Here is a 57,671-nt window from a genome sequence, read left to right as displayed (position 1 = left end):
AGTATACTTATGAATGGATTATTTTGATCCGAGGATTTTCCTATAATCAGAGGTTCCCAACAGGCTGACGTACCCACATTCCACACGTCCTCGTTCCGATAACCAAACTTCACCATATTTTCCATAATAAGGGTCTCATTCATAAACAACGGAGATCCACAACCATTCGCCAAACACCTTATCGAACGTTTCCATGTATCCATTGGTGTCTCCTCATTGACCCGGAAGATGAGTTTGGGATCAGGGATTCTTAATTCCTCAAAAAGTTCCAAGAACATACGGGTCAATTCATTATCGGTATTTTTCCCATTCTTGTCAACACCTCCCAATATAATATACTGACCGCTATCACCTATCAGATTCAAGCTCTTCATGGGAGAATCCTTGCCCAACAACAAGCACATTTCTTTTAGCAAACCTTTCGCCTGCTCATAGTTTAGCCTATTGGCTTCCACATCCTTTTTATAATAAGGATACAATACTAAATCCATACGACCCAAGCCCACATGCCGATGCCCCACTTGCCATAGCAATCCATTGTAAAACAAGATTTTTTGTATGGCCTCCACCAAAGATTGACAATCTCGATAAAGCAAGTCCGGAAGTCTTTTCGCCATTGCCTCATAGCGCACATCCTCGTATCGTTGCTCCGATATGGCCCTCGCCTTATCTTCAATCGCCTTGGTCACTATATGCAAAGTGCCTATGAAATCCGAATTATCCCCGCTTCTTTCAGGAAGACTACGCATTATCTCACGTAAATCAGAATTGATTATCAAGGCATAGTCCGGCGTTATACTGGTTAACGGTTCAACTCCCGCCCTAACCAAACGAGTCTTGGTTGGATCATACGTATAGATAAACCCATGGGCCAAACAAATATCTGATCTACCTATTATCTTAGCCATCAGATTTGCGGAAGAGAGGCTACCCGGCAATTTGTCATAATAACAATGATACTTAAACAAAGTATCCCATATCGACATACGATCAAAAGCCTTTTGATAAGTTCTAATTTTTAATCGCAAAGCTCCGGATGTCGCTTTCTTTATTATTTCTTTAATCTTTCTTTTCATGAAAACCTTGCTTTAATTTTTGGAAGTATGAGATTGCTCACCAAACCATATATTGAGTTTCTAAGCACATATTGAGATATCATATAGGCGATCGAACATGCCAATACCGCAACAATCACAAAAGTCCATCCCTCAAGCAAACGGCCAATCGCATAACATAACGGTACGAAAAGGCAGGCCCCTATCAATGACTTGGCGGCATCCGCATAATGATTCACCCGAATAACCGTATCACGCCTCACGAAATATTCATTCACCAAAAATATCTGCACCTCCGCATAGACAGACGAGATTGCCGCACCGACAGCCCCATATCGGGGGATAAGTATCAAATTCAATATAAAATTGGATACCGCACCACTGGTTACACTCATTAAGAATTGCTTATCCTTTCCCATGCCCGTAAGGATCTGGATACCATTCAAGTTATTTAGCCCTATGGCTATCAACAAGACGGCTCCAACTTGCATGGGCAATATGGCTCCCTCAAATTGAGAGCCAAAAAACAAGGGAACAAAGGTAGGCGCTACCAGGATTATTCCCATAGTCATCGGAAATACCAAAAAAGAAACAATATTCAAGGATTTTTGCATGAGAGCATTAACGCTCTCCATGTCATTGGATTGCATAAAACTTGCGACCCTTGGCAAAGCAACCGCTGATAGGGCTGTGGCCAATGGCAAAACGGCTTTTACCAGATGTATTGCCGAATTATAATATCCCACTTCTGAATAATCGGCCAAGAAACCCAGCATTAACGTATCCAACATCACATAGATGCTGATAGCGACAGAAGAACCCAATAACACCAAGACAGCTTTCAAATGCGTCTTACATCCCTTGAATGTAATATAAGGTCTTATTCCTAATTTCAAAACCTTTAAATAGTTCCAAAATTCATTCGCAATCGTAGAGAAAAGGCTTAGCAAAACGTAATTAACCAGATCATGTTTGGTACGAACAAAGACGAACAGCAATAGGATACTGACCGTGCGAATAACCAATGAGCGAAATGTTATATAGCCAAACTTTTCTTGCCCCTTAAAAAACCACTCTATCTTAAAAGGCGTCATATAAAGAGATATTCCCGCCAACAGAAACAATAGCGCATTCTCTTTCAATTGATCTATCCACAACACGGAACCTATGAAAAGCAGACTAATGACAAATGTCGATACCAGTTCAATGCTAATCATTTGTGAAAGGAATCGTTCCATTTCTTTCAAGTTGCCCTGCCGCTTCGCAATTTCACGAATCCCATATGTCGGTATGCCAAGAACAGCGAACAGGGCAAAATAGGAAGCATAGGTATTGACAAAATTGACGATACCCACACCGTCCGGATCCAACACCCGCGCAATATACGGAGCTGTAATGATAGGAAACAATACGGCAGAAATCTGCAACAACAGATTATACACAAAGTTCCTCTTTATTGTCTTTGCCATTGTAAATAGTAAGCACTCAACCATGTACACCTTCTTAAAAATCAAGAAGATGAACTTTTGAATATTTTTAAATTTAACGATTTGTCATGTATTATATAGCCATTGACATAGGAACGAGGTCATCATAATTCTTATTCCCGTCCATCAAAAGCTTGATTGTAGTTGCGATATAGTCACTCTGATTGAGACCTACATTCTTGCAGGTCTCAATCAGAGTGAAAAATGCCAGTGCTGTTTCAACACCCTCTTCGCTACTAAAAAACAAAGAGTTTTTCGATGTACCGTAAAAGGCCGAATGGCTCTTTCTACAAAGATATTGTCTATGGTGTAACATCCGTCCTTCCTGTAATTCTGAAGTTCTTCCCAACCATAGATCATATAACTCAGCGACTTCCGCATCATCTCACTATAATGTTTTCGTTTATTCTTCAACAGCTTCACCGCCTTTTCATAAATAGAAGTCAATATGCGTGTTACATCATCCTGGCACCGTTGATTTTTTATCTTATGAGGCTTTAAGCGTTTCAGGATACATTCAGCCTCTATCTTATACAACTCGCCTATTTTCTGAACAAACCATTCGGCATCCGCATCCTTGCCTCAAAGGTCATGGCAAACTTATTGCGTACATGCGCCCAACAGAGTATAAACTCACATTTAGGATTTACCTCTGCCAAGTGCTTGTAAACCACATATCCGTCAGACTGTATACTTCCAAGAAAGCTTCCCTAGAAAGTTTCAATAGGACGGCTACCACGGCTGTCATCCTCGTCTTTGTCATAAGAGACAATAAGTGATATTCTCCTGTTTGTTCACCAAAGCCCAGACATACTTGTAAGCACTCAATTTAGGGCATACCCCTTTGAATGGGGTACTTTACTGTGCCCTAAACCGGGTTGTATTAAAAATTAATTTTGATTTTAACATTAGCCATGATCCCTTTTTTGAATACTCAATAAAAGTATCTTAAGTGCATCCCCCAAGTATCTTAAGTGCATGGCGCAAGTCATCTAACATACTTTTTTGCTCAGCTTTCAAAAATTGAGCGCTTACGAGATTATATATACGAAGTACTACTTACTTAGCCCAAGGAGATATCTCCTCCAGACATAGAAGATATACTCCTTAGGCAAGGTTAGTATATATCTGTCTAATCCAAGAGTATTTATATATGTTATAATAATCGAATATATTCAGGATCGACCTCTACAGCGGCGACCAACAGACCGGGGATCTCCACGATCAAACGTTTCACACGGGCCCCTCGTATAGAGAGTAAACGTCCCTCGTAGCCATCCAATGGGCCACCCTCGATGCGGATCATGCGACCGTACATCGCAGGGGTTAATTCTTCAACCAAGAAATAACGCGGGGAATCATCGGAATGGACAGCACGGATAAAACGGTTCATCTCCGCATGGCCTACCGTCATCGGCTTACGGTAGCCACCACGCAAATAACGATATTGGAGAGTACTAATCTCTTCTACGATTGGATCCATACACGCACAGGTCGTATGGGCAAAAAGTAAATCGTGCAGAAGAGGAACCTCCTCACGAATCCGCTTACCCTTCCTCTCGACCAACTGCCAACGCATAGGAGTGAAAACCTCTATGCCCTTTTCCTCCAGCAACCTATAGGCCGGGCGTTTAGCATTGGGACGGGTCAGGTCTCGCAATACGAACCAATTGTCTGTCAAAGGATGTTCCACAGGATGATGGATAATTCTTCTAGTCCTGAAAGGATATATATTCTATTAATATCCAATCAGTTACAAAATATAGTCTTATAAGTTGGAAGGCGTACTTGGCGAGTAGCATTCGTTTCACGTTGCAAATATAGGGAAAAATAACTAAACACAAGCAAACATTGGCTCTTGTTTGTGTTTGGTTATTTTTCACTACATTTGTGTTCGCTAAAAAAGGAGTAATTTAAAATGATCGATCAACCTACCATAGACCGGATATTGGATGCGGCGAACATCGTGGATGTTGTCTCTGAATTCGTGACTCTTCGGAAACGAGGGATCAACTATGTAGGATTATGCCCGTTTCATTCGGACAAATCACCGTCTTTTTACGTATCCCCCTCAAAGAATATCTGTAAGTGTTTCGCTTGCGGAGAAGGTGGAACCGCCGTTCACTTCATCATGAAGCATGAGCAACTCAGCTATTTCGACGCTTTACGCTTTCTGGCGAAAAAATACAATATAGAGATACAGGAACGGGAACTTACCGAGAAAGAGAAACAAATCCGTAGCGACCGGGAAAGTATGCTTATCGTCAATAGTTGGGCGGGGCAATACTTCTCTACTTTATTACATGAGCATGTTGAAGGGAAAAGCGTAGGTATGCGCTACTTCGCCGAGCGAGGATTGAGGGAAGATATCATCCGTAAATTCCAGCTCGGGTATAGCTTGGACCAGCGGGATGCTTTATACAAAACCGCTATAAAAGCAGGTTATAAAAAGGAACTCCTCGAGAAAACCGGTTTAGTTATCACTTATGATAACGGAAACGTGAATGATCGTTTTCGAGGACGTGTTATCTTTCCCGTCCATACGTTAAGCGGAAAGGTCGTGGCATTCGGCGGACGTGTATTGAAAAAGGACGAGAAGACCGCAAAGTATGTAAACTCCCCCGAAAGCGAGATTTATCATAAAAGCAACGAGCTTTACGGCATCTATTTCGCCAAGCAAGCAATCATGAAACAGGATCGCTGTTTCTTGGTGGAAGGATATATGGACGTGATCGGTATGCACCAAGTGGGCGTAGAAAACGTGGTTGCCTCCTCGGGTACGGCGCTCACGCAAGGGCAAATCCGGCTCATACATCGTTTCACGAATAATATCACGGTATTATACGATGGAGACGCCGCCGGAATCAAAGCGGCCCTCCGGGGTATCGATATGTTATTGGAAGAAGGGATGAACGTCAAGGTCGTGCTTCTTCCGGCGGGAGAAGATCCGGACTCGTTTGCCCGTAGCCATAGCGCGAGCGAGTTCGCAGAGTTTATCAGCCAGAACGAGACGGATTTCATCCGTTTCAAGACAAAGTTACTATTGGCGGAAGCGGGGGGTGATCCGATCAAACGTTCCGCCCTGATCTCGGATATTATCCGTACGGTAGCGATTATACCTGATAATATCGCTCGCTCCGTGTATATCCGGGAATGTAGTACGACCATGGAGATAGACGAGCAAGTCTTACTCAACGAGGTCAATAAGATCCGTCTCAACAAGGAAGAGAACCAAGCGGCTAAATCCGTAAGGAATACACCGCCCGTTCAACCTCCAGCCAATACGATCCCTGAGTATCCGGATTTCCCCGGCTACCAACCGTATACACCGGAAGAGGCGAATACCCTTCCTCCGGAAAATATTCCGCCTCCACTGCCCGAGGACTATATTCCGGAAGAGGAAGCGGGTCCGCCCCCTACTCCTCCCTACGAGGTTCCGACGGCTCCCAACATACAGGTCCAACCGAAACGTTCTCCTTTTGAGGCTTATGAGTTGGCTCTTCTGCGCTATATCGTACGATATGGCGAACGTGTCCTCTATGACTACGTAGATGAGGAGACCAACGAGCATGTCATCATGAGGGTCGCCGATTATATCCGTTTCGATCTGGAACGTGATGACCTTACGTTTTATACGCCAGCCTTCAAACAAATGCTGGACGAAGCTGCTGAACATTGTCAAAACGAGGGCTTTATGGCCAGTCGTTATTTCCTTGCCCATCCGGACCCGAACATCAGCCGGCTTGCCGCCAACCTTATCAGCGATAAGTACCAGCTTAGTAAATATCATACGAAGTTCAGGGAACTGGAGCAAGAAGAAGATAAATTGGATTACTTGGTACCCCGGGAAATCTATTCCATGAAAGATGCCTATATCCTCTATAAGATAAAGGATATCCAAGCGAAAATCAAAGAGGCTCAAAACAAGGGTGACATGGAACAGATCTTTGATTTAATGAAACAGAACGCCCACCTCAACGAGATCAAGAACGTGCTCTGCAAAGAGCTAGGTGAGCGTATCGTATTAAAAATGTAATAAAAAAACATCTATGAATTTCCTTGAGACAGAAAACGTGGTAAAACAGTACGCCGGGCATCTGGCGCTGAACAAGGTAAGTATCCAAGTTCCTCAAGGAACAATCTTTGGATTACTGGGGCCTAACGGGGCGGGCAAGACAACCTTGATCCGGATCATCAACCGGATTACGGCACCGGATAGCGGAATCGTTCGCTTCAACGGCCATGAATCCAGCCCGGAAGACATCTACCAGATCGGTTACTTGCCGGAAGAGAGAGGGTTGTATAAAAAGATGAAAGTCGGGGAGCAGGCGATCTATCTGGCACAATTGAAAGGTCTCTCCTACCCAGAGGCACGCAGTCGTTTGACCCGTTGGTTCGAGAAATTTGACATCATGCCTTGGTGGAATCGCAAACTGGAAGAGCTGTCGAAAGGTATGCAACAGAAAGTACAGTTCATCATTACCGTGATACACGAACCCGAGCTATTGATCTTTGACGAGCCATTTAGCGGATTCGATCCGGTCAACGCCGATCGCCTTAAACAAGAGATATTGGAATTGAAGGCGGCCGGACATACCATTATATTCTCAACTCACAACATGTCCTCCGTTGAGGAGATTTGTGACGAGATTGCTTTAATCGATCGCTCTGAGGTCGTCCTGTCCGGCAATGTCAAGGAGGTACGGGAACGGTTTAAGAGTAATACCTATATATTAAATGTACGCAAGGAGACTGGAGGTATTGAGGAGTTAAGGATACGCAAGGAAGAAAATATCAGTAACTCCGATTGGCTTACCCGGCTGGCGTCCCAATATGAGATTCTTTCCTTCACGGAGGAGATCCCTTCTATGAATGACATTTTTATCAACACCGTTTCCGGTACAAACACATCAAAGGTATGAGCAAAATTGGATTAATCATCAAACGGGAATATCTCCGGAGAGTAAGTAAAAAGTCATTTATCCTGCTCACGTTCCTCACACCGTTTCTATTCGCTGCACTTGCGTTCGTCCCCCTATGGCTCTCTTCCATCAAGGGAGATGAGGTTCATACAGTCGCCATACTCGACGCCACCGGCAAATACGCCCCGTTGTTCGAGGATACGGAAAGCTATCGTTTTATCAACGGCGACAAAGATATGGATAAGTACAGGCAAATGTCGGAAAAGGAGATATTCGCATTTCTCAACATCTCCGACGACTTGCAGAAAAATCCGAAAAACGCAACCCTCTATTCCAAGAAACAAATCCCGGCGGATTTGAGCCGACTCGTCAATATGACATTAAAGAAGCAGATAGAGAGTGACAAACTGGCAACATTCAATATCCCCAATCTACAAGAGATCATAAAAGAAAGTAAAGTAGATTTCAACATACAAACGATCAAATGGGGGGATGACGGAAGCGAAAAGCAATCCTCGTCCGTAGTGGCATCCATAACCGGAGTAATTTTCACCATGCTTATCTATATGTTCATCCTAATCTATGGAGGAATGGTCATGCAAGGGGTTATGGAAGAAAAGACGAACCGGATCATCGAGATTATGATCTCGTCCGTCAAACCTTTCGACTTAATGATGGGTAAAATTATAGGAATCGGTTTTGTCGGGCTTACGCAAGTATTCCTTTGGGCGGTTATGACCTTTATTCTCATCACCGGGGGAACTTTCTTTTTGGGAGGAGGTATGGAAAGCGAGATCTTGCAATCAAGCATGGCACTTAACACAACCCCTAACATGACGGTTATCGCAGCCCAGCAGCCGGCAAATGAATGGATAGAGATGCTTCATACGATTAACTTCACCGAGATAGGCATCTTGTTTATTGCTTATTTCATAGGCGGCTACTTATTATATTCTTCTTTATTCGCCGCTATCGGATCAGCTGTAGACGGCCAAGAAGACACGCAACAATTCATGCTACCAGTCACGCTTCTTTTGGTTTTCGCCCTCTATGCGGGGATCTATAGCATGGAAAACCCTGACGGACCATTAGCTTTCTGGTGCTCCATGATCCCCTTCACTTCTCCGATCGTCATGATGGTCCGGGTGCCATTCGAGGTGCCTTTGTGGGAAATACTACTTTCCATTGGATTTTTGTATATATCATCCATCGGTTTTACTTGGTTTTCCGCCAAAATATACCGTGTAGGCATTCTCATGTATGGTAAGAAACCTAGTATAAAGGAGATGTCCAAATGGCTTCGTTACAAATAAAAACATGATATCTACAACAAAAAAGCCTCGCTACTCTTATCGAATAACGAGGCTTTTTTATGTTGTTCTACCTGGATTCGAACCAGGACAAACAGGACCAGAATCTGTTGTGCTACCATTACACCATAGAACAATCTCTACAAAATTGTCAAGTAAACTTTAAACGTTGTTCTACCTGGATTCGAACCAGGACAAACAGGACCAGAATCTGTTGTGCTACCATTACACCATAGAACAATATTTAACAAATCACCAACTCTCTTGTTAGCGGATGCAAAGGTATATACTTTTTCAAAATTTGCAAACAAACTTTCGAAAAAAATGTCCAGAAAAAACACGTACGTCTTTCGGATAAAACACGTACATGTTTTCTCAAAAAGACGTACGTGTTTTTTTAAAAGCTTATAACGATCGAGGAGATAGTCTCAAACAAGGTATTACACATATATTAATGAAAGAAAAAGACGTATGTAACGAATTAAGAAGTATATTTGCGACTTGGAAAATTATATCAATAGAAATAAATGGATCAAACAAAAGAATTAGTAAAAACGATTGTTGAAGGCCTTCAAGAAAAAAGGGGCAAAAATATTGTAACAGTAGATTTAAGCCAGACTTCTGGTGCCATTTGTCAATATATGGTTATTTGTGAGGGAAACACTCCTACCCAAGTTTCAGCGTTATCTGATTCCGTATGGGATTTCGCACGCAAGAACGCGAACGAGAAACCATTATCCATTGACGGTACACAGGGCGCTCAATGGATCGGCATGGATTATGGCACGGTTCTTGTACATATATTCCTGCCGGAACAACGTGCATTTTATAACTTAGAGAACCTTTGGGCAGACTCGAAGGTTATACAAGTACCTAACATTGATTAAGCCGGCCTAAATATTTGATGATAATCTCTTATGGAAAATAAAAACGATATATTTAATAAAACACCGAAGGGCGGGAAACCTAAGATGTTCCGCTTTAATTTGTATTGGATGTACGGGTTGATCTTCATCATGCTTGTTGCCCTATACATGACAAATGATTCTTCGGGAACGAAAGAGCTAGGCTGGACAGAGTTCCAGAAACTAGCGCAGGAAAACGTATTCGATAAAATGACAGTCTACAACAAGAAGAATTTGGTGGAGGCTACAGTGAAAAATGGAAAGACTGAACAGGTCTTTGGGAATATGGACGTTTCTAAAATCGGGGTTTCTCCGAAAGTATACGTAAAGATCCCGTCGGCCGACAAGTTTTCCGATTTCTATGACAAAGCGGTAGCCGATAGTCATATCGATACACAAGTCCGGTTCGAGGAAGGCGATGACGCTATCTGGAATTTCTTGGTTTCATTCGGCCCGATTATCTTATTGATCGGTGTATGGATGTTCTTGATGAGACGTATGTCCGGTGGTACCGGCGCAGGTCCGGGTGGCGTGTTCAGCGTTGGTAAGGCAAAAGCTCAGCTTTTTGATAAAGATAATGACCGTAAGGTGACATTCAAGGATGTCGCCGGATTGGCGGAAGCGAAACAAGAGGTAGAGGAAATCGTCTCTTTCTTGAAGAATCCGGAAAAATATACTGAATTAGGAGGTAAGATACCCAAGGGTGCATTGTTGGTAGGCCCTCCGGGAACCGGTAAGACATTATTGGCGAAGGCTGTTGCCGGAGAAGCTAATGTGCCGTTTTTCTCCTTGTCTGGTTCTGATTTCGTGGAGATGTTTGTCGGTGTAGGCGCCTCCCGTGTGCGTGACTTATTCCGCCAAGCGAAGGAAAAATCTCCTTGTATCGTCTTTATCGATGAGATCGATGCGGTAGGCCGTGCCCGTGGGAAGAACGCGAATATGAATAGCAACGATGAGCGTGAGAACACGTTGAACCAGTTGTTGACCGAAATGGATGGTTTCGGCTCTAACAGTGGTGTTATTATCTTAGCCGCTACAAACCGTGCGGACATTTTGGATAAAGCGTTGTTGCGTGCCGGACGTTTTGACCGACAAATCCATGTTGAATTACCGGATTTGAATGAACGTAAAGAGATATTCGGGGTGCATTTGCGTCCGATCAAGATAGATGAAAGCGTAGACGCTGAGTTCCTAGCAAGGCAGACTCCGGGCTTCTCGGGTGCTGATATCGCTAATGTTTGTAATGAGGCCGCTTTGATCGCCGCCCGTAACGGAAAGAAATTCGTACAGAAAGAAGACTTCATGAATGCGGTAGACCGCATTGTCGGCGGTCTGGAAAAACGTTCGAAGATCACGACGGAGGAAGAACGGAAATGTATCGCGAACCATGAGGCCGGTCACGCTACGTTAAGTTGGTTGTTGGAACATGCCAATCCGCTGGTTAAGGTGACAATCGTTCCCCGTGGTAAGGCATTAGGTGCGGCATGGTATTTGCCGGAAGAGAGACAGATCACCACCCGCGAGCAATTGCAGGATGAGATGTGCGCTACTTTAGGAGGACGTGCCGCAGAGGAATTAGTTTTGGGAAAAATATCCACAGGCGCATCCAACGATTTGGAACGTGTCACGAAACAAGCATATGCGATGGTCGTTTACTTCGGTATGAGCGATAAACTTCCAAACTTGAACTATTACGACTCCACCGGACAGGATTGGGGATTCACCAAGCCTTATAGTGAGGAGACCGCGAAATTGATCGATACGGAAGTACAGAAGATCATCAATGAGCAATACGACAGGGCAAAACGGATATTATCCGAGAATAAGGAAGGACATAGTAAACTTGCGCAGGTATTATTGGATCGTGAGGTAATCTACTCGGAAGATGTAGAGCATATCTTCGGGAAACGCGCCTGGATCTCCCGTTCCCAAGAGATTCTGGAGTTGCAGGAAAAGGCTAACGGAAAGAACAAGGAGAATGCGGATAAGGAGGCGGAAGCGGACGCAACAACGGAAAACGTAACCGATACTCCTACCGAAGAAAACAAGACAGGGAAAATAGCTTGACCAAAGTCAAGACATTCATAACAAGTAAGGCTGGGGTGTATCTTTGATCAAAAGTTACTATCCAGCCTTCCTTATTGCTGTATTATCAATTTATTAGTTATATTTGCAGCCAAAATTACAAACAAGCAAAAACACTATTGTTTTGAAAAATCTGATTACACGTGCATTGACTGGCATCATTTTCGTCGCGGTATTAGTCGGTGCGATCTATTTCCACTCCTATTATTTTCTTACGGTATTTGGACTCATTACCGGACTTTCTCTATGGGAGTTCTACGGATTGGTCAAACATTATGAGAATGCCGCCATCAAACGATTTGTCAGTTCCTTGGGGGGAGCCTACCTCTTCGCCGCCACATTCGGTTACGCCAATGGCTTGGTTGGAGGCAATATATTTCTCCCCTATCTTTTATTCTTAATGTATACCATGATCACCGAGCTTTACGATAAAGCCAGTAATCCAATCAATAACTGGGCATTGACCTTATTCGGTCAAATCTATTGCGCAGGCTCTTTCTCTCTGCTAAACTTTATTACATCGGTACCTAATACGCCGGGCGAGATCGTACATATCCCCTATTTTGCCTTGGCTATTTTCGTTTTCGTATGGGTAAATGATACGGGAGCTTATCTAGTGGGATCTATGCTTGGAAAAAGAAGATTGTTCGAACGTATCTCTCCCAAGAAGTCCTGGGAAGGTTTTTACGGAGGGTTGGCATTCGTATTAATAACCTCCCAAATATTCGCTTGGTTCATGCCGGCCACAAACTGGTACACATGGCTTGGATTAGCCGGCACGATCGTAGTATTCGGAACTTGGGGCGACTTGATCGAATCTTTGATGAAACGTACGTTAGGCGTGAAAGATTCCGGGCATGTATTACCCGGACATGGAGGCATGCTGGATCGCTTCGATAGCGTAATGATGGCTATACCGGCCGCTTATATCTATATCGAGTTATTTATTCGAAATTAAATGTCAGGATCACCATACGGGATGTAGCTTTCGATAAGGCATCCGTATATTTGATATTTGCTTGATCTACCAAGTCCGGACGATCTTTCTCCAATAGGTTAACCAATCCGAAACAGAATTTCAGCTCCGGGCATAACTTAAAGTAGGGTAGATAGATATCACATCCCAAGCCAAACTCAAATCCGAAGTCCGTGCTTTTCAATAGAATCGGATTACCTTTCTTACGGCCTATATCCACGGAGCCATAGATACCGCCGATCAAATAAGGACGGTAATTATTCAAGCGTAAAGCCGTATATTTAACGTCTAAGGGGAAATTCAGATAACTGGAACGAACGTTCGTGATGAATTCCTCTCCCGTAGCCTGTTCCCGAAACTTAAATTTCTTATCCCCGAAATGGATAGAAGGCGTGAAGCGTAAATTGAAATAAGGATTCATATACATATCTCCGATCACCCCGACACTAAAGCCGGGTGAGTAAGAAGGAATCTCCGCGAACCAAGTCTCTCCATTGGTCATGACACCGGTATGGGTCAATAACAAATCCTGCGAGTGAATACCCACATGAAACCCCAGATGAAGCCATTTCAAATCAGCGTACGGCTGATTCCTCACCCTTTCCTTTTGAGCCATGGCTCCCATGGTAGCCAAGCTTACCACATATAATATAAGTAATAATCGTCTCAAATCTCAACCTATTTTGTTTAATAACGAAAACCCGACAAAGATATTGCAAAAAAGAAGATTTTTGAAGAAAATAAGCCAGTAGATATTTTTTAAATAGAAAGAAAGCTATATTTTTGCACCTACTAATAGTTATCAATTTAAACGTTTAAAAAAATGGCTTACGTAATTAGCGATGATTGTATTGCATGCGGAACTTGTATTGATGAGTGTCCGGTAGGAGCAATTTCAGAAGGTGATAAATACAGCATCAACCCTGAAATGTGTACAGATTGTGGAACTTGCGCTGACGCATGTCCTACAGAGGCTATCCACCCGGCTGAATAATTCGCAGCAAAGAATAGGATTTTCCTTTGCGGAAAGCTCCTAACACATAACGGGCTGTTTCTCTCCATGAGTAAAACAGCCCGTTATCTTTTTCTCTTCGTGTTACATTAAAACTCAATATCCAACTTTATAGCACCGGAAGCCATATCCTCCTCCGGGGAATCGCCATGAATCGTTTCCTCCTCTTCAGGTTCCACCACGTCTTCCGCGGATTTCTTCAGATTTGAGTTCTTGATATAACTGATTACATCTTGCATTCCCTCCATGAACTTCTCAAAGTCCTCCTTATAAAGGAAAATCTTATGCTTCTCAAATGAGATTTGCAAACCATCCTTTGATTGAATTTTCTTACTTTCCGTAACGGCAACGAATAGGTCATCTTTCAAATTCCTCTTCACATCCAGATAATAAATCCGTTTTCCCGCTTTAATGGCTTTAGAGTATAGAATCTCCCTGTCGCCACCTTCAACATGTTTTTTATTCCTTGATTCTTCCATGACAGCTAACATTCGTTAAAAAACCACCCACTTTATATAACTTGCTTCAAATATGTGCATTTTTTTTTAATTAGCAACTATTTTAACGATCGAAAATACGCCCATTGAGGCTAAATTTGTAAAATATCATCTAACACATATAAAATTAAGTAAATCCGGATTCTTTTATGGAAAAAACGACTACCTTTGCACCTAATTTATAATAAGAAGTTCCTTCAAACGATGATCAACAGAATTTTAATCCGCATTAAAGTTTTACAGATAGTATACTCTTACTATCAAAACGGAAACGGTGACCTCAAAGTTGCGGAAAACGAATTGCTTTTCAGCCTTCAGAAGTCATATGACTTATATTATTATTTCTTACTCCTAATTATCGAAGTTACCAACCTGCAAAGAAGGATCCTTGACACCCGGAAGTGCAAATACATGCCTACCGATGAGGAGTTAAACCCGAATACACGCTTCGTAGACAATCGTTTTGTCGCTCAATTAGCGGAAAACGATACGTTGAAAAAGTATGTGGACGAGCAAGGTCTCTCATGGAGTAACGACGAGGAGTTTGTTAAAAACGTATTGGATACGATCTTAAGCTCTGAAATTTACGCCGAATACTTGAAAAACGAAGAAGACTCGTACGAGACGGATCGTGAGTTCTGGCGCCAGATCTTCAAGAAAGTAATCTGTGGGAACGAGATGATAGAGGAATATCTGGAAGACAAAAGCATCTACTGGAACGACGATATTGAGATCGTAGAGACTTTCGCCTTGAAGACTATCAAGAAATTCGAGGAGAAGAAAGGTAGTAAACAAGCCTTATTGCCAATGTTCAAGGATTTGGAAGACAAGGCTTTCGCAATCAAGTTATTCCGTCAAAGTTTGTTGAAAGGTAAGGAATATCGTGAACGCATCGACAAACATATGAAGAATTGGGAAACCGAACGTATCGCCAATATGGACTTGATCATCATGCAAGTCGCCTTAGCCGAGATTTTATCGTTCCCGACCATTCCCATCAACGTTACCTTAAATGAATATATCGATGCCGCAAAGTATTATAGTACACCTAAAAGCGGAACATTCATTAACGGAATTCTGGATTCAATAGTCAACGAATTAAAAAAAGAGAAGTTATTGCTCAAAGATTAATTATTATCATTACATTTGTGCATATCATTATTGATATTAACTTGTAAAACGATTATTATAGTATGAACTTACTCAGTATTTTACTTCAAGCTCCAGCTGGAGGAAGTCAGTGGTCCGGTATTTTGATGATGGTAGTTATCGTAGCTATCTTCTATTTCTTCATGATCCGTCCGCAACAAAAGAAACAAAAAGAAATCCAGAAATCACGTGAGGCGTTGAAAACAGGCGATAAAGTGATTACCGCCGGAGGTATCTATGGAAAGATCAAAGAGATCGGTGATACTTATATGCTAATCGAGGTAGCGGATGGAGTACGTATCCGTGTAGATAAAACTTCTATTTTCGCTTCAGCGGAAGACGCTCAGCAGCAGAAATAATCTAACTACAGAATATGTCACGACTTGAGAACATACAAAATTCCTTCAAGTCTATCCAAGCAAAGACTAAGGCTTTTTTCCACGGAGACAGATGGAAAGAGGTCTTGGTCTTTTTCTTTTTCGCCCTTTTGGCTTTCGGCTTCTGGCTACTCCAAAGCTTACAGCAGGAATATGAGATAGAACTTGTTTTTCCGGTTAAGTATAAGAACGTACCTGCCGATATAGCGTTTAATGCCCCTGAGGTGGAAACGATTACCGCAAAGGTAAAAGACAAGGGTAGCGTTTTACTCAACTATACTTTTGGAAGATCGTTTGCTCCGATCGAAGTGAACATGAAGAATACGAAGGAGAAAAATGGTTCAGTTCAAGTAAGTAAAAGGCAGATCGAGAACGATATTCAAAAACAATTGATAGCCACTACGGCATTACAAAGTTTTGATCCGCAACAAATAGATATGGATTTCAGTCAGCGGGTCCATAAGGAAATACCGGTCGTCTTTAATGGCGATATTCATCTGGAAGCCGGCTTTCAACTATCCGGGGATATCCGAATCACCCCTCAAAAGATCAACGCTTATGCCACCGCGGCGATCTTGGATACACTGACCTCGGTTAAGACGGTCTTCACCGAGGTTAAAAAGGCGAATAAAAACATTACGAGAACCGTACAACTGATCAAGGTAGACGGCGTTAACTTCGATCCGGAAAACGTATCTATCACGATTCCGATAGAGGAGTACACGGAGAAGACGTTGGAAATACCTGTCTCTTGCAGTCATATACCGCCACATTATACGGTACGTATGTTTCCGGCGGTCGTAAAAGTGACTTGCAGTGTGCCCTTGTCCCGATTCAAAGGACTTTCGGAAGATATGTTCTCGATTCATATACCTTTTGAGGATCTGGAGCAAAACGTATCTGGTACCCTACCCGTCAAACTCACCAAGAAACCAGACTGGGTACATACGGCAACCTTATTGCCAGATAAGGTAGAATTTATTTTGGAACACAACAATAAGCATGATTAAAATAGGTATTACAGGAGGGATCGGAAGCGGCAAATCCGTCGTAGCCTCTTTATTAGCGTTATCCGGTATACCCGTATACATAGCGGACGAGGAAAGTAAATGGCTGACAAATAACTCCCCGGTTATCCGTGAGAAATTAACAGCCCTTTTCGGTCCAGAGATTTATACGAATGAGGGATTGAACAAGAAACTTCTAGCCTCCCACATCTTTAATAATCCGGAACAATTACAACAGGTCAACCAGATCATTCATCCTGAGGTAAACCGTCATTTCTCGGCTTGGGTAGAGAGACAGACTTCCCCTTTATGCGCCATCGAATCCGCCATATTATTCGAATCCGGTTTCTACAAAGTGGTAGACATAAGCTTGATGGTCTATGCCCCAAGAGAACTCCGCATCGAAAGAGCCTTGGGGAGGGACTCAGCCTCGAGAGAAGAAATCGAACGCAGAATCAACAGCCAAATATCGGACGAGGAAAAGAAAGATCGCTCCGATTATGTTATCTATAATGACAATAGACAGGCCCTTATACCGCAAGTAGGCAAACTGTTATGTTGGCTTCAATCCCAATAATCACCGATAGCGGGACGAGTGGCTTTTACAGCATCTTACCTTCATCATCCAATGAACTTAAGATACTTCGTCAACGAACCTAAGATACTTCTCCAACGAAGTTAACTGTCCTCATGACGGAAGAATTCCACTTTTTCTTATTACCTTTGTCACCTCGAAGTTTAACACTAATAGAAAATAAAAAACATTATGTTGAAGACTATTTTGTCTATTTCGGGAAAACCCGGTCTGTATAAACTGGTTTCCCATGGAAAAAACATGTTGATCGTTGAATCGCTGACTGATAACAAGAGAGTACCCGCATACGCAAAAGATAAAGTAATCTCATTAGGCGATATCGCAATCTATACGGATGAAACAGAAGTGCCTTTGCATGAGGTATTGACTAGCGTAAAGAACAAGGAAGAGGGAAAAACCGCTTCTTTGGTACCTTCCAAAGCCACGACAGACCAATTGCGTGCGTACTTTGCCGAGGTATTGCCTAGCTATGATCGTGAGCGTGTTTATCCAAGCGACATCAAGAAACTACTCTCTTGGTATAACATCTTGATCAACGCAGGCATCACTGACTTCACCCCGGAAGATGCTCCGGCAGAAAAGGAAGCTGCTGAAAAAGAAGCTGAATAACAGCATACGACATAAAGATTAAAGAAAGGACCGTTCGATACCCATCGTCCGGTCCTTTTTTTAAACATACTTAAAGACTTTATTTTTCGCTATATTTGCATAATTCTAGATATCACTATTTATGAAAACAAAAACAGTTCTTCTCTTTCTTATCGTATTATTCTCAGGAATATGCCGGATACATGCGCAAGCCGATTTCTACTTGATGCAGGCATTAGGGAGTCGATATATCTACAACTCAGACTATTTTGAAGAGACCCGTGAAATGCAAGTCTATTTAAGCGGAGTAGATGGTAGCCTTAAAAGAGACTCTTTACTCGCTATTTATGTCTTAGACGCACAATATCCCCCCACATTCAATTTATTTTGTTCAACATTCGAGTTGACACATCCCAACATACCCTGTATTATTGTTGGAATATTTAATTCAAACAGGCAAAGTGAGCTGACCCCGCCTTTCACAGATTCCTTATCGGTAAAAAGATATGACAACCCGGGACATGGAAAAGAAATGCTCTCGTCATTAACGAATGAAATAATCCCTTTCATCCAAGAAAAATACCATGCGGGAAATAACAGGATTTTAGTCGGACATTCGTTGGGAGGGACATTCGTCACTTATGCGATGATGGAACACCCAGACTTATTTCCTTATATTATAGCCATATCACCGAACTATAAATACAGCGAAAATATGATGATTGATAGGTTACGAGTGTTCACGGAAACCTATCAAGGAGAAAAAAAATTATATATCTACCTAGCCAACGGAGACAAAGATAAAACAGAAGAAGACTTCAAGCCCATGATAAAAGAGGCTTGCTCCATCATCGAGAAAAATAATAGAATCGACCTACGATATGATTCTTTAAACATAAAGAAACACAGTCACACTATATTTGAAGGTTATTACAGAAGTCTCCTCTCGATAACACCTCTTCTCTAAAGTACTCTCGTAAGCTTGCGAGAGCACTTATGCAAAAATAGTCCATTATTTTAGGCTAAACCTCACATTGTCTAGGGCGGGTAACTCCTCTATCTTTGCCAACAAATAATTCACTCTATTGACCTCATAAAATAAAGAGCAAAGATGGAAAGCACCAAGTATTATCTCGGTCTGGACGTTGGCGGTACTAATATGGTCGCTGGCGTAGTAGATGAGAATCACCAGATTATCGCAAAGGAGAGTATACCGACACAAGCCGGACGCACGATCGAGGAGATCACCGCCGACATGGCGGAAGTCAGCAAAAAAGCGGTTCTCAAAGCAGGCTTGCAAATGGAAGACATCTCTTCTTGGGGCATCGGCATGCCCAGTTACGTAAATCCAAAGACGAACCTTTTGGTACATGCCAATTGTTTCGGATGGAAGAATGTCCCCATCTACGACTATTTAAAGAAGCATATCTCATTGCCTACTTATATAGCCAACGACGCCAATTGCGCGACCTATGGAGAGGTCTTGGCCGGATCGGCCAGCCAATATACCGATGCCATCATGTTAACGCTAGGAACGGGAGTCGGAGGCGGAATTATCATGGGTAAGAGGATTTATTCCGGAGCCGATAATATGGGAGCAGAGCTTGGACATACCAAATTGGTATACAATGGCGAACGTTGCACATGCGGGCAAAAAGGCTGTTTGGAAGCTTATTGCTCATCTACCGCATTAATCCGCATCATGAAAGAGGCCTTACAAGAGAATAAGGACACCTTGATATGGAAACTTTGCGGCGAAGACGAAAATAAAGTCAATGGAGAAATCCTTTTCGAGGCCGCTAAACAAGGGGATTCCCTCGCTAAACAGATCGTCGATGACTATATCAGTAAACTGGCCGCCGGAATCTCCACGTTCATAACCATCTTCCGTCCGCAAGTAATCATCTTAGGGGGGGGTATCGCACATGCAGGTGACCTGCTGTTGAAACCTTTAAACGAGAAACTACATACTTGTACCTTCGCCGCCGAGGAAATAGGTATCCCCCAAGTCATCCGTGCGGAATTAGGAAATGACGCCGGAATAATCGGCGCCGCGCTTTTAGAGAAAACGATGTAACGAAAAAAAATATGAAAACAAATAAGAAAGAACTTTTAGATTCATTCAAGGGAGGACTGATCGTATCCTGTCAAGTACAACACGATGATCCGACTTTTTCAGTAGACTTTGTCGTAAAAATGGCAAAAGCCGCCCAATGGGGAGGAGCCGTGGGTATCCGTGCCAACGACCCAGAGCAGATCAAGGCAATTAAAAAAGAGGTGGATTTACCAGTAATCGGGCTTTGGAAAATCTGGCACGATGACACGGATGTGTTTATCACCCCAACCTTAGAGGCCGCTAAAGCCGTATGGGAAGCCGGAGCCGAGATTATCGCCTTGGACTGTACGAGCCAAATAACCCATGAAGGCCACCCTGCATACGAATTGCTACCAATCGTCAAGAAAGAGATACCGGAAGCTATCATTTTTGCCGACGTATCCAATTATGAGGAAGCCGTACGTGCCGTAGAAATGGGAGCCGATATCGTTGGCCCTACCTTATATGGATATACGGAAGCAACCAAGCATATCGAGCAACCGGATTTACGGGAATTCGCCCGTATGTGCCGTGACTTTAAAGACAAAGCCTATGTCATTATGGAGGGGCATATCTACTCGCCGGAAGATGCCATGAAATGTATCTTCCTCGGAGCTCATTCCGTAGTAGTAGGCAGCGCGATCACCCGTCCGCACTTGATCACGAAACGTTTTACGGACTTACTAACCGGTTACCAAAATAACTGGCGGGAAGCCGAAAGAAGCAAACATTAAAAAATCATCTGCTTGTAGAGATAGGGCATGCCCCGTCTCTACACAATATTAACAACAATAATCATATGGCAAATTTCAATGTAGAAGGGGCGCAAAACGTAGAGATCAGCAAGAAATTACCTTGCGAGAAACCTCTGATCGTACAACTGGAGATCATGGAGCGGTATACGGCAGTCCATAAAGCCTGTGCCGCTCTACCCAAAGAGATACGTGAAGTGGAATGCCTGAAAGTTTTATACCCCACGCTATTTCGCAAGATCACGAATCAAGACTTGATCGCCGGACGTACGGACTTCCTACCGATCGGGTTCGGATGCGTAACCTCATTAGGGGGTGTCGGGCATTATTGCGTATTCAAGAAACTCCGTGCCTTCCAGCTACAACTGGATGAAACTGAACGAAAACGGGTGGATGCGTTATATGATTATTGGTTGGATCACGATTTAAAGACCCAATTCAACAAGGAGGTCCTCACCGAGGATACATTGGGTATGTTCATCGACTGCGAGTACCCGATGATCGCTACCGCACGTCTATCCGGTATGATGCTGGATTACCCGAAACTATTGGATAAGGGCATCGGTGGCCTTCGCTCTGATTTACTGGAGAAACTCAAAGAGCAACCCGATAATAACTTTTACAAAGCAGGCATCCAATGTCTGGATATTTTTGTAGATTGTGCTTCTCATCTCCAGCAAGACGCTAGAGAGCAAATGGCTTCAGCCGACGAGAAAAGGCAAAAAGAATTGGAGCGTATCTGCCAAGCCCTAGAGAACATCAAGGAGAAGAAACCCGGTACGTTCCATGAAGCGATGCAGTTATTCTGGTTATTCGCCTTGTTGGCCGGTGTTATAAACTACGGTCGTCTGGATGATTATCTAGGCCCTTATTTAGTAGCCGACCTTGAGTCCGGGCGATTGACCGACGAAGAGGCATACCGATATATCCACTCGCTTTGGACCATGATTGAGAATCGCCGTACCACCGTAAACGGACGTATCATCGTAGGCGGTAAAGGACGCAAACACCCGAAAGAGGCCGACGTATTCCTGCATATCGCCATGAAAGTAGCGAAAAATTGCAGATATGTAGAGCCGCAATTCACCTTGCGCTTCGATAAAGAGACCTCCGAGGAAATCTGGGACGAAGCGTTGGACGCTTTGGGTGCGGGAGCTACTTACCCGACCCTTTACAATGATGATGTAAACGTCCCGGCCGTCATGTACGGAATGCGTGTAGACGAGAAAACGGCGGAACAATACGTGCCTTTCGGTTGTACCGAGTTCGTGATACAAGGACAGAGTACGGGTACGCCCAACATCTGCATCAATTTACTAAAACTACTTACGATTTATATGAATGATGGTATCGACCCGATTGACGGTAAACGTAAATCCGGGCCGGTACCTCTAAAGAAATTAGAGGAGTATCAGACATTCGAGGAATTCTATGACGGTTACAAGGCTTTACTCGATTATTATCTGGATCTGTCTGTCAAAGCCCAATACCATTCGTATGAGGTGATGAACCAGCACGTAAGTTTCTTGTTTACCAGCCTATTGACCGATGATTGCATCGCACGGGGAAAAGCGCTTTTGGACGGAGGCGTACGTTATCTAGGCGGGACAAACGAGACGTATGGCAATATCAACACTTCCGATTCCCTGTGGGTAATCCGGGATCTGGTATTCAATCAAAAAAAATACACGTTACGGCAATTGAATGATGCCATGCTAGCTAATTTTAACGGCTATGAGGCTTTACGAAAAGATTGCCTAAACTGTGATAAATATGGTAACGACCTTGAGACTGCCGATACGATGGCCAACGATTTGTACGAGTTCGTAGCGAAAGGCGTACGCAATCGCGGTATCGCCATCGGTATGCAATACTTCTTGATCGTTATCAGCAATAATCAATTAAACACGGAATGGGGAAACCGGACCGCCGCCTCACCCGACGGGCGATTATCGTGCATGTATATGAATCCTGCCAATAATCCGCAAGGGGGAGCGAATAAAAGCGGCCCCACGGCCATGCTGAATTCCTTGGCGAAGTTCGACGCCAAGTATCATGGAGGCTCGGTACAAAACATTAAGTTTTCTCCTTCCATGTTCAACGAGAACAGGGCTGTCATCAAGAGCCTGTTCAAGACTTATTTTGCGAAAGGGGGTTGCCATTTGATGGTGACTGTAGTAGATAAGGGAGTTTTAGAAGACGCGGTAGAGCACCCGGAAAATTACCCGGACCTAATCGTCCGGGTAAGCGGGTTCTCCGCGGTATTCGTCGATTTATCTCCCAATATTCAACAGGAACTTTTAAGCAGGGTATTATATGATGAATAAATATAAGGTTAGCGAGAATAGGTTATCAATCATGGAGATCGAACGGTTCGCCGTTCACGACGGCCCGGGCATCCGGACCGTCGTTTTCCTTCAAGGTTGTCCCCTACATTGTCCATGGTGCTCCAACCCGGAATCCCAGAAAAGGAAACCGCATCTGCTCCATATCAAGAATAAATGTATCGGATGCGGACGTTGCGAGGCGATTTGTACACGGGGAAATATCTCCATCCAAGATCATTATCCGGTATTTAATCGGCAGGCTTGTGTGGCGTGCAAGGCTTGCGAGCGTATATGCCCGCAGAACGCTATTAAGTTTGTCGGTGAATCAATTACCTCATCCGAGGTTATGGAAATCCTTTTACGTGACCGGGATTATTACCTGAATTCCGGTGGAGGGGTTACGTTTTCCGGAGGGGAAGCTTTCACGCAATTCGAGGGATTGATGGATTTGCTGATCCAATGCAAGAACGAGAAACTGCATACCTCCGTAGAGACTTGCGGGCAAGTGAATCTTGATAAGATAAAGCAAGCGCTTCCGCTTATCGATTTGTTCTTGTTCGATATCAAACATACGGACAAGGATTTACTTCAGAAAGAAACCGGAGCGAACTTGGATACGATCCTCACGAATTTACGGTATATATCCAGTAAGAGCGCTAATAAAGTAACGATCCGTGTACCGGTAATCCCCGGTTTCAATTTCAATGAGAATACGCTTCGGGAAATATTCATGCTGGCGAAAGAAAATCGTATCAAATGCGTACACCTGCTTCCCTACCATACATTGGGAAAAGATAAATACGAGCAATTAGGTCTCACCTATCCTTATCCCTGCGAGCAAATGCTAGCCAAAGAAGAGCTGTTCCCCTTTAAGGAGATGGGGGAAAAAATGGGTTTGGAAATACGAATCGGAGGATAAACTCCTCCCAATAAAATAGTATCTTCGCGCAAATCATCGTTTTATAAATCTTAGTAAGAGACATATGAAAACAGAAAAAGAGAAAGCGGCGGAAGGTCTATTATACAATGCGAATCATGATAGTGAGCTTCAAGATGAGATGAAAAGAGCGAAATGCGTCCTTTTCAAATACAACCAATTGCCCCCCGACCAAGAGGAAGAAAAAGATCGGATTCTAACCTCTTTTCTAGGCAAGAAAGGGAAGAACACCGTTATCCTATCCCCTTTCCAATGCGATTATGGCTATAATATCGAGATTGGGGATAATTTCTTCGCCAACGTGAATCTCGTTATCTTGGATGGAGCGAAAGTTCGTATCGGCAATAACGCATTCATCGCCCCGAACGTAGGCATCTATACCGCCGGCCACCCTTTTGACGTAAAGCAACGTAATGAGGGTTTGGAATACGCTTTTCCCGTGACCATCGGCGATAACGTATGGATCGGTGCGCAAGCCTGTATCCTTCCGGGGGTGACCATTGGCGATAACACGGTAATCGCCGGAGGTAGTGTCGTAACCAAAGATATTCCGGCCAATGTTATAGCTGCCGGCAATCCCTGCCGTGTAATCCGGGAAATAACGGAAGCCGACCGGAATAAATACCGCCAGCCCTAAGCTCCCGTTTAGGGTATCCCTAAGCCCTCGTTTAGGGCAGCCCTAAATTCCCGTTTAGGTTCATCGTAAATATCTCACTTCGGTAACGAGTGCCGGTAATCCTTGGGTGATGTACCTACTATCTTCTTAAAGATACGGCTGAAATAGTAGGGATCGTCAAAGCCCAGTTTCAAGGCGACTTGATTGATCTTCATATTCGTATGTAATAATAGCTGGCAAGCCCGGTCTATTTTCATATGCAAGAAATAATTCATCGGAGCATAACCGGTTTCCTTGAAGAAAAGCCTGTACATATAAGATTCCGAATAGCCGAAATGAGAGGCCAATTCCTTTAATGTCAATTTATTTTCCAGATTCTCCGTCATGAAGTGGGTCGCCAAACTAATAAAGAACGTATTCTCCGCCTTGCTTTTGGAGAATTTAGCCTCCCTATACGTCTTCACATAGAGGAAAGAGGCGATCAAATGATTGAAACTTAAATTGACGTAATTAACCGTAGCCTCATCCGTCCCACTCTCCAACACATTCAATAGTTCATCAAAAAAAGCGATACGATCGCCGATACGGGAATTATCATCCATGTCGATCGGGATCACCCCTTGCAGTTGATCGCTGATATACTTCGCCTTTTTCCCTTTAAAATGTGCCCAATAAATATACCAAGGATCATGCTCGCTCGAACCATATTGATGGGGCTTCTCTGCCGGGAGGATGAAAAAATGATTCTCGGGTACGACATATCGTTTTCCATCCAACACGTACCAGCCCTCTCCTTTGGTGCAATAAATTAAAAGATACTCTCCACAACCGGACGCACGATCAATATAATGGTTTTCCGCCTTCGGAAAATACCCCATAGAGTGTACGACCAAGTCCGCGACCAACGGGTTGTTCAACGCTTGTTCTATAATGTAGAAAGGATAGACAATCAACCGCTGACCGGAAAAACCATGCTTTATTTTCGCCATAAACCAAAACTTTTAGATGGTTACTGAATAACGCAAAGATAATCCATTTTTTTTAGCTAGATACTCTATTATCCAAATCCTTTATGTGCAGTATTTTTGCCAATGAACAAATAAACCATATCAAATGGCGTTATCATAAGGAGATAATCAAACTAAATATTCTAACAGATGAAAAAGATCGTATCTATTTTTCTAGTAACCATTTACGGGATGTGTATGGTTGCATGTGGAAGTCGTTCCTCATCCACGGAAGTAAAAGATAATGTATTGACTGAGGAAGAAAAAGCGGAAGGCTATACCTTGTTATTCAATGGCAAGGATTTTACCGGTTGGAAAATGTTCAACGGGGGTGATGTCAAGGGATGGCAGGTAGAAGACGGGGTGATCGTCGGCTACGGAAACGGTGGTGACGTGATAGCGGATACTACGATCAAGGTAAGTACCGATATCGTTACCGTTAAGAATTACCATAATTTCCAGATCAAATGGGACTGGAAAATCGGAGCGCAAGGAAACTCCGGATTCTTATATCACGTACAAGAAGGACCTAAGTACAAAGCTCCTTTTGAAACCGGCCCGGAATACCAGTTGATCGATGACGATAACTATCCTTGGGTCAGCGAGACCGGAAAAGAGGGATTGGAAGACTGGCAGAAAACGGGTTGCAACTACGCTATGTATGTACCGGAAACCAAACAGGTGAACCCTCCGGGAGAATGGAACTCCTCTATGGTACTTTACAAGGATGGATATGTTGAGCACTGGCTGAACGGAGAAAAACTATTCTCTTTCCAAGAAGGGTCCGAAGATTGGAAGATGCGTCGTTATAGCGGTAAATGGGAAGCTTTCCCCGATTACGGTATCTCTACCACCGGTAAACTTTGTTTTCAGGACCATGGAAGTAAAGTATATTTCAAGAATGTGAAGATTAAGGATTTAGACTAATTGTATTAAGAAATCAATGCCATGAATAGAAAAGAATTCTTTAAAGTATCGGCCGCAGCAAGTCTCGCGTCACTACTATCACTCCTTTCCGCCTATGCGGAGAAATTCGAATCGGAAGGTAAAAAGGTGAAAGTAGCCGTTATCGGTTGCGGAAGTGTATCTACCCAATATTTTCCCCATATATCGAAATGCCCGTATGTAGAAATCGTGGCTTGTTGCGATATCAAACCGGATCGTGCTCAAAAGGCGGCCAAGCAATATAATATACCTAAATGGTACAAGCATATCGATGATATGCTTAGCGGTTCCAAGTTCGACTTGATGCTTACATTGACCGATATGCAGGTTCACGGAGAGTTGAACCGTAAGGCTTTGATGGCAGGAAGAAATGTCTGGAGCGAGAAACCTTTGGCGAATTCCTATAAGGAAGGCAAAGAATTATACGATCTCGCTACTAGCAAGGGGCTTCGTATCTGGGGTGCGCCTGCCGTTGTAAACAGTCCTCAATTTGCCTTTATGGCCGAACAAATCAATAAAGGAACCCTAGGTAATCTGGCATGCGCGCACGGACATTACGGACATGAAGGTCCTTCTTGGTCCGCTTTCTTCTACGAACCGCTAGGTGGCAGTATGCCCGACTTAGGAGTCTATAACATCGCTACCCTAACCGGATTATTGGGACCGGCTAAATCCGTTGTTGCCATGACTACAATCGTAACCCCGGAGAGAACCGTAGACGATAAGGGCAAGATCAAAGTTCGAGAAGAAGATAATGCCATGATTATCATGGAACACGAAAAGGGAGTCCTTTCTCATATCGAGTGTGGTTTCAACTATTTCGATCCATACGGACATTTAGGTAAAGGACAGGAGAAAGCGACGATCTCCTTATACGGTTCCCACGGCAATATGCATATGGTAGGTTACGACTGGGCACCGAACGGGGTGGACTTATCGACGATGGATCATCCGGTACCCCAGCGTTTCGTTCCGGACACCAATGGCTATGTTTGGCAAGAAGGTGCTTCCGATATCAGCAAACACATGGCATTAAACACGGAACCACGTATAAATGTCGAGCATGCGTTACACGTATTAGAGATTATCGAGGCCGCCCGAAAATCACAAGCTACAGGTCAACGCATCCAGCTTGTATCGAAGTTTCCTTGGCCGATGGTAAAATAAATTAAGAAGTCTTAGTAGTGAAAAGAACGGGACATTTAATATATTTGTTCCTGTAAATACCAGAGAAACATGAGGAAGATAAGTGAGATTTTATGCTGCGTAGCCATACTTTGTTGTGCATTGAGCGCATGTAGCGACAAGCCGGCAACGGTAAAAGTCAGTAGTTTCAATATTTGGTTGAATACCCTAGGAGGAAAGCTTCCCCCTAGCCAGACAGCGAAAGTGATCGAGGCTAGCCAGACGGATATCGTAGGAATCCAAGAAGGGCATATCTATGAAGAAGACGGCATCAAGCACGATCATGTGCCGGAAATCGCGGAATCCCTAGGTTTCCACCTTTTCAACCAAGGGGAGGGACATTATATCTTATCTCGTTATCCGGTCGTTGACAGTACGGCTTCCCGCTACGGGGTGAAGATACAGGTAGGCAAAGACAAATTCTGCTGGATGTTTAATTGCCATCTATATTATATCCCGTATCAGCCTTATCAATTGAATGGGATTCCTTATGGCGATTATCCGTTTATCGATACCGAGGAGGAAGCTGTCCGGTTCGCCAACGAGGCCCGACGTGAAGAAGTAACTCGTTATCAAAAAGATATACAGCAAGTCATGAAAGAAGGTTATCCTGTCTTTTTAACAGGAGATTTTAATGAGCCTTCTTTCTTGGACTGGACACAACGGGCCGCCGATGCCGGTATCCACAAGATCAAGGTGGAGTGGCCGGCAACCAAGGCTTTCTCTGAGATCGGGATGAACGACTCCTACCGGACAATCCATCCGGACGAGGTCTCCACACCCGGCTATACATGGACTCCCGTTCCTAGCGAACAAGAAATACTAGACCGTCTGGATTTCGTACTATATTCCGGATGTAAGGTAACAGACTCATTTATCACAGGCGAAAGCGAGGCCACCTCGGACGTGGTAGTCTCCCCTTACCCTTCAGATCATAGAATGGTAACCTCCTGTTTCAATTTCTAACAGTAACTACTAAAAAAACAAATTATACAACATGGAATCAAGAAGAGATTTTCTGAAAAAAGCAGCCGTAGCGGCAGCTGGTCTAACAATCGTCCCCTCTAAAACGATCGCTGGATTAGGCCATAAGGCACCAAGTGATACAATGAATATTGTCGGTATCGGTATCGGTGGTAAAGGCCACCCGAACTTGGTCGGCATGAAAACCGAGAACATCATCGGGCTTTGCGATATCGACTGGAAATACGCGAAGAACTGCTTCGAGGAATTCCCGGACGCTAAACGTTATTGGGACTGGCGGAAGATGTTCGATGAGTTGGGCGACCAGATCGACGGTGTCATGGTAGCTACTCCGGACCATACTCATGCCACGATCGCGGCCACGGCCTTGACAATGGGTAAACACGTATATTGCCAAAAGCCGCTTACCCACTCTGTTTACGAGAGCCGTTTATTGACAAAACTCGCCGCTAAATATAAGGTAGCGACCCAGATGGGTAACCAAGGGAACTCCGGCGATGGTGTCCGTCAATTATGCGAATGGATCTGGAACGGAGAGATCGGTGAAGTAAAAGAAGTACACGCATGGACCAACCGTCCGATCTGGCCGCAAGGATTACAGCGCCCAACCGAAAAACAACGTTGTCCGAAGACGATGAATTGGGACTTATTTATCGGCCCGGCCGCCATGCGTCCGTTCCATGAGATCTACACCCCTTGGAACTGGCGTGGATGGTGGGATTTCGGAACCGGAGCTTTCGGAGATATGGCTTGCCACGTGCTCGATCCGGTTTACCAATCCTTGAAGTTAGGTTATCCGGATCGTGTACAAGGCCGTTCTACCCAGATCAATACGGAATCCGCTCCTCAATCGGAGGTGGTAGAATTCCGCTTCCCGGCTCGTGACAATCTTCCAAAGGTAGCCTTGCCGGAAGTGAAAGTATATTGGTACGATGGCGGTATGCTTCCTCAGCGTCCGGACTTATTACCGGATGGCGTAGATATGATGCGTGACGGTTTGGGTGGATGTATCTTCGTAGGTACTAAAGACACGTTGATCTGCGATTGCGGAGGTTTCAACTCCCGGTTATTATCCGGCCGTGTACCTCAAGTAACCCCCTATTTGCGCCGTATCCCGAACGCTACCGGATACTTTGACGGTTTCCATGAGCAAGACTGGATCCGTGCTTGTAAAGAATCGCCGGAGAACCGTGTGGAAGGAACTTCCAACTTCGCTTATTCCGGACCATTCAACGAGATGGTGTTATTAGGCGTATTGGCGATCCGTCTACAAGGCTTGAACAAGAAATTGATGTGGGACGCCCAAAACATGCGTTTCACCAATATATCCTCTTCCGACGTATTGAAGATCGTAACCAGCGATGATTTCAAGGTGATAGACGGTCACCCCTATTTCGATACGAAATACGCGGAGTTCAATGCGCTAGAGGCTGCCAACGAATATATCAGACATACCTATCGTGAAGGCTGGAGCCTTCCGGAAATGCCGGTATAAGTATGAAACGATATATTATATTAGCACTATGTACGGTCATGCTCCTTGGGCAGGCCGTACAGCTGGCGGCGCAAAAAGCGGACTGGAAGGTGGGTATACAGACTTGGACTTTCCACAATCTTACGTTGATGGAGACCTTGGATAAGACCCAACAACTGGGCATGGGGTATGCGGAGGCTTTCTTTTTCCAAGAATTGGGCGCTCCGTTCCCAAAAGAGACGTATTTAAATTACGACTTGAGCGATGACGACTGCGCTTTATTACGCCATGAGTTCAAGAAAAGGGGAATCAAGCCGATCGCCTTTGGTGTAGCCTCTTATGGGACTAACGAGGAATGGGATAAGTTCTTCGCGTTCGCTCATAAAATAGGCGCGCATATCGTGACTGTCGAACCGGAGTTAAACCAGTTAGACTACATCGAATCCCTCGCCAAGAAGTACGATATGGAGGTAGCGATCCATAACCATCCGAGTCCATGCATTTACGCAAGTGCCGAGGTGGTAGAGAAAGCGCTGAAAGGCCGTTCTTCCTTGATGGGAGTATGCGCCGATATCGGCCATTGGAAACGGGTGGGTGAAGATCCGCTCAAAAATCTCCAGAAGTTATCCGGACGCATCAAGGTGGCACATTTGAAAGACCTCACCGACAAGATGGAAGACGCTACATGGGGAACCGGGATCTTACCGGTAAAAGCGTTCGTCAACGAGCTGAAGCGTCAGCATTTCAACGGGCTTATCTCCATTGAGTACGATGATTTCAAATCCGATATCCAAGAGATACGCAACAGCTTGGAATTCCTACGGAAATGCTCTAAATAGAAGTATACGCTTCCCTTAAAAACACCTATATCGGCGTAGGCCCACACGTATATACGTATAGGCTTACACCGATATTAATATGGGCCTACACGTATATACGTATAAGCCCACACCTATATATGCCTAAAAAGTCGTTATCAGAACAAGGGATTATCCACCTTTTCTCTCAGCAACGCAAGATCTACCACCTGTTGAATATCACTCACATAATGGAACACCAAGCCTTTCAAATACTCCGGTTTGATCTCATTGATATCCTTCTCATTCTCCTTGCAAAGAATCAACTCCTTGATCCCGGCACGTTTAGCCGCCAAGATCTTCTCCTTGATACCACCTACGGGAAGCACTTTCCCACGCAACGTGATCTCGCCGGTCATAGCCAAGTTCTTTTTCACCTTACGCTGAGTAAAGGCGGAGACAAGAGAAGTCACCATCGTTATTCCGGCACTCGGTCCGTCTTTCGGGATCGCCCCCTCCGGTACGTGGACATGCACATTCCAGTTCTCGAACAACTCCTCGTTGATATTAAACTGAGCCGCATGCGCATGGATATACTCAAGTGCCAACATGGCAGACTCTTTCATCACATCTCCCAGATTCCCGGTCAAAGTAAGCTTTGACCCCTTACCTTTACTTAAGCTCGACTCCACGAAAAGAATCTCACCACCAACAGCCGTCCAAGCTAATCCCGTAACCACGCCGGCATAGTCATTCCCTTGATATTTATCGCGGGAATATTCGACCGCCCCTAGATATTCATACAAATCCTCCGGCTTAATGCTCGTCGGGATAGGCTCGTCGCTAGCGACCTTACGGGCTAGCTTACGCATGATTTTAGCGATTTTCTTATCCAATTCCCGGACACCGCTCTCGCGTGTATAGGCTTCAACGATCACTTGTAAGGTTTTCTTGGGGAATTTCACGGAACCTTTCTTCAAGCCGTGTACATCCATCTGCTTAGGCACGAGATGCTTCGCTGCGATCTCTACCTTCTCCTCCATGATATAACCGCTCACCTCGATCAGTTCCATACGATCCAGCAATGGCTGGGAAATCGTATTCAAATTATTAGCGGTAGCGATAAACATCACCTTGCTTAAATCGTAATCGATATCCAGATAATTATCGTGAAACGCGTTATTCTGCTCCGGGTCCAAGACCTCCAATAAAGCGGATGCCGGATCCCCCTTGAAATCATTCGTGATCTTATCGATCTCATCTAAGATAAAGACAGGGTTCGATGTTCCCGCCTTCTGTATATTCTGGATGATACGTCCGCACATAGCACCGATATAGGTACGACGATGTCCGCGGATCTCGGCCTCATCGTGCAATCCACCTAAAGAAACACGTACATATTTGCGGCGCAAAGCCTCTGCGATGGAACGCCCCAATGAAGTCTTGCCGACTCCCGGAGGACCGTACAAACAGATAATCGGAGATTTCATATCCCCTTTCAGCTTCAATACGGCCAGATGCTCGATAATACGCTCTTTCACCTTCTCCAAACCATAATGATCACGATCTAAGACCTTCTGGGCATGAGACAAGTTGAAATTGTCCTTACTATACTCGTTCCACGGCAAGTTAACGATATTCTGGACATATTGCGTCTGTACGGAATAATCCGGAGATTGCGGATGCAATCGTTCCAATTTTCGCAATTCCTTCTCAAAGACCTGCGCTACCTCGGCAGGCCATTTCTTACGACTGGCTTTCTCCCGTAATTCTTTTATCTCCAACTCATTGATATTCCCGCCCAATTCCTCTTGAATGGTCTTGATCTGCTGTTGAAGGAAATATTCTTTTTGTTGTTGATTGATATCCTCATGCGTCTTCATCTGGATGGAAGCTTTCAACTCCACCAGCTGATACTCGCGGTTCAAGATAAAAAGTAACCGATACGCACGCTCTTTTAAGTCCCCGATCAATAACAATTGCTGTTTCTCGGCCGATCCACTCGGTATATTGCTACAAGAGAAATTGACCACATACAAGACATTCTTATTATTCTTGATCGAGAAGATCAAATCCCGGGGAGGTTCAGCCACGGCCCCAAGCATCTTGATGGTCAAATCCTTGATCGTTGAGATCAAAGCCTCGAACTCGCGGTCTGTCTTGTCCGGCTTCGTGTCCTCCAACACGGTGATCTTACCGGAAAGATACGGATCTGTCTCGGTCAACTCATTCAATTCAAAGCGTTTCTTACCTTGAAGAATAACAGTAGTACTACCGTCCGGCATCTCTAAGACACGAACGATGTCAGCGATTACCCCGGTTGTATATAAATCCTCTAAGATAGGATCTTCCGTACCCATCTCTTTCTGGCAAACAACTCCGATCAAACTCTTTTTATGTACAGCCTCTTTAATCAGGCGCATCGATTTAGGACGCCCGATAATCACCGGCAAGGCAACACCCGGAAAGAGTACCATATTCCTTAACGGAAGAATGGGTATAGTGTCTCCAACTTTCTCTATTCCTTCTGTGAAATCCTCATCTACATCGCATTCTGTAAGAATTGGCATTACGATACCAATATTGTCATCCAAGTCATCAAACGAATTCTGGCAAAATACTCTCGTCTTTTCTTTCATATATACATTCATCATTGTATATGTTAATACAATAAACGTGCCAAAGTTACAGCTTTTCATTCAATTCTTACTAATTTCGCGGCATACAATCGATAGAGATATGGCAAATCCTTATTTTCAATTCAAGAAATTTACGGTATGGCACGATAAATGTGCCATGAAAGTCGGAACGGATGGCGTTTTGCTTGGGGCGTGGGCTAGCATAGAGAGATGTCAGAGGATTTTGGATGTGGGAACCGGAACGGGATTGATCGCCCTCATGCTGGCGCAGCGTAGCACCGCGATCCTAGACGCTATCGATATAGATTCAGACGCATGTTTACAAGCTCAGGAAAACATCGCGAAATCGCCTTTCGCCAACCGGATACAAGTCTATCAAACCTCGTTCTCCGAATATATGCCGGATGAGAATATCAAATATGACTTGATCGTATCCAACCCACCCTATTTTATTGATTCATTGAAATGCCCGGATACTAAACGTAATCTAGCCCGGCATACGGATACTCTATCTCTCCCGGATTTATTGCGTGATAGTCGCAAACTGTTGGCACCCGAAGGAAATATCGCCTTGGTGCTTCCCTTTGATCAACGGGAGTCTTTAATAGACCTCGCTCGAGAAGAGTCTTTATCGCCATCGAGAGAAGCCCACGTTTCCCCCATACCGGACGCCCCTCCTAAGCGCTTATTAATAGAACTCTCAGCGACGCCGGTAGCAAAACCCAAGTCGTCTCATCTGACCCTAGAAATCGAGCGGCATCGATATAGCGATGAATTCACCGCTATAGCTAAAGACTTTTACTTGAAAATGTAAGGAAGCTTTTTATCGAAGAAGCGAGTTACCTCGTCAAATAAATTATGTACCTCCTTGGTGAAAGACACAACCTCCGGAGTCAGCACATGTAAGGCCTTTGGTTCCACCGTAATATCGATACGGCGATCTGCCATGATCGGTTCTCCATCCAAGTGCATCACGCCCGGATGTTGGCGAATAATCGTGACTTGCTGGGCTTTCATCGTCTTAATCTTACTATTCCGATCAATCTGTTTGGTAAACAATTGGATGGCCAAAGGAGCGATATCCAATGGCATAAAAGGGGATAAGATCGTAACGTCCATCCGTCCGTCCTGTATATTCGCGTGCGGAGCGATAAACGCGTTATTACCATATTGCGAAGCATTCGCACAAGCGACTAGAAACGCCTTCTCCTTGATCGTCTGATTATCTACCACCAATTCATAAGGCTCAGGCTTATAGCTCAGATACTCCTCTATCGTATTCTTTATATAAGTAAGAGAGCCGCGCCGTTTCTCATTCGCGAATTTCTGGCTGACGGCGGCATCAAAACCGACTCCACAGGTACAGAAAAAGACCTGTCCGTTCGCCCGGCAGCAATCTATCGTCGTAACATGCCCTTTCGCGATCAGATCGATAGCCCTTTTCACGTCCATCGGTATGTGCAATTCTCTAGCTAAGCCATTGCCCGAACCTTTCGGGATGATACCTAAGATCGCGTTCGAATGGATCATAGCTCTCGCTATCTCATTCACCGTCCCGTCACCGCCTACCGCCAAAATATATTCAGCTCCTTCCTCTATGGCTTGCCGAGTCAACTCGCTGGCATGGCCTGCATACTCTGTAAAAGAAATGTTTAACGAACAGTTCTTTTTCGAGCAGATCCCTTCGATCATCTTAGGTATCTTGCGCTTCGACCCTACACCTGATATAGGGTTTATGATAGCTTGTACTTTTATATCCCGTTCGCTCATCCTCACTTCTTCTTTTTTATTTGAGAGGACAAAAATAATGCTTTTATAAAACTTTTAAAGCATTTCGACTACTATAAGTTATTTTTTTACTACTTTTGCGGCTGGATTTGCCGAAACATGGGATTATGTACGCGGCGAACCTGTGTTCTTTATTAGAATAAATAAATAGCGAGATAAATCATTCTCTTTTATAATAATATGAAACTTTTACAAGAGAAACTAGCAAAGTACGACGCTCCTCAAAGAGCCATGGCAATGGGAATCTATCCTTACTTCAGGGAAATCCAGAGCGATCAGGACACGGAAGTTCTAATCAGCGGGAAGAAAGTCTTGATGTTTGGTTCTAATGCGTACTTAGGATTAACCAATCATCCTAAAGTAAAAGAAGCAGCGATCGAGGCCATTAAAAAGTATGGTACAGGTTGTGCCGGCTCACGTTTCTTAAACGGAACGTTGGACTTACACCTCCAGTTGGAAAAACGTTTAGCAGAATTTGTTGGTAAAGAAGACGCCATCGTATACTCTACAGGTTTCCAAGTTAATCTAGGTGTTGTATCCTGTATCACCGGACGTGAGGACTATATCCTTTGGGATGAGTTGGATCATGCATCCATTATCGAAGGACATCGTCTTTCTTTCTCCACGAAATTGAAATTCAAGCATAACGATATGGACTCCTTGGAGAAACAACTCCAGAAATGCGAGCCAGACAAGGTGAAACTTATCGTTATCGACGGTGTCTTCAGCATGGAAGGTGATGTCGCTAAATTACCGGAAATCGTAGCTCTCGCAAAGAAATATAACGCAAGTGTAATGGTTGACGAGGCTCATGGTATCGGTGTATTCGGTGATCATGGCCGCGGTACTTGTAATCACTTCGGCGTTACGAACGATGTTGATTTGATCATGGGAACTTTCAGTAAGTCTTTCGCTTCTATCGGTGGTTTTATCGCATCGGACGAACCGGTTATCAATTACTTACGTCACCACTCCCGTTCCTATATCTTTAGCGCAAGCAATACGCCTGCCGCTACTGCCGCAGCGAACGCGGCATTAGATATCATGTTAAGCGAACCGGAACGTATCCAACATTTATGGGATTTGACTCATTACGCATTGGATGGTTTCCGTAACATGGGTTGTGAGATCGGACATACTTCTACCCCGATCATCCCGTTGTTTATCCGTGACAACGACTTGACATTCCTTATCGTAAAAGAATTATTTGAGGCCGGAATCTTCGTAAACCCGGTAGTAGCTCCCGCAGTTGCTTCCGAGGATACACTGATCCGCTTCTCCCTTATGGCTACCCACACGAAAGAGCAACTAGATTACGCTTTGGAGACAATCCACAAGGTATTCAAGAGCCATGGGTTGGTAGACTAATCGTGTAAATATATAAGAAAAGGCCCGAAGGTTAGGTATAACACCTATCTTCGGGTCTTTTTTTATAACTGAAAAAATCATAACTATGATTTTGAATGGGAATAAATCACTATTTTTGCATATTTAGATAAATTGGGCGGTTATGTCGATGGCCCTCTTACAAATTAAAAATAAATGGATTTCATATTAGATAAAGGAAGTAGCCATATGGGCTGCAAAGGTTGCAGCAAAAGGCAAAACAATAAACTGAATACCTATGATTGGTTGTGCGATGTACCCGACGCGGAAGGCTCGACTGATTTCGTAGAGGTTCAATTTAAAAATACCCGCAAAGGGTATTACTTGAATAGTGCTAAAATACCTTTGGAAAAAGGTGATATAGTAGCCGTAGAGGCAAGTCCCGGTCATGATATCGGTACGGTTTCTTTAACGGGTAAATTGGTTCTGCTGCAAATGAAGAAGAACAACGTGCGCACGGAAGCTGAGCCAAAACGGATTTACCGAAAGGCAAAACCGACCGATATCGAGAAATATGAGGAAGCGAAAGCAAAGGAACATGCCACTATGATTCGCTCGCGGCAAATCGCAGCCGATTTAGGATTGAATATGAAAATCGGTGATGTAGAGTATCAAGGTGACGGTAATAAGGCGATCTTTTATTATATAGCGGATGAACGTGTAGATTTCCGTCAACTAATTAAAGTGCTAGCGGAGGCTTTTCGTGTTCGTATCGAGATGAAGCAGATCGGTGCTCGTCAAGAAGCCGGACGTATCGGTGGTATCGGCCCTTGCGGTAGAGAACTTTGCTGTTCCAGTTGGATGACAAGTTTTGTATCGGTCGCTACCGGAGCTGCCCGTTATCAAGATATTTCCATGAATCCCCAGAAATTGGCCGGACAATGCGCTAAATTGAAATGTTGTATCAACTATGAGGTAGATACATATGTGGAAGCCCAGAAACGCCTTCCCTCCCGGGAGATTGTCTTGGAGACCAAAGATAATAATTACTATCATTTCAAGACGGATATTTTCAAACGGGAAATCACCTATTCTACGGATAAATCATTTGCGGCTAATCTTATCACGATTCCGGCAAGCCGTGCTTTCGATGTCATTAATATGAATAAGAAAGGCATGAAGCCGATATCTCTAGAGGCGGATACGAAGCCACAACCACCGAAACGAGACGCTCAAGATATTCTTGGGCAAGAAAGCGTCACACGTTTCGACTCTGTTAAAAAGAAAAAGAAAAAACGTCCTGCCAACAAGAATAATGGCGAGAACAATGGAAACGGGAACGGAGCTAACACCACCGCGACGGCAGTTACCAACACCGACGCACCTGTTTCTGAGAATAAGAACAACGGAGGAAACGGAGCCGGTGGCAATAATCGCCGCAACGGAGGAAATAATAGGAATAGCAATCGTGAGAATAACCGGGACAGAGAGAATAACCGGGAGAATAACAAAGATAATAGCCGGGAAAACAGTCGGGAGAATCGGGAGAACAACCGTGATAATAACAGGGAGAACAACCGAAACAATCGCCCGAAACAAAGGCCGAGAGCTAATAACGATAAGCAATCCAACAATGACAAGCCTGCGAATAATGACAAACCTCAGCAACCGATCAAACAGGCCAGACCTGATAAAACGGAGAATAGGCCAGAGACAAAGCCTGAGGCTTAAAAAGTTCATTGCCGCCTGTGTAACATGCTTCTTATGCTTCTCTTGCGAGAATGAAGCTGTATACGATCAGTATCAAGCTATCCAGAACACCTCGTGGGAGAAGAATAAGGAGTACTATTTCACTTTCTTGATTGAGGATATATCGGTTCCGTACGACCTAACCTTGGAAGTACGGAACAATAATATGTATCCGTATCAGAACCTATGGGTATTTTGCAGCGAGGAACTTCCGATAGGTCCTTTAAAAAGGGATACGATCGAATGTATGTTAGCTGATGAGTTTGGGAAATGGTATGGGCACGGGATCTCCTTGTTTCAATCCAGTTTCCCGATACGGTCTGCTTACTATTTCCCCGTTAAAGGGCAATATACCTTTAGCTTCCGGCAGGGGATGCGTAACGACCAACTTCCGGGCATTCAGGAAATCGGCTTACGGGTCTTACCTTCTTCCACTAACGCTCCTTCCGGGAAGCGTCCAAACGAAGAAAAATAAACAATAAGATCGTAAATCCCCAGAGCGAGGAACCTCCATAGCTAAAGAAAGGCAAGGGAATGCCGATAACCGGAGTCAATCCCGTCACCATGCCGACATTAATCGCCAGATGGAAAAAGAATATGGAGGCTACGCTATAGCCATAGACTCGCCCGAAAGCATTATCTTGCCGCTCCGCCAATACAATCAGACGAAGAATAAAAAGTCCGAATACGATCAATACGGCAGAGGCTCCCAAAAAGCCTTGCTCCTCGCCTACCGTACAAAAGATAAAATCCGTATCCTGTTCCGGCACATACTTCAATTTGGTCTGCGTCCCATTCAAGAATCCTTTTCCGGATAATCCTCCGGAACCGATAGCGATCTTGGATTGATTCACATTATACCCCGCTCCGCTAGGATCATCCTCCAAGCCTAAAGAGACTTTAATACGAATTTGTTGGTGAGGTTCCAATATGTCATTAAACACATAATCCACAGAAAATAGGAAACAGATAGAACCTAAAGCGAACAGAGCGATTAACGCATAATGCCATACCCAGTTTCGAATGGATAAATAGAATAAATAGATTGATGCGGCTCCTACCAAGCCTATCGATATCCAAGCGAAGTTTACCGGGACAAACAAAGAAACGACATACCCGATCAAGAATGTCGAAGCAATTCCCCCAAGCATGATCTTAACGCTTATATAATCCTTACGGACACTCCCAACTAATCCCATGGTTATTAATAAGACAAGGCAAGAGACGATTAATTCACCCAATGGGGTAATACCCACCATCACCTCTGAATATTTCATTCCCGTAACGAAAAAGACGACCGCACAAACTCCTATCAACAAAATATATCCAGTCATTCCTTCCCGGTATAACATCAGGAAGAATGCCAAGTAAACCAATGCCGACCCCGTCTCTTTCTGTAAAAGAATACAAACCATCGGCAAGAAGATCAAGAACAAAGTGATTGAGAAATTCTTGACCGTCGTTAGCTTAAAGCCATAGCCATTCATAAACTTCGCCACGGCCAAAGCGGTAGCGAACTTAGCCAACTCCGCTGGTTGCAAACGGATAGGTCCCAATACGAGCCAAGAATGCGATCCCTTGATATTAGGTGCTAAAAATATAGTGGCGATCAACAATACGATCACGCACGCATAGATCAGATAGGCGAATATATCGAAGAAGTCACTTTCCAGCATCAATATCACGAAAATAAGGGCGAGTGAGGTACCGATCCAAATCATCTGCATCCCCGGACGACCCGACGGATCGAACAAGCCAACGTTATCAAACTCGTAGCTCGCCCCACAAATACTAAACCAACCGGCGATTACCATAATCAAATACAACAAAATGGTAATCCAGTCTACCGACTTCCATATTTCCGTTTTCCTATAGCGCATTGTTCGGTAGTATTACGGCATTCATAATATATTCCTCCGTCGCCTTGTTAGCCTCGGATATTTCTCCTTTCAAATATTTCTCCAACATCAATTTACCGATAGGCACCGCATAGGTAGCACCGAATCCGGCGTTTTCCACAAACACGGCAATGGCGACCTTCGGCTTTTGATAAGGAGCGAATCCCATAAAAATAGAATGGTCCTTACCATGCGGGTTCTCCGACGTTCCCGTCTTTCCACAGACCTCGATATCCGGTAAAGCCGCCCCACGACAGGTTCCACCATAAGCGGTTCCCGTAACAGCCCCTCGCATACCCTCGGCAATATAACTATAATAATGCGTATCCACCGATGTATAATGCCTCTTACTATATAATGTATCCAGCGGAGTGTCTTGGATCTCTTTCACGACATGCGGAGTAATATAATATCCCCGATTAGCGACAGTAGCCGCCAAATTACAGATTTGCAAAGGCGTAGCCAATATCTCACCCTGACCGATAGCGATCGAGATAACCGTACTGGAATTCCAACGTCCCCGGTACACCTTATCGTAGAACTTACTATTCGGAATGAACCCTCGCTTCTCCCCCGGAAGATCGATTCCCAACTTATAGCCATATCCCATTGAGACCATGTGGTTCTTCCAAACCTCAAAAGCCTCCTGTACCGACGGATATCGCTTCCGGCTGTCGATCATATCATGCAGTCCCCAAGGGAAAAAAGAGTTACAAGAGGTCGCCAACGCCCCGACCAGATTCAGAGGAGACGGATGCCCGTGACAAGCCGGCTTACCTCCCCGGAAGGTATATCCATGCGCACAGGTATATTGAGTTTCCGGAGTAATCACCCCTTCTTGCAAGAAGATCAAACCTTGAGTCGGTTTAAATGTAGATCCGGGAGGATATTGCGCCATGAGCGGGCGGTTGAATAAAGGTTTCAACGGGTCCTTCTGCAAAGCCACGTAGTTCTTTCCCCGCTGGCGCCCGATCAAGATACTCGGATCATATGTAGGAGCGGAAACCATACAAAGTACCTCCCCTGTCTCCGGCTCTATCATCACGATACCCCCTAATTTATTCTGCATTAACTTCTCCCCATAAGCCTGCAAGTCCATATCCAAGGATAATTTCAAGTTCTTGCCGGATTCCGGCTGGATATCGTGCCTGCCTTCCTCGTATCGCCCCTTGATACGTCCGTGAGCGTCACGCAACAGGATCTCGACTCCTTTCACGCCCCGCAAATATTCCTCGTACGATTGCTCGATCCCGGTTCTGCCGGAGTAATCGCCTTGTGTATAATAAGCGTCATTCTCTATATCTTTCCGGTTTACCTCGCCGATATTTCCCAGCACAAGAGCGGCATTGGGATACTCGTATTGGCGGATCGTGCGATTCTGGATATAGAAACCGGGAAATTTGTATAACTTCTCCTGCAACACGCCATATTCCTGCGCAGAAAGCTGGTTCATAAATACTTGAGGGACATAGGAAGAATAACCGGGATTTAACCGCCGGTTCTTAATATCCGCTATACGTTTGAGGAATTGCTCTTTCGTGATGCCCAGCACATCACAGAAATCGAGGGTATCGAAAGGCTGTATCTCACGCATGATAAGCATCACGTCGTAAGCGGGCTGGTTATAGACCAACAATTTACCATTACGATCGTACATCATACCCCGGGAAGGATATAAGGTTTTTTTCAAGAAAGCGTTACTATCCGCCCAAGCTTTATAATCGTTGTCGACCACCTGAAGGATGAACAAACGGATAATAAAGATGATAACCAACAGGATCACCGCCCCACCTAAGACATAGCGCCTGTTCTCAAACTCATACTTGGTATTATTCTCCACTTTTCTGAGACTCTATATTGAATGCTTCTACCGTACAAATCAATAAGGTTGTCATCACCACGCTCGAGAGGATACGGACAACCAGAAACAACGGGTCAAATAAAGTCAACGACTCAATCACAAAAAGAGTCGTATGTTGTATCAACACAAACGATAACACATATCGGAAAAAGCCTCCGAAACCAAAGGTCTTATAAGACGGGTAAATACCTTCCGGCAAATCTTTCCCCATGAATACACGGATTAACGGCTCCCTGCAAAATCCCGCCAATGTACAGGCGGCCGCATGCATACCCGGTGTGTTGCTGAACGTATCAATAACCACCCCGGCTATGAAAGAGAAGAAAACGACTTGCGTCCGTGAGCTACCGACCGGCATCTTAATAATGAAATAGAGATACAGAAACGGGGTAGCGATCCGCAAGAAATGAATGTTGTTCAAGACCAAGACCTGAATCAACACAAACACCACGAAATATATGAAACCACGCAGTAAATTATTAATCATTTCTTTTCGCCTCTTGTTCTACACCAATTTGCTCCGTCTGACGGAAATTCTTGATAATACGCACGTTGTTCAACGCTTGAAAATCCGTAGCCAGCTCGACCTGTAATGAATAGAAATTATCATCGTGTTGTTTCTCGAAATCAGCGACCGTACCTACGATAATACCCGAGGGGAATACGGCTGAGTAACCGCTCGTCACGATCGTATCGCCTTTCTGGAACTCCACATGGCGCGGCAACTCATCGAGGTTGGCGTACAGCGTATTGCGTCCATTCCAGCTTAATGACCCGAAATAACTACTACCTAATACCTTACAACTCAACCGGAACTTAGGATTCAGCAACGGAATGATCACGGAGAAATGATCGGAAACCGTCGATACGATACCCACCACACCTCGTTCCGAGACAACTCCCATATCGGGCATGATCCCGTCCAGCTTCCCTTTATCCACGGTAATATAATTAGACAAATGCGTGACACTGTTGTTCACTACATCCGCCACGACAAACGAATAAGGAAATTGCTCCGTCGAATCCGGCGCAAATCCCTTAAAACTAACCGTATCCGCAATCAGCGCATCTAACTGATCTTGCAGATCCAGCATTTGCAATTCCAACTGTCCGTTACGCTCCAATAACTCCTTATTGATATCCCGAAGATTCAAATAAGAAGTGACAGATCCGGATATCGAGGCGATATATCCTGTCACGACATTCGCTGAGCTGAATATAATATTCCGTTGGTACGCGTTATTACGATAGACCAACATCAACGAAACAGCCTCAAGCAGAATGAACAAAAACCAATGCCTCTTCCCGATCAGGAATTCTAGTAACTTACGCATAGGAATTGAAAACTGAAAGTTGAGAATTGAAAATTGAAAAGAACCAGACCTATCGGCTCGCTAATTTTCAACTTTCAATTCTCAATTCTCAATTATTTACTCTTATCGGATTAAGAAATTAAACTTCTCAATATTCTTCAAAGCGACTCCCGTACCTTTCGCCACGGCATGCAACGGATCCTCGGCGATATGGAACTGGATATTCATCTTATCCCGCAAGCGCTTATCCAAACCGCGAAGCATAGCGCCACCGCCAGCCAAATAGATACCGTTTTTCACGATATCGGCATATAACTCGGGAGGGGTTTGCTCCAAGGCACTCAAGATAGCCGCCTCTATCTTCGAGATAGACTTATCCAAACAGTGGGCGATCTCCTGATAAGAGACGGGTACCTCCATCGGTAAGGCAGTCATCTGATTCGGGCCGTGAACCACGTAATCCTCCGGAGCGTCCTCCAATACCGTAAGCGCGGAACCCACGTTGATCTTGATACGCTCGGCCATACGCTCACTCACCTTCACGTTGTGTTGGCGACGCATATACTCCACGATATCAGCCGTTAAATCGTCACCCGCCATACGGATTGATTTATTCGACACGATACCACCTAAGGATATGACAGCGATCTCGGTAGTACCACCTCCTATATCCACGATCATATTACCCTCGGGGGCCAAGACATCTATACCGACACCGATAGCGGCAGCCATCGGCTCAAAAACCATGTACACATCACGTCCACCGGCATGCTCGGCAGAGTCTCGCACGGCACGTATCTCTACCTCCGTACTACCTGAAGGGATACCGATCACCATACGTAAGGACGGAGCGAACCAGCGCTTCCTTCCGCTCGCCATCTTGATAAAGCCGCGAATCATTTGCTCGGCAGCGTAGAAATCCGCGATAACTCCCTCACGAAGCGGTCGTACGGTACGAATATTCGGGTGCGTCTTCTCGTACATCTCACGGGCCACCTTACCGACAGCCAGCACCTTGTCCGAGCGAGCATCCAAAGCAATCACCGAAGGTTCGTCTACCACCATCTTATCATTACACGTGATAATGGTATTAGCGGTACCCAAATCTATGGCAACTTCTTGTGTGAAAGAAAACAATCCCATTAGTCTTATTATTAATGTTTAAAATGACGAACACCTGTCTTCACCATAGCCAAACCATGTTGGTTACAGTACTCGACAGACAACTTATCATTGATAGAGCCTCCCGGCTGGATTACGGCCGTGATACCTGCTTGGTCTGCGATCTCAACGCAATCGGGAAACGGGAAGAAAGCGTCGGAAGCCATCACGGCGCCATTCAAGTCGAAGCCGAATGATTTAGCCTTCTCTATGGCTTGTCTCAAAGAGTCCACACGAGAGGTCTGCCCGATACCGCTGGCGCAAAGCTGCTTGTTCTTCACCAAGGTGATCGCGTTGGACTTGCTGTTCTTCACGATCTTGTTGGCGAACAACAGGTCCTCAACCTCCGAGGCTGTCGGCTGCTTATCCGTCATAGGTTCCAAATCAGCCTTACCTTGGATACTCAAGTCCTTCTCCTGCATCAAGACACCATTCAATAAAGAACGGAACTGCATCGGGCAAGTCTTGCAATCCTTACGGATCAAGATGATACGGTTCTTCTTCTGTTGAAGTACCTCCAGCGCGTCAGCGTCGTAAGCCGGGGCGATAATCACCTCGAAGAAAATCTTGTTGATTTCCTCGGCCACTTCCTTGTTAATCGTAGTATTCGTGATCAAGATGCCACCGAAAGCGGAAACCGGGTCACCGGCCAAAGCCTCTTTCCAAGCCTCAACCACATTACCGCGGGAAGCGATACCGCAAGCGTTATTATGTTTTAAGATAGCGAACGTCAGCTCGTCGAACTCATCGATCAAGTTCACGGCAGCGTCGATATCCAATAAGTTGTTGTAAGAAATCTCTTTTCCATGGATTTGATCGAACATATCGTTAAACTTACCATAGAACTTAGCGGCTTGATGAGGATTCTCGCCATAACGCAAATGCATCGGGCTATCTACCGTTGCACGGAAATGGGAACCTTCGCGGCCATCAAAATAATTGAAGATAGCGGAGTCGTAACCCGAGGAAACGGCGAACGCCTCTTTGGCGAACCATCTACGATCCTCGATGCTTGTCTCAGCGCCCTTCTCGTTCAAAAGATCCATCAACGGCTGGTATTGAGCCTTGGAAGCTACGATTACCACATCCTTGAAGTTCTTCGCGGCGGCACGTATCAAAGAGATACCGCCTATATCTATTTTCTCAATAATTGCTTGTTCCTCAGCGCCGGAAGCGACAGTCTCCTCGAAAGGATATAGGTCAACGATAACCAAGTCAATCTCCGGGATCTCATATTCAGCTAATTGTTTCTGGTCATTCTCGTTCTCACGGCGAGCCAAGATACCACCGAATACCTTCGGATGAAGCGTCTTCACACGACCGCCCAAAATAGACGGATAAGAAGTCAAGTCCTCTACCGCATCACAAGGCAAACCCAATGACTCGATAAATGATTGAGTACCACCTGTTGATACAAAGCTCACACCCTCGCTATGCAATTTCTTTAGGATTTCGTCCAGCCCGTCTTTGTGAAACACAGAGACCAAGGCACGTTTCATTCGTTTCGTTGCAGCCATCTTTCTATTTTCGTTTACTTTAATGTTTTAGAGCACAAAAGTAGATATTTATTTCCAATCCAGCCTTATTATTCAGATAAAAACAAGGCAACCATACCAAATTTCATCCATAGCCAAAGAAACATGAATCCATCGCACATGATACGGGAGACGGGGCACGCCCCGTCTTTACAACCTATGACATTGCCCTAAGATAATGAGATTTCCTTTGTTAATAATAGAAGATCGCCCAATTTGACATTCTGACATTTTGTATTCTAAAGCTCCAGAGAATCGAATATTTCGCCCCAGAGTACAGTCGGTTTCCATATTTGAGAATAAAAATCCGCAATTAGTTATCTTTCAATAACATATCGTTTTTGGGGCTTTTATTCTAGCGAGGATTCCCGTCTCTTATCACCCTCAAACATACAAACAATAGACTTCTTATTCGAAAACAATAGACTTTTCACTCGAAAACAATAGTGTTTCGCTCCGAAAACAATAGCATTCGTAGTCGAAAGCAACTAACAACGCCGCCGTAAACACCCTACAACTGGATCGTAACAACCTTACAATGCCTATCCGCAGACCCGAAAACCGGTAAAAACCGACCTTTTTCGCTCTCCTTTCCCTCCAGTTCACCCTGCCTATAAAAAGGCATTGTCAGCGAAAAACGCCAATCCTGACCAAATAGTCACAGCAAAGCGCCTCCCACTGACAAGTCATCACCCCCACAGAAAGCTATCGGCCTCCCGTGATTGCAGAGAGAAGCCTAGGCAGAAAGCGCCGAAGCATGGCATAGAAAGCCAAGCAGATCAAAATAGCTCCCAAAGCAACCCCGAAGTAAATCCCAATAATCGCCCATTCAGCAGAAGACCGGAAGAACCATAATATCAATCGATATATAAAGATCTGCACGATAACATGAGAGGCAAAGACAAAGAAACTAGCCCCCTCCAAGAAGGAGTTAGTCCGCCAAAGAGCCTTTTCCAATCCATACGCCGAAAGAGAGATCGCAAAGACACAGCCCACAAGAATGCCTACATTATGCACATAAACATTCCATCCTAATTCCTTTGAAAGAAGATCCGCTAAAGCCAAAACCACATAAAGCAATGCCGCCCCCCGTAATAAAGGATGCGTCTCCACTACAAAATTCCGCCGATGCACGCTATAGAAAGCACCAAGCGAGAAAAAGAACCAAGCGGTCGGACTTAAACCCGGCGAACTGACCCCATCGTAAATGAGCCAAAGAAAGCCAAGTAGCGCTAACGCATATTGCCGTAAATAGCGTACCATAGCATACACCAATGGCGAGAATACCACCAATACCATCAAATCACGGATAAACCACAACGGATAGTTGATCGGCATCGGCATTCCTCCCGGCTCACTAGGTTCTCTCGCCCAAAAGATATCCCACCAATCACACCATCCGTAATCCAGCACAGGTTTAACCTCACCGGCAAGCACAGATGGAAACAAAAGTTCTATCAAGAGGTGCAAACCCACCAATGCTCCATTCCAAAATAGATAAGGCAACAGCAAGGTTTGTGCCCGCTTTCGCAATTTAGAGCCATACATAGGCCAACTAAAGGAACTCTTATAAAAGAACAGATAACCGGATATCAAGAAAAAAAGGGGTACGGCAGTACGTGCCAGCACTTGAGAAAACAGGTCCGCTATTAATTTATAAATGGGATATTCATCCATTACGGGAACCTTAACACCACCTATCGGCAATTCTTTATAATAGCAATGTATCAATACCACCCCCACGATCAAGGGAAAGCGCAAAAAGGCAATCGTCTTCGATTGCAACTCATCATTTGTCATCGTAAAAAGATTCGTTTTTAAATTGTTTGAAACTAAAAGTGCGCCACGCTCTGCATCTCCATCCAACAGGGAAAAGAATGCAAAAGCGTGTCGCACCCATTTCGAAACAAAATAAAACGGGGGCGCATCCACCTTTACCTTTCTCTGGGCTTTAAGAATAAAATTGGTCGTTTTTCTTCCGGAGAAATGCGGCGAAGCATAAATTAAGGAAATAAGGAAAGAATGGGTTTAAATCATAGGCTATACTATTATGGGGTTAATAAATAAGAGGCATAAGGACACAAAAAAGGTGTGAACCCTACTTATTCAGAACGTAGAAGGTACGACCAAGCACCCAAGCCCAAACCAAATAAGCACTAGGAACACACCCCGTTTGGGTGTACTCACTATCGAACTTATTTCTTCTTGAGCTTTATTATTTGGTCGTTTTACTACATTAAGAAATAAATAGCAAATACTAATATGTCAATCTCTTATATCTCTATCGTTTACTCTCTGTTTCTTATTATTTCGTTTTTATATTCGCCGCAAATATACGACATAAAACTGTTCCATGCTAGATAAGCACCTACGAAATAGCAGGGTTTCTAAACATATCTAACACAACAACTCTCTCAACGACTCTGTTCTTTCTCTATCACCGCTTCTATTTGAGGTTGCAATTTTGGAATAATATTCTTTGCCACATCCCAAACAATCAGATAATTAACACCCATATAGTCATGAATCAACCGATCTCTCATTCCAGCCATATGTTTCCATTGAATGTCACTCCATTGATATTTAACATCTGCGGGAATTTTCTTAGTCGCTTCACCGACAATCTCCAAACTACGGCAAACCGCCCTCTTTAACGTTTCATCCGAAAGAAATTGATACATAGGCAGATCATCCGTAACTACAGAAAGGATGTAGTTACATTCCTCCAATATATGCAGCAAATAAGCGATAGGGGTCTTACACATATTCTACCTCCTTTAATATCTGCTGGCCAATAAAAGGGCTTAACCCTTTAAGGGTGACTATGTCCACTTTCAATCTGTCAAAAAGCTTCTCTAATATCTCACAAGCCAAAAGGAAATTGGAATAAGTCTCTTTATCATCCTCAAAGTCGATCAATATATCCACATCACTACTTTCCGTATTGCTCTCACGAACAGTAGAGCCAAAAAGCCCCAACTGCTTTACACCGCAACTCTGCGACAAAGGCTGCTTTGCTTTCCGAAGAAGAGATATGACAGATTGTTTATTCATTACACAATTGGATATTAATGTATAATGCAAAGATAAGCAATATTTTTCGTACCTTCTCATTTAAACCGCGTATCGTTTGCTTAAATGAGATTAATATACTTACTTTGCGATAAATAAACTTTTAATCAAACTATTAAACTATGGATATACTAAATTCTCATTTACCTTTGTCTATAACTACTCAAAGCAACTACAAATGACACAAAAAGAATCTATCCGCTTATTCGAAGAAAGAAAAGTTCGCGCCATATGGGATGACGAACAAGAGGAATGGTATTTCTCGATCGTTGATGTTATATCTATTTTAACAGATAGCCCCAACCCTCGAAAATACTGGAGTGTATTAAAAACCAGATTGAAAAGAGAAGGTAGCGAGTTGACTACAAATTGTAGTCAACTGAAAATGCAGGCCGCTGATGGCAAGAAATATTTAACCGACGTAGCCAATACCGAGCAACTCTTCCGCCTTATCCAATCAGTACCATCTCCAAAAGCAGAACCTTTTAAGTTATGGATCGCCCAAGTAGCGAAGGAACGTTTGGATCAAATGCAAGACCCGGAATTGTCTATCGAGCAAGCCATGGCCGATTATAAACGATTGGGCTATTCGGATAATTGGATCAACCAACGATTGAAATCCATCGAGATACGGAAAGATCTAACAGACGAATGGAAGAAGAGAGGACTGGAAGAAGGCCTCCATTTCGCTACATTAACCGACATAATCTATAAGTCATGGTCCGACATGACCTCCAAGGAATATAAACGATTCAAAGGATTAAGAAAAGAGAATCTTCGAGATAATATGACAAACAAAGAGCTTGTATTAAACATGCTGGCCGAGTTATCTACCAAGGAAATATCAGAAGCATCGGAACCAGACACCTTTAGCGAGCACATAAATGTCGCCCAACAAGGAGGCGAGGTGGCTCGTAACGCCCGATTAGAGCTGGAAGCCAAAACCGGGAAAAGCGTTATCTCACCGCTCAACGCCCAAAAGATAATTAGCCTAAAAAAGGGAGAGAACGAGCGGGATGTATGACATCCAATGATAAGATAAACAATATTTTTCGTACCTTTGCATCCTCAATCGCAATTTAATAGGTATACGAAATATGATAACAGTTAACAATCTGGACGTACAGTTTGGAAAACGCATCCTTTTTCAGGATGTGAACATGAAGTTTACACCGGGCAATTGCTACGGTATTATCGGTGCTAACGGGGCCGGAAAATCTACGTTTCTCCGTGTAATCAGCAAGCAATTAGACCCTACCAGAGGTAGCGTTAACCTAGGACCGGGCGAACGTCTTTCCGTATTGAGCCAAGATCACTTCGCGTTCGATGAATATACGGTTATGGATACCGTATTGATGGGACATACGACCTTATGGGAGGTGATGAGCGAGAAAAACGCCCTTTACGAGAAACCTGATTTCAGTGACGCCGACGGTATCCGCGTATCGGAACTGGAAGAGAAATTCGCCGAGATGGAAGGCTGGAACGCAGAGAGCGACGCCGCCAACCTATTGAGCGGACTAGGCATCAAGGAGGATTTGCATTATATGTATATGAAGGACTTGAGCGGTAAGCAGAAAGTACGTGTCTTATTGGCCCGTGCCTTGTTCGGACAGCCCGATAACCTATTATTGGATGAGCCGACGAACGACTTGGACCTTGAGACGGTTTCTTGGTTGGAGAATTATCTCTCTAATTTCGAGCATACCGTATTGGTTGTTAGCCACGACCGTCACTTCCTCGACTCCGTTTGTACGCATACCGTGGATATCGACTTTGGTAAATTACAATTATTCGCCGGAAACTATAGCTTCTGGTACGAGTCTAGCCAGTTAGCCCTTCGTCAACAGCAGAACCAGAATAAGAAAGCCGAGGAGAAGAAGAAAGAGTTGGAAGAATTTATCCGCCGTTTCAGCGCCAACGTAGCGAAGTCCAAGCAGACCACCAGTCGCAAGAAGATGTTGGAGAAGCTGAATATCGAGGAGATCAAACCGTCCTCACGCCGCTATCCGGGAATCTTGTTCACGCCTAACCGCGAACCGGGCAACCAGATCCTTGAGGTGAAAGGATTGTCGAAGAGTTTCGACGGACAGGTATTGTTCAAGGACTTGAACTTCTTCGTGGAGAAGGATGACAAGATCGTATTTATCAGTCACGACCCTCGTGCCATGACCGCCTTGTTCCAGATCATCAACGGTGAGGAGAAAGCGGATGCCGGTACGTATCAATGGGGACAGACGATCACGACCTCTTATCTTCCTCTCGATAACTCCAAATATTTCAATACAGATATCAACCTGCTCGATTGGTTATGCCAGTTCTCGCCGGATACTAACGAGGTATTCTTGAAAGGCTTCCTCGGACGTATGTTGTTCTCGGGCGAGGAGCTCATGAAAAAGGTAAGCGTACTTTCCGGAGGTGAGAAGATGCGTTGTATGATCTCACGCATGATGCTCACCGACGCCAACTGCTTGATCTTGGATACTCCGACCAATCACTTGGACTTGGAATCCATCCAAGCCTTCAATAATACATTGAAGACATTCAAGGGAAATATCCTGTTCTCCAGTCATGACCACGAGTTCATACAGACTGTATCGAACCGTATCATCGAGCTGACTCCTAACGGTATCATCGATAAGATGATGGATTACGATGATTACATCACAGATCCGGCTATCGCGGAGTTACGGGAAAAGTTATATTCGAAATGAAAAAAAGATTATTATTCATACTAATCGTTTTTATCGCATGGCTACCGGTTTTTGTTATTCAAAAACCGGTATTTATGTTTTATCAGCATGCGTTGTCCGAGGCTTGTACCTTCACGGACTTCCTACAGGTTATGCTTCATGGGCTGAAGCTGGATTGTACGATAGCGGGATACCTTACGGCCATCCCTCTCCTATTGACTTTAGTATCAGTTTGGCTTCCGGGCGCTTGGTTGAAGAAGGTATTGAAAGGGTACTTCTTGATCATGGGAATTCTGGTATCTGCGATCTTCTCCGTAGATGTGGCTTTATACAGCTTTTGGGGATTCAGGTTGGACGCTACTTTATTCTTCTACCTGCAATCGCCCGCCGATGCGATGGCGAGTGTTCCGTTGGGAATGTTCTTTATCCAATTATTGGTATTCGTGGCATATACGCTAAGTATCTATGCTTGGTTCACCTTCATCCTCCGGTTCGCGCCAGTAAAGCCTAGCTTTCCACCTACGGGATTGGAACAATTGGGAAGTACTTTCGCCATCCTCTTAGCAGGGGGAATATTGTTTATTCCGATCCGGGGAGGCGTAACTACGTCTACGGCAAATGTCGGCATGGTTTATTTCAGCCAGAACCAGTTCTTGAATCATTCGGCGATCAACCCGTGTTTCAGTCTGATAGCCTCATTGAGTAAGCAACAGGATTTTGCCTCGCAATTCGATTTCTATCCGGAGGAAAAGCGGAAAGCCTTATTCGATACGCTCATTCAAGCCCAAGACTCCTTATGCCCGGGAGATTCCATACCTACAGAGCCTGTCAAGCTATTGACAACGACTCGTCCCAATATTCTCATTATCATCATGGAGAGTTTCACGGCAAATGCTATCGAGGCTGTTGGTGGTGAGCCGGGAATTACGCCGAACTTGAATCGGCTGAGCAAAGAAGGTGTATTATTCACGAACCTATATGCCAACTCGTTCCGTACCGACCGAGGCTTAGTCTCCGTATTGAACGGCTATTTAGCCCAACCCACCACCTCCATCATGAAGTATCCGGTGAAAAGCCTGACCCTTCCATCTATCGCAAAGAGTCTTAACAAAGAAGGATATACGGCGGATATGCTCTATGGAGGTGATATCAATTTCACGAATATGCAAAGTTATTTCTATAGTTCCGGCTACAGCAAGATAACGGCAGACCGTGATTTTCCCTTGAGCAGCCGTCTGAGTAAATGGGGAGCAAACGACGATATCACGTTCTCGCATCTTTACGAGGATATCAAGCAAAGACCAGTCGACGGCAAACCTTGGTTAAGTACATTCCTGACATTAAGTAGCCATGAGCCATTCGAGGTCCCGTTTCACCATTTGGAGCATCCTTATCTAAACTCCGTCGCGTTTACGGATAGCTGTATCGGTAATTTCATTGATACGTTCAAGGAACTGCCGGCATGGAAAAATACGGTAGTCATCTTTGTCTCCGACCACGGATACCGTTACCCTGAAAACATGCAGGAGTACGGACCTTTACGTTTCCACATACCTATGCTATGGCTAGGCGGAGCGATCGCCGAACCTAAAGTGATCGATACGTATGCGAACCAAACCGATTTGGCAGCCACCTTATTAAATCAGATGGGTCTCCCCACGGATGAGTTCTCATTCAGCAAAGATATATTGAATCCTTGCGTCCCGCATTACGCCTTTTATACATTCAATAATGGATTTGGCTTTATAGACGAATCCGGTGTTTCCGTATACGACAATGAAGGGAACAAGATTTTAGTAGAAGAACCTGAAAGCGGAAACGAGACCCGCTTGGAGAAAGGAAAAGTCCTATTACAAACTTTATACGACGATCTGGGAAATCGATAGCGACAGATATAAAAAAGGCCGACTTACACAAGCCGGCCTTTTTTATTTATATTAAATATATTCTTACTTAGCGTAGCTTACCGCACGAGTCTCACGGATCACCGTGATCTTAACCTGTCCCGGATAAGTCATCTCATCCTGAATCTTCTTAGCGATCTCAGCGGACAAGTTCTCGGTGTCCTTATCGTCAATCTTATCAGCGCCAACGATTACGCGCAACTCTCTACCCGCTTGGATAGCGTAAGTCTTGACAACACCCGGATACGATAAAGCCAATTGTTCCAAATCATTCAAACGCTTGATATAAGCCTCTACGATCTCACGACGTGCGCCCGGACGAGCACCTGAAATAGCGTCGCAAACCTGTACGATCGGAGCCAACAGCGTCTGCATCTCCACCTCATCGTGGTGAGCGCCTACGGCGTTGCAAATATCCGGTTTCTCCTTATATTTCTCGCAAAGCTTCATACCCAAGATAGCGTGCGGCAATTCCGGCTCATCATCGGGCACTTTACCAATATCATGTAACAATCCGGCACGTTTCGCTTTCTTCGGGTTCAATCCCAACTCGGAAGCCATCACGGCACAAAGGTTGGCCGTCTCACGAGCATGTTGCAACAAGTTTTGTCCATAAGAAGAACGATACTTCATCTTACCGATCATACGAATCAATTCCGGATGCAAACCGTGCACTCCCAAATCGATCACGGTACGCTTACCGGTCTCTACGACCTCGTCTTCCACTTGCTTCTTCACCTTCGTTACCACCTCCTCGATACGAGCCGGATGGATACGTCCGTCCTGTACCAATTGATGCAAGGCCAAACGAGCGATCTCACGGCGAACCGGGTCGAATCCGGAAAGAACGATAGCCTCAGGCGTATCATCCACCACGATCTCAATACCGGTAGCGGCCTCCAAAGCACGGATATTACGTCCCTCACGACCGATGATACGGCCTTTGATCTCGTCCGATTCAATATGGAACACGGTAATAGAGTTCTCGATAGCCGTCTCCGTCGCTACCCGTTGGATAGACTGGATCACGATCTTCTTCGCCTCCTTATTTGCGGTCATCTTCGCCTCCTCGACGATCTCGTTGATGTAAGAAGCGGCTTGCGTCTTTGCCTCATCCTTTAAGGACTCGATCAAACGCTCTTTGGCTTCCTCGGCGGACAACCCGGAGATAGCCTCCAAATGCTCCACTTCCTTCTGATGAAGTTTATCCAAATCTTGCTTCTTCTTCTCCACCAACTCCAACTGAGAAGATAAATTCTCCTTTACAGCCTCTACCTCGTTATTCCTACGCTGTAACTCTTCCTGACGTTGATTCATCGTCAGTTCTCTTTGTTTCAATTTAGTCTCGACAGACTGGATCTTAGCGTTACGCTGTGATACCTGTTTTTCCAAGTCCGCTTTCAAATGAAGAAACTTCTCCTTTACTTCCAGCATCTTGTTCTTCTTTATCACCTCGGCCTCCTTCTCCGCCTCTTGAAGCACGGAGTCGTACTTCGACTTCAGAAGGAAACGCATGCCCAGCCACGCAAGCAACCCACCAATGATGAAGGTTACTATCGGTATGATTATATACATTCCAACCATTTAACTAATAATTTAAGATTCATTTATTTATATACAAAAAAAGCACTACCATCACACGGTCTTACCGTGCAAAGCAGTGCGGAAACTCTCTTCTTACAATATGTATGTTATTTCTTCAGATATCCTTCCAACTCGGTTGTAAGCTCCTGTATCTTATCCGTAAAAGGATTTGTATCATTCCGTTTTTCCAACTCCAGATTATGCATCGAGAGTTGAAAAGCCACCATGGCTAACAAATCTTTCGTATCCACCTCGACCGCAAAATGCTGCCTGTATTGAAGAATCTTGCTGTTGATCTGATCAGCGGCGGCACGTGCCAACTCTTCCTCATGACGTTTGATCGTAAGCGGATATTTCTTTCCGGCTATCACTATATTTATAAGAAATTCTTCGTCCATCGCTTCTATTCATTTAAAAGTGCGATGCACTTGTCTACTTCCCGCACTAATTTTGATAACCGCATCCGGGCGTTCTTCATCTCTTCCTCATTCGTAGAAACAATTCGCGCCGTCAGCATGTTATCACATTTGGCATTCAATCCTTCAATCATATCCTTCGCCTGCCGCAACTCCTCGTCTTTAAGGCTCAAAGCAGCTGTAAGTTCGTCAATTCTACGTTTCTGCTGATCGCATAACGCCATCAAATCACGAACTCTAACCTCAAATACAGCTAACAATCTCTTATGATCTTCGGTCATTTCACACCAAATTCTACACAAAAGTAAGTTTTTGAATTGAATTAACCAACTGTAGACTTAATTATTTTGACAGAAAACGTATGGACAAATAAAAAGGCCGTCCAAAAAAATCGAACAGCCCTCCCTAATTCTTGTAAACGTTCCTCTTGTTTACACTAAAGAAACATACATTTCACCTTCAATCTCCTCGAAAGCTAATTTACCTTCTTTCGCCAACCAACCAAAAGCGGCGTACATATCTTTTTCCGCTTTAATCTTCGTGGCTTTCTTCACTGCCTTAAAACTCATTTTACCGCCTTCATTTAAAACGTTCCATACAAGGCCGGCGTTTGTACCAATTAATTCAATCATTTTATGATAACATTTGATTACTGGGGACAAATTTATAGATTAAATGATTAAAACAAAAGATTATAGATGTTTTTTAGCATAAAAGATGGACATTTTTCGCTTTGTAAACAATATTAACACGGTTATAACGTTATTTTTCCTCTGTTTTCTCGGCATATCAGTTCCGCTTCCACGTTTACCGCTGAGACATATCTTTTTAATAAGTCAACCGAGTAACCACCCGCTTCCAATAAGCCCTCCTTACCGGAATAACCATTCAGAATCATTAACAATGAAGTGGTCGACATTTCAATCTTGGTACGTTCCTCATCGCTGGTAGGCGTTCCGACACCCGCTACTCCATCCCTGTAGACTGGAAGACCGGCGATATTCAATTCACCACGTCCGATACCGTGATAAATTTCCCCCTCTTTTCCGACACCTAGTTCCAATCCGCCTACAATCTTATCTGCGTCAAATCCTCCGATAGAATAACCGCTACGGATAGAAACCAGATTGACGATATCCACCAAGGTATCTATCTTATATAAAGGAAGCCCGCGAAGTATCCGCCGTCTTAACGCCTCGGCGGAAGGGCGATACCGGTTCGGGTCTTTCCCCAGACGTTTATAAGCTTGACGGGTAGCGAAAATAGGAGTCCACTTATTAATATCCTCTATCTTACAGGTAGAACGGATGTCCTCCTCAACACGGGTTATTTCTTCCCAAAGTCGTTCATCGGGCTCCGTGTTCTTTACTTGGCAGGCGATAGCCAACACGTGAAGATCGGGGCAAGCCTCCGATATCTCAGATGAAAGAGTGATTGAAATCATGTCTATTATAAGTTTGAGCCAATATAACTAAGATTTTTTCAAGCATATCCCGGTAAGGATCCGGCCGCTTTTGACACCGAGGCGACGAGCGGAGAAATAATCCTCATACCGAATATAAGTACAGATGCCAGCGATCTCTATATGCTCGGAGAGCAATCCTGCCTCTAACAATTGTAAACGGTTGGTTTCCCATAGATCGATATG

General features: G+C 44.3%; 54 protein-coding genes, 2 tRNA genes and 1 pseudogene (2 of these 57 running past the window's edge). 30 read left to right on the top strand and 27 right to left on the bottom strand.

The genetic code is table 11. The features are described 5' to 3' along the window. The 5 genes and pseudogenes from DWY79_RS03710 to DWY79_RS03690 all read right to left on the bottom strand — a co-directional run. A protein-coding gene (locus DWY79_RS03710) for a pyruvate formate lyase family protein (RefSeq protein WP_122368866.1) crosses the window boundary here: on the bottom strand, positions 1-1,076 show its 5' portion. The gene continues 937 nt to the left of window position 1, outside the view; 1,076 of the gene's 2,013 nt are visible here — the first part of the coding sequence; its start codon is at positions 1,074-1,076; the stop codon falls past the left edge of the window. Further along, positions 1,073-2,524 carry a flippase gene (locus DWY79_RS03705; protein WP_009018241.1) on the bottom strand — a complete coding sequence of 484 codons (1,452 nt, stop codon included), beginning with the start codon at positions 2,522-2,524 and terminating at the stop codon, positions 1,073-1,075. Before DWY79_RS03705 ends, DWY79_RS03710 begins: the two co-directional genes overlap by 4 nt. A 210-nt stretch (positions 2,525-2,734) precedes the next feature. Continuing rightward, positions 2,735-3,103, bottom strand: a pseudogene (locus DWY79_RS03700) (transposase); the annotation flags it as partial. Beyond that, positions 3,085-3,234, bottom strand: coding sequence for a transposase (locus tag DWY79_RS23350; RefSeq protein WP_122368864.1), 150 nt, complete (start codon positions 3,232-3,234; stop codon positions 3,085-3,087). The pseudogene DWY79_RS03700 and the gene DWY79_RS23350, both read right to left, overlap by 19 nt. A gap of 464 nt (positions 3,235-3,698) precedes the next feature. Beyond that, on the bottom strand, positions 3,699-4,235 hold the full coding sequence (locus DWY79_RS03690) for a UpxY family transcription antiterminator (protein WP_008780208.1): 537 nt from the start codon (positions 4,233-4,235) through the stop codon (positions 3,699-3,701). A 225-nt stretch (positions 4,236-4,460) separates the two neighbouring features. On the opposite strand from DWY79_RS03690, the gene dnaG reads away from it, so the two are divergent. From dnaG to DWY79_RS03675, 3 genes are read left to right on the top strand one after another with little or no spacing between them, the layout of a single operon-like run. Beyond that, positions 4,461-6,578, top strand: a complete 2,118-nt coding sequence (gene dnaG, locus DWY79_RS03685) for a DNA primase (RefSeq protein ID WP_122368863.1) — start codon at positions 4,461-4,463, stop codon at positions 6,576-6,578. A gap of 13 nt (positions 6,579-6,591) precedes the next feature. Then, complete coding sequence (locus DWY79_RS03680) at positions 6,592-7,464, top strand: ABC transporter ATP-binding protein (RefSeq protein WP_005864954.1); 873 nt, start codon at positions 6,592-6,594, stop codon at positions 7,462-7,464. Further along, on the top strand, positions 7,461-8,777 hold the full coding sequence (locus DWY79_RS03675) for an ABC transporter permease (RefSeq protein ID WP_005864952.1): 1,317 nt from the start codon (positions 7,461-7,463) through the stop codon (positions 8,775-8,777). Before DWY79_RS03680 ends, DWY79_RS03675 begins: the two co-directional genes overlap by 4 nt. 62 nt (positions 8,778-8,839) lie before the next feature. Here DWY79_RS03675 and DWY79_RS03670 read toward each other — a convergent pair. Both DWY79_RS03670 and DWY79_RS03665 read right to left on the bottom strand, forming a co-directional pair. Next, a tRNA-Gln gene (locus tag DWY79_RS03670) sits at positions 8,840-8,910 on the bottom strand. Positions 8,911-8,943: 33 nt separating this feature from the next. Beyond that, a tRNA-Gln gene (locus DWY79_RS03665) sits at positions 8,944-9,014 on the bottom strand. Between the two features lie 287 nt (positions 9,015-9,301). On the opposite strand from DWY79_RS03665, the gene rsfS reads away from it, so the two are divergent. The 3 genes from rsfS to DWY79_RS03650 all read left to right on the top strand — a co-directional run bounded on the left by rsfS (position 9,302) and on the right by DWY79_RS03650 (position 12,722). Further along, positions 9,302-9,661 carry a ribosome silencing factor gene (gene rsfS / locus DWY79_RS03660; protein ID WP_005854895.1) on the top strand — a complete coding sequence of 120 codons (360 nt, stop codon included), beginning with the start codon at positions 9,302-9,304 and terminating at the stop codon, positions 9,659-9,661. 30 nt (positions 9,662-9,691) lie between these two features. After that, positions 9,692-11,746: an ATP-dependent zinc metalloprotease FtsH gene (ftsH, locus tag DWY79_RS03655; RefSeq protein WP_005864950.1), complete on the top strand. Its 2,055-nt coding sequence runs from the start codon at positions 9,692-9,694 to the stop codon at positions 11,744-11,746. Positions 11,747-11,888: 142 nt separating this feature from the next. Further along, positions 11,889-12,722, top strand: coding sequence for a phosphatidate cytidylyltransferase (locus DWY79_RS03650; protein WP_005854890.1), 834 nt, complete (start codon positions 11,889-11,891; stop codon positions 12,720-12,722). On the opposite strand, the gene DWY79_RS03645 is transcribed toward DWY79_RS03650, so the two are convergent. Continuing rightward, positions 12,709-13,410 (bottom strand): porin family protein, encoded by a 702-nt coding sequence (locus DWY79_RS03645; RefSeq protein WP_008778155.1) that lies wholly within the window; start codon positions 13,408-13,410, stop codon positions 12,709-12,711. The two genes, DWY79_RS03650 and DWY79_RS03645, sit on opposite strands and share 14 nt — an antisense overlap. 153 nt (positions 13,411-13,563) lie before the next feature. On the opposite strand from DWY79_RS03645, the gene DWY79_RS03640 reads away from it, so the two are divergent. Further along, positions 13,564-13,734, top strand: a complete 171-nt coding sequence (locus DWY79_RS03640; protein ID WP_005854886.1) for a DUF362 domain-containing protein — start codon at positions 13,564-13,566, stop codon at positions 13,732-13,734. Positions 13,735-13,841: 107 nt separating this feature from the next. On the opposite strand, the gene DWY79_RS03635 is transcribed toward DWY79_RS03640, so the two are convergent. Beyond that, positions 13,842-14,231, bottom strand: coding sequence for a DUF3276 family protein (locus DWY79_RS03635; protein WP_005864945.1), 390 nt, complete (start codon positions 14,229-14,231; stop codon positions 13,842-13,844). A gap of 222 nt (positions 14,232-14,453) precedes the next feature. Between DWY79_RS03635 and nusB the strand changes: the two genes are divergently transcribed. The 11 genes from nusB (at position 14,454) to DWY79_RS03580 (ending at position 24,713) form a co-directional block, all read left to right on the top strand. Further along, the gene (nusB, locus tag DWY79_RS03630) at positions 14,454-15,380 is read left to right on the top strand and encodes a transcription antitermination factor NusB (protein ID WP_005864942.1); all 927 of its coding nucleotides are present in this window, start codon (positions 14,454-14,456) and stop codon (positions 15,378-15,380) included. 62 nt (positions 15,381-15,442) lie between these two features. Continuing rightward, positions 15,443-15,757 carry a preprotein translocase subunit YajC gene (gene yajC, locus DWY79_RS03625; protein WP_005864940.1) on the top strand — a complete coding sequence of 105 codons (315 nt, stop codon included), beginning with the start codon at positions 15,443-15,445 and terminating at the stop codon, positions 15,755-15,757. A gap of 14 nt (positions 15,758-15,771) precedes the next feature. Then, complete coding sequence (locus DWY79_RS03620) at positions 15,772-16,785, top strand: YbbR-like domain-containing protein (protein WP_122368862.1); 1,014 nt, start codon at positions 15,772-15,774, stop codon at positions 16,783-16,785. Continuing rightward, positions 16,778-17,359 (top strand): dephospho-CoA kinase, encoded by a 582-nt coding sequence (gene coaE, locus DWY79_RS03615; protein WP_122368861.1) that lies wholly within the window; start codon positions 16,778-16,780, stop codon positions 17,357-17,359. Before DWY79_RS03620 ends, coaE begins: the two co-directional genes overlap by 8 nt. A gap of 189 nt (positions 17,360-17,548) precedes the next feature. Then, positions 17,549-17,986 (top strand): DUF5606 domain-containing protein, encoded by a 438-nt coding sequence (locus tag DWY79_RS03610; RefSeq protein ID WP_005864934.1) that lies wholly within the window; start codon positions 17,549-17,551, stop codon positions 17,984-17,986. Positions 17,987-18,107: 121 nt separating this feature from the next. Beyond that, on the top strand, positions 18,108-18,932 hold the full coding sequence (locus DWY79_RS03605) for an alpha/beta hydrolase (RefSeq protein WP_008780201.1): 825 nt from the start codon (positions 18,108-18,110) through the stop codon (positions 18,930-18,932). Between the two features lie 144 nt (positions 18,933-19,076). Further along, positions 19,077-20,042, top strand: coding sequence for an ROK family protein (locus DWY79_RS03600; protein ID WP_005854871.1), 966 nt, complete (start codon positions 19,077-19,079; stop codon positions 20,040-20,042). 11 nt (positions 20,043-20,053) lie between these two features. Next, positions 20,054-20,794, top strand: a complete 741-nt coding sequence (locus tag DWY79_RS03595) for an N-acetylmannosamine-6-phosphate 2-epimerase (RefSeq protein WP_122368860.1) — start codon at positions 20,054-20,056, stop codon at positions 20,792-20,794. 65 nt (positions 20,795-20,859) lie between these two features. Next, entirely contained in the window at positions 20,860-23,139 is a 2,280-nt protein-coding gene (locus DWY79_RS03590; protein ID WP_122368859.1) for a pyruvate formate lyase family protein, read from the top strand. Next, positions 23,129-24,058: a glycyl-radical enzyme activating protein gene (locus tag DWY79_RS03585; RefSeq protein ID WP_048927661.1), complete on the top strand. Its 930-nt coding sequence runs from the start codon at positions 23,129-23,131 to the stop codon at positions 24,056-24,058. The genes DWY79_RS03590 and DWY79_RS03585 overlap by 11 nt, the downstream gene beginning before the upstream one ends. 64 nt (positions 24,059-24,122) lie before the next feature. Further along, positions 24,123-24,713, top strand: coding sequence for a sugar O-acetyltransferase (locus DWY79_RS03580; protein WP_005854862.1), 591 nt, complete (start codon positions 24,123-24,125; stop codon positions 24,711-24,713). 74 nt (positions 24,714-24,787) lie between these two features. On the opposite strand, the gene DWY79_RS03575 is transcribed toward DWY79_RS03580, so the two are convergent. Beyond that, positions 24,788-25,681, bottom strand: coding sequence for an AraC family transcriptional regulator (locus tag DWY79_RS03575; protein WP_005864921.1), 894 nt, complete (start codon positions 25,679-25,681; stop codon positions 24,788-24,790). 168 nt (positions 25,682-25,849) lie between these two features. On the opposite strand from DWY79_RS03575, the gene DWY79_RS03570 reads away from it, so the two are divergent. From DWY79_RS03570 to DWY79_RS03550, 5 genes are all read left to right on the top strand, one after another. Beyond that, positions 25,850-26,626 carry a DUF1080 domain-containing protein gene (locus DWY79_RS03570; RefSeq protein WP_005854859.1) on the top strand — a complete coding sequence of 259 codons (777 nt, stop codon included), beginning with the start codon at positions 25,850-25,852 and terminating at the stop codon, positions 26,624-26,626. 21 nt (positions 26,627-26,647) lie between these two features. After that, the gene (locus DWY79_RS03565; protein WP_122368858.1) at positions 26,648-27,811 is read left to right on the top strand and encodes a Gfo/Idh/MocA family protein; all 1,164 of its coding nucleotides are present in this window, start codon (positions 26,648-26,650) and stop codon (positions 27,809-27,811) included. 69 nt (positions 27,812-27,880) lie between these two features. Beyond that, the gene (locus tag DWY79_RS03560) at positions 27,881-28,795 is read left to right on the top strand and encodes an endonuclease/exonuclease/phosphatase family protein (protein ID WP_005854855.1); all 915 of its coding nucleotides are present in this window, start codon (positions 27,881-27,883) and stop codon (positions 28,793-28,795) included. A 31-nt stretch (positions 28,796-28,826) separates the two neighbouring features. Beyond that, entirely contained in the window at positions 28,827-30,308 is a 1,482-nt protein-coding gene (locus tag DWY79_RS03555) for a Gfo/Idh/MocA family oxidoreductase (protein ID WP_005864916.1), read from the top strand. 2 nt (positions 30,309-30,310) lie between these two features. Then, the gene (locus tag DWY79_RS03550; protein ID WP_044544664.1) at positions 30,311-31,126 is read left to right on the top strand and encodes a sugar phosphate isomerase/epimerase; all 816 of its coding nucleotides are present in this window, start codon (positions 30,311-30,313) and stop codon (positions 31,124-31,126) included. Between the two features lie 137 nt (positions 31,127-31,263). On the opposite strand, the gene lon is transcribed toward DWY79_RS03550, so the two are convergent. Further along, entirely contained in the window at positions 31,264-33,735 is a 2,472-nt protein-coding gene (gene lon, locus DWY79_RS03545) for an endopeptidase La (protein ID WP_005854849.1), read from the bottom strand. 88 nt (positions 33,736-33,823) lie between these two features. Between lon and DWY79_RS03540 the strand changes: the two genes are divergently transcribed. Beyond that, positions 33,824-34,537, top strand: a complete 714-nt coding sequence (locus tag DWY79_RS03540) for a tRNA1(Val) (adenine(37)-N6)-methyltransferase (RefSeq protein ID WP_199705187.1) — start codon at positions 33,824-33,826, stop codon at positions 34,535-34,537. Here DWY79_RS03540 and DWY79_RS03535 read toward each other — a convergent pair. Next, complete coding sequence (locus DWY79_RS03535; RefSeq protein WP_005854843.1) at positions 34,522-35,493, bottom strand: diacylglycerol kinase family protein; 972 nt, start codon at positions 35,491-35,493, stop codon at positions 34,522-34,524. The genes DWY79_RS03540 and DWY79_RS03535 overlap by 16 nt on opposite strands. 198 nt (positions 35,494-35,691) lie before the next feature. Here DWY79_RS03535 and DWY79_RS03530 point away from each other — a divergent pair, with 198 nt between their 5' ends. From DWY79_RS03530 to gldH, 3 genes are all read left to right on the top strand, one after another. Continuing rightward, positions 35,692-36,879, top strand: a complete 1,188-nt coding sequence (locus DWY79_RS03530) for an aminotransferase class I/II-fold pyridoxal phosphate-dependent enzyme (protein WP_005854840.1) — start codon at positions 35,692-35,694, stop codon at positions 36,877-36,879. Between the two features lie 174 nt (positions 36,880-37,053). Continuing rightward, the gene (locus DWY79_RS03525; RefSeq protein ID WP_008773373.1) at positions 37,054-38,568 is read left to right on the top strand and encodes a regulatory iron-sulfur-containing complex subunit RicT; all 1,515 of its coding nucleotides are present in this window, start codon (positions 37,054-37,056) and stop codon (positions 38,566-38,568) included. Beyond that, complete coding sequence (gene gldH, locus DWY79_RS03520; RefSeq protein ID WP_009018219.1) at positions 38,489-39,061, top strand: gliding motility lipoprotein GldH; 573 nt, start codon at positions 38,489-38,491, stop codon at positions 39,059-39,061. The genes DWY79_RS03525 and gldH overlap by 80 nt, the downstream gene beginning before the upstream one ends. On the opposite strand, the gene rodA is transcribed toward gldH, so the two are convergent. The 9 genes from rodA to DWY79_RS03475 all read right to left on the bottom strand — a co-directional run bounded on the left by rodA (position 39,021) and on the right by DWY79_RS03475 (position 49,408). Further along, entirely contained in the window at positions 39,021-40,466 is a 1,446-nt protein-coding gene (rodA, locus tag DWY79_RS03515) for a rod shape-determining protein RodA (protein ID WP_005854836.1), read from the bottom strand. The genes gldH and rodA overlap by 41 nt on opposite strands. Continuing rightward, positions 40,456-42,324, bottom strand: coding sequence for a penicillin-binding protein 2 (mrdA, locus tag DWY79_RS03510; RefSeq protein WP_005854834.1), 1,869 nt, complete (start codon positions 42,322-42,324; stop codon positions 40,456-40,458). Before mrdA ends, rodA begins: the two co-directional genes overlap by 11 nt. After that, entirely contained in the window at positions 42,314-42,832 is a 519-nt protein-coding gene (gene mreD / locus DWY79_RS03505) for a rod shape-determining protein MreD (protein ID WP_005854832.1), read from the bottom strand. The genes mrdA and mreD overlap by 11 nt, the downstream gene beginning before the upstream one ends. Next, a complete protein-coding gene (gene mreC, locus DWY79_RS03500) occupies positions 42,825-43,679 on the bottom strand; it encodes a rod shape-determining protein MreC (protein WP_005864901.1) in 855 nt (284 codons plus the stop codon). The genes mreD and mreC overlap by 8 nt, the downstream gene beginning before the upstream one ends. Before the next feature lie 102 nt (positions 43,680-43,781). Next, complete coding sequence (locus DWY79_RS03495) at positions 43,782-44,801, bottom strand: rod shape-determining protein (protein ID WP_005854830.1); 1,020 nt, start codon at positions 44,799-44,801, stop codon at positions 43,782-43,784. Between the two features lie 11 nt (positions 44,802-44,812). Beyond that, positions 44,813-46,336 carry a bifunctional phosphoribosylaminoimidazolecarboxamide formyltransferase/IMP cyclohydrolase gene (gene purH / locus DWY79_RS03490; protein WP_005854829.1) on the bottom strand — a complete coding sequence of 508 codons (1,524 nt, stop codon included), beginning with the start codon at positions 46,334-46,336 and terminating at the stop codon, positions 44,813-44,815. Positions 46,337-47,059: 723 nt separating this feature from the next. Then, positions 47,060-48,154, bottom strand: coding sequence for an acyltransferase (locus DWY79_RS03485; protein ID WP_122368857.1), 1,095 nt, complete (start codon positions 48,152-48,154; stop codon positions 47,060-47,062). A gap of 614 nt (positions 48,155-48,768) precedes the next feature. Then, positions 48,769-49,119 (bottom strand): DUF86 domain-containing protein, encoded by a 351-nt coding sequence (locus DWY79_RS03480; protein WP_036612916.1) that lies wholly within the window; start codon positions 49,117-49,119, stop codon positions 48,769-48,771. After that, positions 49,112-49,408, bottom strand: coding sequence for a nucleotidyltransferase family protein (locus DWY79_RS03475; protein ID WP_005854828.1), 297 nt, complete (start codon positions 49,406-49,408; stop codon positions 49,112-49,114). Before DWY79_RS03475 ends, DWY79_RS03480 begins: the two co-directional genes overlap by 8 nt. 196 nt (positions 49,409-49,604) lie before the next feature. Between DWY79_RS03475 and DWY79_RS03470 the strand changes: the two genes are divergently transcribed. The 3 genes from DWY79_RS03470 to DWY79_RS03460 all read left to right on the top strand — a co-directional run bounded on the left by DWY79_RS03470 (position 49,605) and on the right by DWY79_RS03460 (position 54,005). Further along, positions 49,605-50,450, top strand: a complete 846-nt coding sequence (locus DWY79_RS03470; RefSeq protein ID WP_008773381.1) for a Bro-N domain-containing protein — start codon at positions 49,605-49,607, stop codon at positions 50,448-50,450. 73 nt (positions 50,451-50,523) lie between these two features. Next, on the top strand, positions 50,524-52,140 hold the full coding sequence (locus DWY79_RS03465; protein ID WP_095231464.1) for an ABC-F family ATP-binding cassette domain-containing protein: 1,617 nt from the start codon (positions 50,524-50,526) through the stop codon (positions 52,138-52,140). Continuing rightward, on the top strand, positions 52,137-54,005 hold the full coding sequence (locus DWY79_RS03460) for an LTA synthase family protein (RefSeq protein ID WP_122368856.1): 1,869 nt from the start codon (positions 52,137-52,139) through the stop codon (positions 54,003-54,005). Before DWY79_RS03465 ends, DWY79_RS03460 begins: the two co-directional genes overlap by 4 nt. Positions 54,006-54,068: 63 nt before the next feature. Here DWY79_RS03460 and rny read toward each other — a convergent pair whose 3' ends face one another. The 6 genes from rny to pgeF all read right to left on the bottom strand — a co-directional run. After that, complete coding sequence (rny, locus tag DWY79_RS03455; protein ID WP_005854819.1) at positions 54,069-55,607, bottom strand: ribonuclease Y; 1,539 nt, start codon at positions 55,605-55,607, stop codon at positions 54,069-54,071. A gap of 107 nt (positions 55,608-55,714) precedes the next feature. After that, the gene (locus tag DWY79_RS03450) at positions 55,715-56,005 is read right to left on the bottom strand and encodes a cell division protein ZapA (protein WP_005864888.1); all 291 of its coding nucleotides are present in this window, start codon (positions 56,003-56,005) and stop codon (positions 55,715-55,717) included. 5 nt (positions 56,006-56,010) lie between these two features. After that, positions 56,011-56,304 carry a hypothetical protein gene (locus tag DWY79_RS03445; protein WP_005864886.1) on the bottom strand — a complete coding sequence of 98 codons (294 nt, stop codon included), beginning with the start codon at positions 56,302-56,304 and terminating at the stop codon, positions 56,011-56,013. A gap of 150 nt (positions 56,305-56,454) precedes the next feature. Then, a complete protein-coding gene (locus DWY79_RS03440) occupies positions 56,455-56,655 on the bottom strand; it encodes a winged helix-turn-helix domain-containing protein (RefSeq protein ID WP_005854813.1) in 201 nt (66 codons plus the stop codon). 122 nt (positions 56,656-56,777) lie between these two features. Further along, positions 56,778-57,467: a B3/4 domain-containing protein gene (locus DWY79_RS03435; protein ID WP_005854811.1), complete on the bottom strand. Its 690-nt coding sequence runs from the start codon at positions 57,465-57,467 to the stop codon at positions 56,778-56,780. Positions 57,468-57,494: 27 nt separating this feature from the next. After that, positions 57,495-57,671, bottom strand: the end of a protein-coding gene (gene pgeF, locus DWY79_RS03430; RefSeq protein ID WP_121773339.1) for a peptidoglycan editing factor PgeF. 651 nt of this gene lie beyond the right edge of the window; the window shows 177 of its 828 coding nt (coding positions 652-828); its start codon lies beyond the right edge, outside the window; it ends in the stop codon at positions 57,495-57,497.

Source organism: Parabacteroides sp. AF27-14 (assembly GCF_003635425.1).
Classification (GTDB): domain Bacteria; phylum Bacteroidota; class Bacteroidia; order Bacteroidales; family Tannerellaceae; genus Parabacteroides; species Parabacteroides distasonis.
The sequence above is the reverse complement of the archived record's forward strand: the minus strand, read 5'-3'. Positions and strand labels throughout refer to the sequence as shown.

What these genes read in the sequence shown, in the direction of transcription:
- DWY79_RS03705 (WP_009018241.1), bottom strand. Translation starts at nt 2,524, where the DNA reads ATGGCAAAGACAATAAAGAGGAACTTTGTGTATAATCTGTTGTTGCAG.
- dnaG (WP_122368863.1), top strand. Translation starts at nt 4,461, where the DNA reads ATGATCGATCAACCTACCATAGACCGGATATTGGATGCGGCGAACATC.
- DWY79_RS03680 (WP_005864954.1), top strand. Translation starts at nt 6,592, where the DNA reads ATGAATTTCCTTGAGACAGAAAACGTGGTAAAACAGTACGCCGGGCAT.
- DWY79_RS03675 (WP_005864952.1), top strand. Translation starts at nt 7,461, where the DNA reads ATGAGCAAAATTGGATTAATCATCAAACGGGAATATCTCCGGAGAGTA.
- rsfS (WP_005854895.1), top strand. Translation starts at nt 9,302, where the DNA reads ATGGATCAAACAAAAGAATTAGTAAAAACGATTGTTGAAGGCCTTCAA.
- ftsH (WP_005864950.1), top strand. Translation starts at nt 9,692, where the DNA reads ATGGAAAATAAAAACGATATATTTAATAAAACACCGAAGGGCGGGAAA.
- DWY79_RS03640 (WP_005854886.1), top strand. Translation starts at nt 13,564, where the DNA reads ATGGCTTACGTAATTAGCGATGATTGTATTGCATGCGGAACTTGTATT.
- DWY79_RS03635 (WP_005864945.1), bottom strand. Translation starts at nt 14,231, where the DNA reads ATGGAAGAATCAAGGAATAAAAAACATGTTGAAGGTGGCGACAGGGAG.
- nusB (WP_005864942.1), top strand. Translation starts at nt 14,454, where the DNA reads ATGATCAACAGAATTTTAATCCGCATTAAAGTTTTACAGATAGTATAC.
- yajC (WP_005864940.1), top strand. Translation starts at nt 15,443, where the DNA reads ATGAACTTACTCAGTATTTTACTTCAAGCTCCAGCTGGAGGAAGTCAG.
- DWY79_RS03620 (WP_122368862.1), top strand. Translation starts at nt 15,772, where the DNA reads ATGTCACGACTTGAGAACATACAAAATTCCTTCAAGTCTATCCAAGCA.
- coaE (WP_122368861.1), top strand. Translation starts at nt 16,778, where the DNA reads ATGATTAAAATAGGTATTACAGGAGGGATCGGAAGCGGCAAATCCGTC.
- DWY79_RS03610 (WP_005864934.1), top strand. Translation starts at nt 17,549, where the DNA reads ATGTTGAAGACTATTTTGTCTATTTCGGGAAAACCCGGTCTGTATAAA.
- DWY79_RS03605 (WP_008780201.1), top strand. Translation starts at nt 18,108, where the DNA reads ATGAAAACAAAAACAGTTCTTCTCTTTCTTATCGTATTATTCTCAGGA.
- DWY79_RS03600 (WP_005854871.1), top strand. Translation starts at nt 19,077, where the DNA reads ATGGAAAGCACCAAGTATTATCTCGGTCTGGACGTTGGCGGTACTAAT.
- DWY79_RS03595 (WP_122368860.1), top strand. Translation starts at nt 20,054, where the DNA reads ATGAAAACAAATAAGAAAGAACTTTTAGATTCATTCAAGGGAGGACTG.
- DWY79_RS03590 (WP_122368859.1), top strand. Translation starts at nt 20,860, where the DNA reads ATGGCAAATTTCAATGTAGAAGGGGCGCAAAACGTAGAGATCAGCAAG.
- DWY79_RS03585 (WP_048927661.1), top strand. Translation starts at nt 23,129, where the DNA reads ATGATGAATAAATATAAGGTTAGCGAGAATAGGTTATCAATCATGGAG.
- DWY79_RS03580 (WP_005854862.1), top strand. Translation starts at nt 24,123, where the DNA reads ATGAAAACAGAAAAAGAGAAAGCGGCGGAAGGTCTATTATACAATGCG.
- DWY79_RS03575 (WP_005864921.1), bottom strand. Translation starts at nt 25,681, where the DNA reads ATGGCGAAAATAAAGCATGGTTTTTCCGGTCAGCGGTTGATTGTCTAT.
- DWY79_RS03570 (WP_005854859.1), top strand. Translation starts at nt 25,850, where the DNA reads ATGAAAAAGATCGTATCTATTTTTCTAGTAACCATTTACGGGATGTGT.
- DWY79_RS03565 (WP_122368858.1), top strand. Translation starts at nt 26,648, where the DNA reads ATGAATAGAAAAGAATTCTTTAAAGTATCGGCCGCAGCAAGTCTCGCG.
- DWY79_RS03560 (WP_005854855.1), top strand. Translation starts at nt 27,881, where the DNA reads ATGAGGAAGATAAGTGAGATTTTATGCTGCGTAGCCATACTTTGTTGT.
- DWY79_RS03555 (WP_005864916.1), top strand. Translation starts at nt 28,827, where the DNA reads ATGGAATCAAGAAGAGATTTTCTGAAAAAAGCAGCCGTAGCGGCAGCT.
- DWY79_RS03550 (WP_044544664.1), top strand. Translation starts at nt 30,311, where the DNA reads ATGAAACGATATATTATATTAGCACTATGTACGGTCATGCTCCTTGGG.
- lon (WP_005854849.1), bottom strand. Translation starts at nt 33,735, where the DNA reads ATGAATGTATATATGAAAGAAAAGACGAGAGTATTTTGCCAGAATTCG.
- DWY79_RS03540 (WP_199705187.1), top strand. Translation starts at nt 33,824, where the DNA reads ATGGCAAATCCTTATTTTCAATTCAAGAAATTTACGGTATGGCACGAT.
- DWY79_RS03535 (WP_005854843.1), bottom strand. Translation starts at nt 35,493, where the DNA reads ATGAGCGAACGGGATATAAAAGTACAAGCTATCATAAACCCTATATCA.
- DWY79_RS03530 (WP_005854840.1), top strand. Translation starts at nt 35,692, where the DNA reads ATGAAACTTTTACAAGAGAAACTAGCAAAGTACGACGCTCCTCAAAGA.
- DWY79_RS03525 (WP_008773373.1), top strand. Translation starts at nt 37,054, where the DNA reads ATGGATTTCATATTAGATAAAGGAAGTAGCCATATGGGCTGCAAAGGT.
- gldH (WP_009018219.1), top strand. Translation starts at nt 38,489, where the DNA reads ATGACAAACCTCAGCAACCGATCAAACAGGCCAGACCTGATAAAACGG.
- rodA (WP_005854836.1), bottom strand. Translation starts at nt 40,466, where the DNA reads ATGCGCTATAGGAAAACGGAAATATGGAAGTCGGTAGACTGGATTACC.
- mreD (WP_005854832.1), bottom strand. Translation starts at nt 42,832, where the DNA reads ATGATTAATAATTTACTGCGTGGTTTCATATATTTCGTGGTGTTTGTG.
- mreC (WP_005864901.1), bottom strand. Translation starts at nt 43,679, where the DNA reads ATGCGTAAGTTACTAGAATTCCTGATCGGGAAGAGGCATTGGTTTTTG.
- DWY79_RS03495 (WP_005854830.1), bottom strand. Translation starts at nt 44,801, where the DNA reads ATGGGATTGTTTTCTTTCACACAAGAAGTTGCCATAGATTTGGGTACC.
- purH (WP_005854829.1), bottom strand. Translation starts at nt 46,336, where the DNA reads ATGGCTGCAACGAAACGAATGAAACGTGCCTTGGTCTCTGTGTTTCAC.
- DWY79_RS03485 (WP_122368857.1), bottom strand. Translation starts at nt 48,154, where the DNA reads ATGACAAATGATGAGTTGCAATCGAAGACGATTGCCTTTTTGCGCTTT.
- DWY79_RS03480 (WP_036612916.1), bottom strand. Translation starts at nt 49,119, where the DNA reads ATGTGTAAGACCCCTATCGCTTATTTGCTGCATATATTGGAGGAATGT.
- DWY79_RS03475 (WP_005854828.1), bottom strand. Translation starts at nt 49,408, where the DNA reads ATGAATAAACAATCTGTCATATCTCTTCTTCGGAAAGCAAAGCAGCCT.
- DWY79_RS03470 (WP_008773381.1), top strand. Translation starts at nt 49,605, where the DNA reads ATGACACAAAAAGAATCTATCCGCTTATTCGAAGAAAGAAAAGTTCGC.
- DWY79_RS03465 (WP_095231464.1), top strand. Translation starts at nt 50,524, where the DNA reads ATGATAACAGTTAACAATCTGGACGTACAGTTTGGAAAACGCATCCTT.
- DWY79_RS03460 (WP_122368856.1), top strand. Translation starts at nt 52,137, where the DNA reads ATGAAAAAAAGATTATTATTCATACTAATCGTTTTTATCGCATGGCTA.
- rny (WP_005854819.1), bottom strand. Translation starts at nt 55,607, where the DNA reads ATGGTTGGAATGTATATAATCATACCGATAGTAACCTTCATCATTGGT.
- DWY79_RS03450 (WP_005864888.1), bottom strand. Translation starts at nt 56,005, where the DNA reads ATGGACGAAGAATTTCTTATAAATATAGTGATAGCCGGAAAGAAATAT.
- DWY79_RS03445 (WP_005864886.1), bottom strand. Translation starts at nt 56,304, where the DNA reads ATGACCGAAGATCATAAGAGATTGTTAGCTGTATTTGAGGTTAGAGTT.
- DWY79_RS03440 (WP_005854813.1), bottom strand. Translation starts at nt 56,655, where the DNA reads ATGATTGAATTAATTGGTACAAACGCCGGCCTTGTATGGAACGTTTTA.
- DWY79_RS03435 (WP_005854811.1), bottom strand. Translation starts at nt 57,467, where the DNA reads ATGATTTCAATCACTCTTTCATCTGAGATATCGGAGGCTTGCCCCGAT.